Genomic DNA, 49,621 nt, shown 5'->3' on the forward strand with positions numbered 1-49,621 from the left:
ATGTTGAAGCCCTGCTCCCACAATCAGGTCGGTCGACTGCCGTGCCGGCGACTCACCTTCCAGCCCACCATGCACCCAAGCGATTGAAAAGCCCGTGCTTTCCAACAGTCGTCTCAGTTCCGCAAGCGGATAGTAGCGGATGGAATATGACGCGGTGAGACGCCGACCGGTCGGTAGGGTGAGTGTCCGCCGCCCCTCATCCCTTCCAGTAACGGGGTCGAAGCGGCTCTGCTCCTCCAGCACGCTCCCATCCGGCAGCGTCTGTTGGAATGCCGCGCCGGGCGACTCCGCCAACCGCTCGTACGGCACCGTCTGGAACACCAACCGCCCTCCCGGCCGCAGCACCCGCGCCACCTCGCGGAGGATGTGCACGTGCTCCTCGTCCGTGAAGGCGAAGAGTGTCGAGTACCAGGCGTAGGCCCCGGCCAGGGACGCCGGGCGGAACGGCAGGGCCCTCAAGTCCCCCTGCACCGCCGGAAAGCCCGGCCGGCGCATGGACAGGGACAGCGCGTCCAGCTCCAGGCCGATGATGCGCCCGGCCAGCGGGCCTGACGCATTGAGTCGCGAGGCGTGGCGTCCATGGCCACAGCCCAGGTCGACAATGGGAGCCGGGCCGGGCACGTCGGCGAAGGCCCGCGCGAGGTACTCCGCCTCCCGGGCCGTGACGGCCTCGGAGAGGAAGGGCAACGTGCTGCGCAGGTAGAGTTCGCCGAAGAAGCTCACCGGGAGGCTCGTCCGTGGGGTGTGCTGCTTCCGTGGACGGGAAGCAGCGTCCCGCCGGAGCAGCGCCTAGAACGCGCCGCCCTCGCGGTACTGGCCCCAGACCTTGCGGAACACGTCGCAGATCTCCCCGAGCGTGGCGTAGGCCTTCACGGCCTCCAGCACCGGCGGCATCAGGTTGTCCGTGCCGCGGCACGCGGCCTCCACCTTCGCCAGCGCGGCCTCCACCGCGGCGCCGTTGCGCTCGGCCTTCACCTGCGCCAGCCGGGCCTTCTGGTCCTCCGCCACCTTCTCGTCGATGTGGAGCAGCTCGATGGGCGTGTCGCTGTTCGACTTGAAGGCGTTGACGCCGACGATGAGCCGGTCGCCCTGCTCCACCTCGCGCTGGAAGCGGTAGGCGCTCTCGCCAATCTCCTTCTGCGGGTAGCCCTCCTCCACCGCGCGGATGATGCCGCCCATGTCGTCGATGCGGCGGATGTAGTCCATCGCCCGCTTCTCCATCTCGTCGGTGAGGTACTCCACGTAGTAGCTGCCCGCGAGCGGGTCCACCACGCGGTCCACGCCCGACTCGTGGCCGATGAGCTGCTGGGTGCGCAGCGCAATCGTCACCGACTCCTCGGTGGGCAGCGCGTACGTCTCGTCCAGCGAGTTGGTGTGCAAGGACTGCGTGCCGCCCAGCACCGCGGCCAGCGCCTGCAGCGCGGTGCGCACCACGTTGTTGTACGGCTGCTGCGCGGTGAGGCTCACGCCCGCCGTCTGCGCGTGCGTCTTGAGCTGCATGGAGCGCGCGTTCTTCGCGCCGAAGCGGTCCTTCAGCACGTTCGCCCAGATGCGGCGCGCGGCGCGGAACTTGGCGATCTCCTCGAAGAAGTCGTTGTGGACGTCCCAGAAGAACGAGAGCTGCGGCGCGAAGGCGTCCACGTCCAGGCCGCGCTTCACGCACTCCTCGACGTAGCCGAAGCCGTCCGCCAGCGTGAAGGCCAGCTCCTGCACCGCCGTCGCTCCGGCCTCGCGGATGTGGTAGCCGCTGATGGAGACCGGGTACCACTTCGGCATGTGCTTCGTGCAGAACTCGATCATGTCCGTCACGATGCGCACGGCGGGCCGCGGCGCGACGATCCACTCCTTCTGCGCGATGTACTCCTTCAGCATGTCGTTCTGGATGGTGCCGGCCAGCTTCGCCATCGGAACGCCCTGCTTCTCACCCACCGCGATGTACATGCACAGCGCGACAATGGCGCTGGCATTGATGGTCATCGAGGTGCTGACCTTGTCGAGCTGGATGCCGTCGAAGAGGATTTCGAAGTCGCGCAGCGAGGAGACGGCCACGCCCTCCTTGCCGACCTCGCCGCGGCTCATCGGGTGGTCGGCGTCGTAGCCCATCAGCGCCGGCATGTCGAAGGCGGTGGAGAGGCCCGTCATGCCGTGGCTGATGAGGTACTTGAAGCGCTTGTTGGTGTCCTCGGGCGTACCGAAGCCCGCGAACTGGCGCATCGTCCACAGGCGGCCCCGGTACATGGTGGGCTGCACGCCGCGGGTGAACGGGAACTGCCCGGGCAGGCCGATGCGCTCGGGGCGCTCGTCCTTGCGGTCCGCCAGCGTGAGGAGGTCCGGAATGGGGATGCCGGAGTCGGTGACGAACTGCTTCTTGCGCAGCGGCATCTTCGCCGTCGTCTGCGCCAGGTCCTCCTTCGCCCACTTCTCCGTGGCCCTGGCGACGGCCTTCACCGTGGCGGCCTCATAGACGCGCGACGTGGAGTCCTTCTTCGAGGCCTTCTTCACGCGGGCCACCACCTTCTTCACCGCGGCCTTGGCGGACTTGAGCGCCTTGCCCGCCTTCTTCTTCGCGGCGGGCGCGGGGGCGACCTTCAGCTTGGGTGCCGCCTTCCCGGACGTCTGGGCGGGGGCACGACGGGGAGCAACGGACCGGGCATTCTTCTTGGGAGCGGTGCGCGCAGGCATGGCGCGGGGGATGTAGCACCCGCCCCCCACCCTCGCAAGGCACGCGGCGTTGACGCCGTTGCTCAGCGACGCGGCGCCAGCTTCGCACGCAGGCGGCGCACCGCTTCATCCAGCACCGCGTCCGTCTTGCAGAAGGCGAAGCGCGCCAGCCCGTGGCCCAGGTGCCGGTGCTCCGGGCCGTAGAAGACGCTGGGCGGAATGGCGGCCACGCCCACCTCGGACACCAGGTGGCGGCAGAAGGCGATGTCGTCCGGGAAGCCGTACCGCGCGATGTCCGCGAGGATGAAGTAGCTCCCCTGCGGCGCGTACGCCGTCAGCCCCGCCTCCCGCAGCCCGCCGAGCAGCCGCTCCCGCTTCGCCGTGTACGTCGCCGCCAGCTCCGCGTAGTACGCGTCCGGAAGCCGCAGCGCCGCCGCCATGGCCGCCTGCAGCGGCGAGGCCGTGGCGAACGTCACGAACTGGTGAGCCCGCTGCACCGCGTCACGAAGCGGCGGCGGGGCGATGATCCACCCCACCTTCCACCCGGTGAGGCTGAACGACTTGCCGGCGCTGCTCACCGTGACGGTGCGGTCCGCCAGCACGGGCAGCGTGGACGGCCGGAGGTGGCGGGCGGGGGCGAAGACGATGTGCTCGTACACCTCGTCCGACAGCACCTTCACGTCGTACTCGGCGCACAGCCCGCCCAGGAACTCCAACTCCTCGCGGGTGAAGACCTTGCCGGTGGGGTTGTGCGGCGAGTTGAGGATGAGCAGGCGGGTGCGCGGTCCGAACGCGGCGCGCACCTCGTCCCGGTCGAACCACCACTCCGGGTGGGAGGCGTCCGGCGGCCGCAGCGGCACGTAGCGCGCGGTGGCGCCCACGAAGGTGATGTTGGCGTCGTACGAGTCGTAGAACGGCTCGAAGGCGACCACCTCGTCGCCCGGGTCCACCAGGCCCAGCAGCACGTCGAAGATGGCCTCGGTGGCGCCGCTGGTCACCGTCACCATGGTGTCCGGGTCCACCTGCTGGCCGTAGAAGCGCGCGGCGTGCTCGGAGATGGCCTGGCGCAGGTCCTTCGCGCCCATGCCCATGGCGTACTGATTCACGCCGTCGCGGATGGCGCGCTGCGCGGCCTCCTTGATGGCCTCCGGCCCGTCGAAGTCCGGGAACCCCTGCCCCAGGTTGACGGCGCCGTGCTTCGCGGCGAGCGCGCTGAACTCGGAGAAGACGGTGGTGCCGAACCGGGAGACGCGCTGCGCGGACACGGGCCTGGACATGGAAGGAGGCTCCTCATGGCCGGGCCCGGTGGGGGTGGGAAGGGACGACGTGTGGGCCGGCCAGCTCTCAGGGCCGCAGGATAGCGTCCACCGGAACGGAACGCGCGGCCCTCTCGACCTCGCGCTGGCGGGCGGCGCGGGAGAGCCCCAGGGCCAGCCCCACCACCAGCATCACCAGCGGAACCGCGCACACCAGGTCCGTGGCGTAGTGGAAGCGCCCGGCCAGCGTGGCGACGATGAGGCCAAGGCCCGGTGCCAGCATGACCCAGAAGACCCGCCGGGAGAACCGCCACGCATAGAAGAGGACCAGCAGCGTGGTGCCGGTGTGGCCCGACGGGAAGCAGTCCCGCGCGTACAGCGGCGTGCGCATCACCGAGTCCAGCAGCGGCGTCAGCACCACGCCCCGCAGCGGCCCGTCGAACGCGTCGATGAGGAAGTAGCGCGGCCCCACCGCGGGCACCAGCGAGTAGGCCGCGTAGTTCAGGAAGAACATCAGCCCCAGGCCGGTGAGGTACTCGTCGAACTCGGACATGGGCCCGCGCGCGCGCTTGTAGAGCGCCACGCCCAGCACCAGCGCCCAGATGAAGTGGCCGTAGTAGCAGACCATCAGCACGTCGTTGAGCCAGGGCGGCACCATGCGCTCCAGCTCCACCGCGGCCTGGAACCCGAACAGCCGCTGGTCCGCCGCCACCAACTGCGCGTCCATCAAGATGGGGTTGAGCGTGTCCACCACCGGGGACAGACAGCCGTGTGACATCACCGCCACGGGCAACAGCCACCAGTCCGCCAGCACGGTGAGCCACCGGCGCGATGGGTACGTGGCCTCGAGCGTGCGCAGCACCAGCGGGCCCGCCGCCATGAAAGCGAACATGCAGGCATTGCCTGGCGCATCCGGCGCCCAGCGGCCCGGGCCCACGAGCACCAGCGCCGCCAGCGAGCAGGCAATCACGACGATGATGTCCACCGAGCTGAGGTGGACCTGCACCGCACGCTCGCGCCTGGCGACCACGATGCCGCGCGTTCTCTGGAAGGGCCAGGTACTCACGCTGACTTCCGCTCCCCCGGCGCCTCGCCGCCCACGCCGAGCTCGAGGCTCCGAACGACAGCCATCTCCCCCTCCGGGGCGGCCTTCCGCCCGCTCCACCGCTCCAGGAGGGCCAGCATCGCGGGGAAGAAGACCGTGGTCCCCAGAAAGGTGCACACGACCCCGAGCAGCGCAATCTGACCGATGCTGCGCAGTCCCTGGTGGTTGGCGACGAGCAGCGCGCCATAACCGGCCGCGTTCGACAGCGTGGCCACCACCGCCGCCAGCCCCGTGTGCCGCACCACCTTGCCGAGCGAGCCGGGCCCCTCTTCCTCATACCGGTGGAAGAGGTGCACCGAGTTGTCCACGGCGATGGCGAGCAGGTTGGGCAGCACCACCGCGTTGATGAAGTTGAGCTGCACGTCGAAGAGGTACATGCCGCCCGCCAGACACGTCATGCCCAGGAACAGCGGCCCGGTGACGAGCAGCGCGCGCTTGAAGCTGCGCAGGCTCAGGAGGATGACGAAGAACACCACGCCCGCCGCGGACCAGAGGATGAGCGGCCCGTCCCCGCGCACCAGCGCGAAGATGCGCGCGGCGATGCGGTTGCTGTCCAGCACCGCCATGTCGATGCCGCGCGCCTTCGTCGCCTCCACCACCTGGTCGATCTGCGCCGCCCAGCGCCGCAGGTCCTCCGTGTCGTAGTTGGACACCGAGGGGAAGAGCAGCAGGAAGGTGCCCTTCCCGTCCGTGGCCTCGAAGCGGCGGCGCGCCTCCACCGGCAGCGAGTCCAGCCCGTAGGGCTTCGCCTCCAGCATCCGCTGGAAGTCCTGCAGCCGCGGGTCCTCCTCCGCAGCCGGCGGGAGTCCATGGAACAGGGTGCGGATGCCGGAGATCTCCGCCTCGCGCCGCTGCAGGTCCGACGGCACCAGGTCATTGAGGGACGCGGTGCGAAGGAACACGGAGCCGGCGCCGTTGCGGCGCTTCACCTCCGCGATGACGTCCTCCACCTGCCCCGCCTGCTTCAGGTCCTCCACCAGGAAGATGGCCGGGTTGAGCGGCTGGCCGAGCTGCGCGGTGACGTGGTCGTCCAGGCGCGAGGCCGGCGAGTCCCCCTTCAGCTTGCGCATGTCCGTCTCGAACCCCAGCCGGGGCGCGATGACGGCGGAGAACACCGCGAAGGCCAGCACCGACAGCGCGATGGTGACGATGACCGGCGTGGGCCAGCGCTTCCACTCGCGCTCGGGCTTCGGCGCCGGGGGCTCGGAGGCCGAGGCCGTGACGGGCGCGGAGTCGGGGCGCGCGGGGCGCAGGCGCTCGGCGATGGCCAGCAGCGAGGGCCCCAGCGCATACGCGGCCAGCACCGCCAGCAGCACGCCCAGGCCCGCGAGGAAGCCGAACTGGTTGAAGGCCTGGAACTGCGCCAGCAGCAGCACGAAGAAGGCCGCCGCGTTCGTCACCGCCGAGGTGAGGGCTCCGCTGAAGGTGCCCCGCACCGCCGCGGCAATCGCGTCACGGGCGGACAGCGTCTGCCGCTCCTCCCAGTAACGCATGCACAGGTGCACGCCGTACTCGATGCCCAGGCCGATGAGGATGGCCACCAGGAAGCCCGTCACCACGTTCAGGTGGCCGATGGCGAGCCAGGCGATTCCGAACGTCAGCACCAGGCCCACCATGACGGGCATGCCCACCACCGCCAGCGCGGCGATGCGCCGGGTGGCCAGCAGGATGAGCCCCACGGCGATGAGCGCGGACAGGAGGCCGGCGCGCGCCAGGTCCCCGCGCATCACCGCGTCCTCCTCGATGCGGTTCTGGAAGTTGCCCGTGGCCTCCAGCTGGACGGAGGGATGACGCTCCTTTGCCAGCGTCCGTCCGGTGCCCATGGCCAGGTCCACGAAGCGCCGCGCGAAGTCCAGGTCCCCCGCCGTCCCCGACGGCTTGATCATCAGGTAGACCTCGGAGCCGTCCGCGTTGGCCAGGTACTCGCGCATGGGCGCGTTGGGCGCGTGCTTCTTCGCGATCTCCTCGAACGTGGGCGGCGGCGGCGTGGCCCCCAGGTCGATATAGAAGGGATTGGCCTGCTGGCGCTCGTAGCGGACCCGCGCCTCCAAATCCTTGCGCAGCGCGGCCAGCTTCTCCGCCGGCAGTAGCAGCAGGCCGTGTCGGCGGAAGAAGTCCACGTCATAACGGTGCTCGACGTAGCGGACCTCCGGCAGCGCCTCCAGGCGGGTCTTCAGCTCGGTCGCGTAGGCCTTGAGCCCCTCCGGGGTGTCCCCCTTCGCCAGGATGACGAGGTACCCGTCCCCCCCCGCCTTCTGTGACACGCGTGTCAGATCTTTCACTTCCCGGGCGCCCTGGGGCAGCAGCTCCACGAACGAGCCCCGGAACTCCAACCGCGACGCCAGCGCCATACCGCCGGCCGCCAGCAGGACGAAGGCGAGCAGCACCTGCCAGGGCCACGACACGGCCAGGTGGATGAACCGCTCGAACCAGCGTTGCCGCAGAGACCTCGCCACCGTCCACTCCTCGATGAAGGGCCGGAACAAGCAAGTTCCCGGCCAGTCAATGGTCCCCGCAAACACCCCGCGCGGAAGAAGCCTTCCAGCGCCTCCGGCGGGTGTGCAGCCACCTGCACACGATGCATTCCACTATCTACTGGAGAACGCTCTCGTGGCGGCGGGGTGCCACCAAAGTCGCGGTCGTGTCAAGCCGAGGGGGCCACAGGGGCCCTCGCAGGGAATGCAAGCAACAGTCCGCGCCTTGACACTGCCGCTAACCCTCTTTATTCACCGCCCCGCGTCCCCCGAGGGAGGTCGCCGGACGCAGGTTTCCCAGGTCGGAACGCGCCGTGCATGGCCGTTGGCGACTGGAGATCCGCAGTCCCCCCAGAGGTTCGCCCTCCCGACGCAGCCTCGAGAAAGACCACCCATGAGCGACGTCTTCGAGAAGTGCCATAACTGGAAGGACTACCGCATCGCGAAGGCCACGGGGCTCTACCCGTACTTCCGAGCCATCGAAGCATCGCACGGCGCCACCGAGGTGGAGATCGAGGGCCGGCGCGTCATCATGGTGGGGTCCAACAACTACCTGGGCCTCTCCGCGGATCCGCGGGTGAAGGAAGCCGCCATCAAGGCGGTGGAGAAGTTCGGCACCACGTGCTCCGGCTCGCGCCTGCTCAACGGCACGCTGGCGATGCACGAGGAGCTGGAGGCGCGGCTGGCGAAGTTCCTCAACCGCGAGGCCGCCATCGTCATCTCCACCGGCTTCCAGACGAACCTGGCGCTGGCGTCCATCCTCGGCCGGCACGACATCGTCTTCAGCGACCGGCAGAACCACGCCTCGCTGGTGGACGGCATCCGCCTGTCCTTCGCCACCGAGCGCAAGTTCCGCCACAACGACATGGACCACCTGGAGCAGCTGCTGTCCCAGGCGGATCCCAACGCGGGCAAGATCATCGTCACCGACGGCGTCTTCTCCATGGAGGGCGACGTCTGCAACCTGCCCCGCATCGTGGAGCTGGCGAAGCAGTACAACGCCCGGGTGATGACGGATGACGCCCACTCCATGGGCGTGCTGGGCGAGAAGGGCCGCGGCACCTCCGAGTACTTCGGACTGGAGAAGGAGACGGACCTCGTCATGGGGACGTTCTCCAAGAGCTTCGCGTCGCTGGGCGGCGTGCTGGCGGGCCCCTTCGAGGTCATCAACTACATCCGCCACAAGGCGCGCTCGGTCATCTTCTCCGCGTCCATGACGCCGGCCTCCATCGCCGCGGCGCTCAAGGCGCTGGAGATCATCGAGGCCGAGCCGCAGCGCCGCGAGCGGCTGCTGGACATCGCGGAGAAGATGCACAACGGCTTCCGCGCCATGGGCTTCGACACGGGCGTGTCGGTGACGCCGGTGGTGCCGGTGCACATCGGCGACCAGGTGAAGTGCTTCCGCTTCTGGCGCGCGCTGCACGAGGCCGGCGTCTTCGCCAACCCGGTGATTCCGCCGGCGGTGGAGGCGGGCCACGCGCTCATCCGCACCTCGTACATGGCCACGCACACGGACGCGCAGCTGGACCGCGTGCTGGACATCTTCGAGACCATCGGCCGCAAGCTGAACGTGATTCCGGAGACGCGCCCCACCGTGTACGAGCCGGTGAAGATCGCCCGGCCCGGCACGCGCATCCTCTCCAACAAGGCGAGCGAGAAGTGGGCCGCGGGCTCCGCGGGCCTGCTGGCGGACAAGGGCGGCATCACCCTCGAGCAACTGTCGCGCATGTCGTCGCGCGAGGTGGCCGGCAAGCTCTTCGACGCGGTGGAGCAGCTCACCTGGCGCGCCGCCAACCTGCAGCCGGACGACCTGCGCAAGCTGGGCACCGCCCCCATGAAGCTGTGGGAGAAGCGCGGCGAGCTGCCGGGCCTCCTGCTGGAGAAGGGCGCCCACTTCTTCATGCGCAACGGCTCCAACGGCGTCAACGGCACACAATCGGAAGACAGGAACTGAGCACCCATGGCCCTCCCCGCCGAGCCGTCCGCCTCCGCTCCCTCGCTTCCTCCCCTGCCCTCGGACGTGCAGGTGACGCCCGTGCGCGGCTCGGCGGAGAAGATGCAGTTCATCCGCTTCCCGTACGGCATCTACAAGGACGACCCGAACTGGGTCATGCCCCTGGAGATGGAGCGGAAGGACTTCCTGGACCCGAAGAAGAATCCCTTCTTCGAGTACGGCGAGGTGGAGCTGTTCCTGGCCCGGCGAGGCAGCGAAGTGGTGGGGCGCATCGCCGCCATCCGCAACCCGCGTCACATGCAGGAGCACGGCACGAAGGAGGGCTTCTTCGGCCTCTTCGAGTGCGTGAATGACGCGGGCATTGCCCGGGCGCTGCTGGACACGGCGGCGGCGTGGCTGCGCGAGCGGGGCATGGACTCCATGCTCGGGCCGGCCAACTTCTCGTCCAACCAGGACTGGGGCCTGCTCATCGACGGCTTCGGCACCCCGCCGGCCATCATGATGCCGCACAACCCGCCCTACTACGCCGCGCTGATGGACGCGTGCGGGCTCACCAAGGCGAAGGATTTGTACGCCTTCGAGCTGTCCTCGTCCGCGGAGCCGCCGGAGAAGGTGGTGCGCATCGCGGAGAAGCTGCGCGTGCGCGAGGGCGTCACCGTGCGCCCGGTGAACATGAAGGACCTGGACGCGGAGGTGCGGCGCATCCGCGACATCTACAACTCCGCCTGGGAGAAGAACTGGGGCTTCGTGCCCTTCACGGACGCGGAGTTCGACCACCTCGCCAAGGACCTGAAGACCATCGTCCGCCCGGAGCTGGCGCTGATGGCCGAGGTCAAGGGCGAGCCGGTGGCCTTCTCGCTCACCGTCCCCGACGCGAACCAGGCCATCAGGGCGGCCAACGGGCGCCTCACCCACTTCGGCCTGCCCATCGGTCTGGTGAAGCTGGCGCTGGCCTCGCGGCGCATCAACCGGCTGCGCCTCATCATCCTCGGCATCAAGGAGGGCTACCGGCGCCGCGGCCTGGACGCCATCCTCTACCTGGACACCCTGCGCACCGCGAATCGGCTGGGCTACGTGGGCGGGGAGATCTCCTGGACGCTGGAGGACAACCACCTCGTCAACCGCGCCATCGAGTCCATGGGCGCCCAGCGCTCCAAGACGTACCGCATCTACCAGCGCGCGCTGTAGGCGCTCGCGCTGGCCTCGTCGTTTCCACCCTTCGCGAGCTAGTTTCCAGCGCCCTTGGCCGCGCCACCCTTGGCGGCCTGCTCGGCGTTCTCCTTCTCGAGCTGGGCCCGCTTGCTCTTCAGGGTGGAGAGCAGCCCGTCGAAGCCCTTGTCGTTGAGGAGCTTGCGGAACTGGCCCTTGTACGTGTCCACGAGGGACACCTCGTCGGTGATGACGTCGTAGATGCGCCACTCACCCTTTCCGGCGCGGTACAGCCGGTAGTCGACGGGAATCTGGTCCTTCTTCACGGTGAGCAGGGTGTTGACGGTGGCCTCGCTCCCCTGGACGGACTCCTTCCCGTACTTCACCTGCGCCTGGGCCTGGCCGATGGCCTTCTGGGCGTAGGAGGCGCGCAGCAGGCCCGTCATGGTGGTGGTGAACTCCTTCTGCTGGGCGGGCGTGAGGGTGGCCCACGTCTTGTCACCCAGCGCACGCTTCGCCAGCTCCTCGAAGTCGACGAACTTCTCCACGACGCCGGCGAGCGACTCGGCGGTGGCGCCGGGCGCGTTGGCGGCCTTCTGCACGTCCGCATTCCCGGACTTGACGACCGAGAGCGGGCTGGCAGGGGCGGCGGCAATCAGGGCGGCTGCGAGCAGGGATGCAATCATTGTGTTTTTCGGCTCCGTGATTGGCGAACGATAGAGACGACAGCAGCGCGGTGCCCGTTATTCACCCGGGACGGGGGGCATTCCGGTGACCCGGGCCAGCGCGGCCATTCCCACCCGGACGTCGTGCCAGCTCTGCGACCTGTCGCCTGACGCCTGGGCGTAGGCGGTGAATGCCTCCACCAGGTCCCGCGTCTCACCCGTTCCCAGGTCGAACGCGGCGAAGGCGGCCGTCACCCAGCGGCGGGCGTTCTTCTCCGCCTCCGTGAAGGCCCGGGCGCGGGCCCAGGCCGCCACCAGCTCGCCGTGCACCTTCGTCACCTCCAGGCGGATACCGGCGCGGATCTGCTTCTCCTGGGCGCGAAGCTTGTCCAGCTCCGCGAGCGCCTGCTCGAGCTGCGCGTTCTTGAGGGGAACGTCGAAGGTGCCGCGCAGCACCAGGCCCAGCCCGCCGGTGCGCTCGTTGAAGGGGTCATACGCGAAGGGGTTCGTCTGGCGCTGGGCGCTGGTCGTGAAGCGCAAGTCGTAGAAGCCGGCGAGCCCCAGGTCCGGGAAGAAGCTCCGCTCGCGGATGAACACCTCCGCCTCGCGCGCGGCGATGCCCGCGGTGATGGCGGTGAGCTCCGGCCGGTGCTGCTCGGCGAGCGTCAGGGCGCGCTCCAGGGAGGGCGGCTCCACGTCCTCCTCGAGCGGCAGGTCCTCCTCCACCACGGCGACCGTCTCCCCCGGCGCCGCGTTGGCCAGCAGGCCGATGGCGGTCAGCGCGAACTCGCGCCCCTGCCGCGCCGCGGCCCTGCGCGCCTCGACGATCTGCCGGAAGTAGCGGACCTTGTACGCGTCCACCCGGGACACCTGCTCGGACTCCTCCTTCAGCAGCGCGTCGATGCGCTCGGCGGCGTCCTCCAGCCGCTTCGACACGTCCTCGATCTGCACCAGTCCGGAGCGCGCGAGCTGGTAGCCGAAGTACGCCTGCGCGGCCTGGAAGCCCGCCTCGTTCCGGGCACGCTCCCGCAGCGCCTCGCCGACGATGGGCCCCTGCGCGCCCGCCTTCTCCAGCGCGGTCAGCTTGCCGAAGGTGTAGAGCGGCAGCACGGCGTTTCCCGTGGAGAAGACCGTCACGCCCACGCGGCCGAAGTCGAAGTCGCCCTCGCGGGACGCCTCGGTGAGGACGCCGTTGGCGTCGTAGCGCGCCTCCGGCACGGGCCCTCCCAGGCCCACGGTGACCTCGAACCGGGGGAACCAGGCCCACTTCGCCTGCTGGTAGAGCGCCTGGAACTTCCGCAGCTCCGCGGTGGCCTCCTCCACCCGCGAGTCCGTGGTTCGGGCCCGTTCAATCAGTTGCGCCAGCGTGAGCGGGGCCCTCCCGGCCGGAGCCGCCTCCCCGCCGGGGGTGGCCTCCACCGACTCCCGGGCCTGCTGGGCCTCCCGGGAGGGCTCGAGCGCGGGGGCCGGAGAGATCGTCCGGCCCTGCGCGGCGCCGCTGGCCGCCGACCCCGGCGTCTCCGGGGCAATGGCGGGGGTGCCCGGGGGCAGGTTCTGCGGCGTTGTGCGGGGAAGGCCCGGGCTCTCGCTGGCGGCCCCCGTCCCAGGCGTCGTCTGCGTGCCCGTCCCCGGCGAAGGCGTGGCCGGGGTGCCCGTCCCGGGCGTCGTCGCGGAAGTCCCCGTGCCGGTGGTGCCCGTCCCGGAAGGCGTACCGGTGGTGCCCGTCCCGCTCGTCGTCCCCGAAGTCCCCGTGCCGCTGGTGCCTGAAGCGGAGGTCCCCTGCCCCGTCCCGGGCGACGGGCTGCTGCCCGGCCCCGTCGTCCCCGGGGTGAGCTGTGCCGCCGAGAGCCCGGCCGCCAGCACCAGCGCCACTGTCACGCCTCGATCCAGGTGTCCGCGCATCACTCCCCGCCTCGGGCGGGTCCATATCCGAGTTGCCCGCGGCGGCGCAGCATCTCCGTTCCGGGGGACGCCGTCATCGGCCTTGTTCGTTCCATTTCCACCGTCCGCGCCCCTCGGGAGCCCTGCCCTGGCGGCGCGGGGGCCGTCCTACCGGGGGCGGTCCTCACAGACTCGCGTAGCACCGCTGACACTCCGGCGAGAAAAGGAGTTGGTCCGGCGTTCCGCATGCAGCAGATTGCGGCTGTTCCCGAGCCGGGCCACAGAGGGCCCGCATACCGAGGACCCCCACAATGGCCTATACCGATCGCGTCAAGCAGATCCTGTCCTGGTACACGTCCGACAACCCGGGCACGCTGACCAACCTCGCCCGCCTGATGAACACCGGCACGCTCGCCGGCACGGGCAAGTTCGTCATCCTCCCCGTGGACCAGGGCTTCGAGCACGGTCCCGCGCGCTCGTTCGGCCCCAACCCCGCCGGTTACGATCCGGACTACCACGCGCAGCTCGCCATCGACGCGGGCTGCAACGCCTACGCGGCGCCGCTGGGCTTCCTGGAGGCCGTCGCCGGCAAGTTCGCGGGCGAGATTCCGCTGCTCCTCAAGCTCAACAACTCCGACTCGCTGGCCAAGGTCCCCAACCCCATCTCCGCGGTGACGGCCTCCGTGAAGGACGCGGTGCGGCTGGGCTGCGTGGCGGTGGGCTACACCATCTACCCGGGCTCCGGCGCGCGCAACGAGCAGTACGAGGCGCTGCGGGAGATCATCAAGGAGGCCAAGGAGTACGGCCTGCCCACCGTCGTCTGGGCCTACCCCCGCGGCAACATGTCCAAGGAGGGTGAGACGGGCATCGACGTGGTGGCGTACGCGGCGCAGATCAGCGCCCAACTCGGCGCGCACATCATCAAGGTGAAGCCGCCGCAGGACCACCTCGAGCAGCCCGAGGCGAAGAAGGCCTTCGAGAAGGCCAACATCCCCACCAAGACGCTGGCGGACCGCGTGCGCGAGGTGGTTCGCTCCGCCTTCAACGGCAAGCGCATCGTCATCTTCTCCGGTGGCGAGGCCAAGGACACCCCGGCGCTGCTGGAGGAGATCCGGCAGATCCACGCGGGCGGCGGCTTCGGCTCCATCATGGGCCGCAACGCCTTCCAGCGTCCGCACGGCGAGTCCGTGAAGCTGCTCAAGGACGTGATGGGCATCTTCGCCGGCAAGGCATAGTCAGCCCCACCCGCGGGCCCCCGGCCCCGGACAGTCCCAGGCCCGTCAGGACTCCCCTGGCGGGCCTTTTTCATGGGCGCCCGGGCATGGAAGCCGCCCCCCGCAGGCCGTGGGACACCGGCGCCGGAAAACAAAAAGGCCCGCCGGGTTTCCCAGGCGGGCCTCTTCATTTCAGAGTGGAGCTAATCGGGATCGAACCGATGACCTCTTGAATGCCATTCAAGCGCTCTCCCAGCTGAGCTATAGCCCCGTCTTTTCCTGCTGGCCGCTTTGGGGATCGGCCCCGACGTCGAAAGTGGGTGCCTTCTACCGCTTCTTTCCGCCGTTGGCCAGAATTGTTTGTGGCTTCGTGGCGTTTTTTCCAACCTTCAACCGCTCCGCCACCTCTTCTCCTTCCCGGAGGATGTCGGTGAGCTCGCGCGCGTGGGCCTCGGCCGCCTGCTCGGCCGCTTCCACCGCCTTGAGCACGGAGGCGAAGCCGGCCGGCAGCTCCAGCTTGCCCTTCTGCACCTGGCGCCACACCACCTCGCCCAGCTCCTTCAGGGCCCGTTCCTTCTGGTCCTTCAGGACGGTGGTCCTGGCGTTCGCCCGGGCCAGGTCGGTGTTGCGCTCCACGGCCTCGCGGAGCTGGGCCAGCCGGGCCTGGGCCTCCTGGAAGGCCTGGTTGATCTGCTTCACCACCTCGGACTGCTTCGGGTCGGCCGCCAAGTCGGTGTCACCCCTTGAGAAAATCCACGTTTGCGTAGCGTGTGGCCTCGGCGACTGTCAACCCCGTGGCGCCGTCTTCCGCAGCCTCGCCGCGAAGAAGCCGCCCCCCGGTACCCGGGGCGGCAGCGCCTTGAGGTAGGGCCCGGACGCGGCCAGCGCGGCCCGTTCCGCTCCCAGCACGTCTCCCACCGGCTCCAGAGTGAAGTCCGGGTGTTTCGCCAGGAAGGCCTCCACCACCGCCTCGTCCTCCTCCGGCATCACCGAGCAGGTGGCATAGACGACGAGCGTGCCCGGCTTCGCCTGGCGCGCCACCTCCTCCAGCAGCTCGGACTGGGTGGCCTGGTACTTCGCGATCTCCTTGGCGGTGAGCTTCCACTTCTGGTCCGGCTCGCGCGCCAGCGAGCCCGTGCCGCTGCACGGCGCGTCGATGAGCAGCACGTCCGCGTCGGACAGCGGCAGGGGGTGCGGGAAGGCCACCTGCTTCAGGGACAGGTGGCGCACGCGCTCGCGCGCCTCGGCCAGCCGCCGCCGGGAGCGGTCTCCGGCCAGCACCCGGCCCCGAGGCCCCACGAAGTCCGCCAGGGCCAGCGTCTTGCCACCCGCCCCCGCGCAGACGTCCGCCACGGTGAGCCCCTCCAGCGAGCCGCCCGCGGGCCGGCACACCTCGGAGATGAGCTGGCTGCCCACGTCCTGGACCTGGAGGCGCCCGGACTTCATCACCCTCGTCTCGAAGATGCGGTGGCTGGCGTCCACCACGCGCACCGCGTCCGGAGCCGCCGCCACGGCTTCCGCGGCGACGCCCTCCTCCGCCAGCGCCGCCAGCACCGCGTCGCGCGTGCCGGGAGGCCGCACCCGGAAGTGCAGCGCGGGCTCCTCGTCCAGGGACGCAAGCAGTCCCGCCAGCACGTCCTCCGGGTACACCTCCGCCAGCCGCTGCACGAACCAGGTGGGGAACGAGTACCGCACCGCCAGCCGCTCGGCCGGCGAGTCCGGCAGGGGGGCCTCCGGGAGCGGCGTCTCCACCACCTCCTGGAGGAGGGAGTCCTTGATGGTACGGGGACGCACGGGCCCGGGCAGGCGCACCTCGGGGCCGATGCGCGTCCAGCCCTCGCCACAGAAGATGCGGCGCCAGAGGGCATAGCGGACCAGCGCCTGGTCCTCGGTGAGCCCCACCTTCCCCATGGTGTGCCCGAGCAGGCGCGCCGCCAGGTCCAGCAGCCGCTGGTGCCGGGACAGCTCGCGCACGGCGAAGGCGGTGAAGCGCCGCTCCTGCCCACCCAGCCCGTCTGCTTCGCGCAGGGCCTCGGCCAGCGCGGCCTTCAGCGGCTCACCGCGCAGCACCGCGATGTGCGCCTGGAGGGCGGCGGTCGCCCCGCGCCGGGAAGGACGGCCGAGCCGGGCCGCGTCCAACGGTGTCGAAGGCCACACGGAGTCCACGCAGCGAAACCTCTACTCTTTCAGCACCAGGGTGACGGCCAGGCACCCCTCGCGGGTGCGGGCCTCGGGCGCCTGTCCGGCCCCCACGAACAGGTACCGGGGCGCGGTGTGTTGCTCGCCGTCCACCTCCAGGTCCCCCTCCACCAGCAACACGCCCTCCCGCCCCGGGCCGTCCGGCCGCCACGCGAAGCCGCTGCCTGGCGTCATCCGCACCCAGTTGGAAGTGCCCTGCGCCTGCATGCCGGAGGAGCCGGCGGCCATCCGCACCCCGGGCGACGTCTCCGTCCAGGCGCCCTCTCCAGGGACGCCCTGCTCCGAGGCGATGCGCTCCAGCTCCCTCCGCACGCCCAGGAAGCGCTCCACCAGGGTGAGCATGTCGTCGAGCTGGAAGGGCTTCACCAGCATTGCGTCCGGAAGGTAGGGACGCAGGGCCCGGGAGAGGTCGTCGGGGGCCGCGGCGCTGACGAGGGCCACCGCCTGCTGCCGGCGCCGGGCGGCCTCCAGCACGGCGCGCCCACCCTGCTCCCGGCCGGCGATGCGCAGGTCGGTGATGACCAGGTCGAACCGCTCCGCAGTCAGGGCCGCCAGCGCCTCGTCCTCGGTGCCGGCCGCCCGCACCTCGGCCAGCTCGGCGATGATCTCGCCCATGCCTTCCCGGAGGCTCGCGTCGTCCTCGACCAGCAGAACCTTCATTGTCTGGGAGCCTCCGATGGCCCTGCCCTCGCGCGCTCTGCCCTCCTGGGACTCGGGCATGGCCGGCGCGGTCACTCACGCCGGTCCATATCCCCTCGGATTATGGCCCTCCCCGGACTCGAACCGGGACGCGGGGTCAGCCGCAGCGGATTTTGAGTCCGCCTCGTCTACCAATTTCGACAGAGGGCCGCTTGTTGCGGAAACAGCCAGACGTATACCGCGACCCGCGTTCGTGTGCATCCGAAGATTGCGGTGTCGCACGCACATCGCTAAGAGGGGCCCGCCATGTACAACCTTCTCATTTCCCTGGCCGTGGGGATCGTGGTCGCGCTCCTGGTGAAGCTGGCCGGCTTCTCCCTGTGGGCAGGCCTCATCCCCGGGATCATCGCCCTCGTCGGCACCTTCGTCCTGCTCGCCCGGCGGGTGGCCGGCCGCATCCAGGCCTTGATGACGGTGGTCCAGCAGGACCTCCAGTCCCAACCCACCAACCAGAAGGACGCCCAGGCGAAGGTGGACCGGGCGGTGAAGACGCTGGAGCAGGGGCTGGTCTACGACAAGTGGCAGTTCCTCGTCGGCCCGGAGATCCACGCCCAGATCGGCATGCTGAAGTACATGGTGAAGGACCTGGACGGCGCCAAGGCGCACTTCGACAAGGCCAGCGCGCGCAACTACATGGCCAAGGCGATGCAGGGGGCCATGTACTACCAGCGCAAGGACTTCCCGGCGATGAAGGCCGCCTTCGAGGCCGCGGTGAAGAGCGGCAAGAAGGAGTCCATCGTCTGGGCGGTGTACGCCTGGTGCCTCCTCCAGAACAAGGAGAAGGATGGCGCGCTCCGGGTGCTCGCGCGCGGCGTGGAGGAGAACCCCAAGGACGAGAAGCTCAAGGCGAGCCTCACCCAGCTCCAGAATGACAAGCGGCTGAAGATGAAGCCGTACGAGCCCATGTGGTGGCAGTTCGGCCTCGAGGCCCCGCCGATGATGCCGCCCATGGGTGGCGGCCGCCGCATGCAGTTCATTACGCGACGCTGAAACCCCTGCGCGAGGCGTGTGAGCGTCCGCCCGCGCACGGGAATTCCTACCGGCCTGCCCATTCCCACGCTGGAACGTCTTCCGACCCGTTAAAACGGGGGGACGGAGAGGGCACGCAACTGCCCGGAAACACTCCGGCTGGCATGTCTCCGTGCGGGGCATGCAGCTTGCTCCAGGACCGTGCGCGCGTCGGGCGGAGCGCGAGAACCGCCACGCGGAGGCGGACGGGCTTGGCAGCCGGAGGTCTCGGGTGAAGGTTGCGGGAGTCGGCGGGTGCTTGCTGGACCGGGCGGCGGCGGATGCGCGTGGGGCGCAAGGGCGTCGGGGGCACTCGGAAGGGCGTGGCACCCGAGACTTTCGGCCTGCCATTTCGCAGCAGGCGAGCGAACCGGAGTGGTCCATGGAACGGCGTGGCCGTACCTCGGGGCGATCTCTCCTCCTCATCATCGAGGACGATGCGGGCGTCCGTGAGAGTCTCATGGACCTGCTCGCCTCCCGCTTCGACGTGCTCGCGGCGCCGGACGCGGACGCGGGGGTGGAGCTGGCGCGCGAGCACCGTCCGGACCTGGTCCTCCTGGACAGGTTCCTTCCCAGCGGGGACGGCCTCATGGTGCTGGAGTCGCTCCAGCGGGACGCGCGCACGGAGGCCGTCCCGGTCATCTTCCTCACCGGCGACGCGGACGAGGCCACGCTGGAGCGCTGCCTGGAGATGGGAGCAGTGGACTTCATCCACAAGCCGGCGAGCGCGCGCGAACTGATGGCGCGTATCGACCGGGCGCTCCGGCAGAGCGAGCAGCAGCGCCGGCTGCAGATCCTCGCGCAGACGGACGCACTCACCGGGCTGGCCAACTTCCGGGCGCTCACCGTGCGGCTGGAGGAGGAGTTCCGCCGGGCCCAGCGCTACGAGTACCCGCTGAGCGTGGTGGTCATCGACCTGGACCACCTCAAGGCCATCAACGACGGCCTGGGGCACGACGTGGGCAACCGGGCCATCCTCGCCCTGGCCTCGCAGCTCAAGGGCAACCTCCGGGAGTCCGACTTCGCGGCCCGTTTCGGCGGGGACGAGTTCGTCGCGCTGCTGCCGCACCAGACGGCGCTGGAGGCGGCCGTGTTCGCCGAGCGCATCCGCGCCGGGCTGCGCACGGTGGGGGTGCAGAAGAGCGACGGCCGCCCTGCCCCCTTCGGGCTGAGCGTGAGCGTGGGCATCGCGGACCATACGTTGGAAGGACCGAAGGAGGACACGGACGCGCTGCTCAAGGCGGCGGACGCGGCCCTCTACGAGGCCAAGCGGGAAGGCCGGGATCGGGTGGTGGTGTTCGGCCGGCCGGCGCTCTCCCCGCCGGTGCAGCGGCATTGACGGCAGGCGCGGCGAGGCAGGCAACGGCGGGGCGGCAACGAGGGCGCGGATGATGCAGGGCAACAGGCTGGCGAGCGGTTCGAGGGTGGCAATCGTCGGGGGCGGCATTGCCGGCGCGGGGCTGGCGGCCTCGCTCCTCTTCAACGGGCGGGCGCGGGGCCTGTCGCTGGACGTGCGGGTGTACGCGGGCGGGCTGTCGGAGCGCACGGCGCCTCCCGCGGTGCTGACGCCGGAGTGCCGCTCGCGCCTGGCCGCGCTCGGCTGCCGCGTCCCCACGGAGTGGCGGGCACACGAGCTGCGCGGCGTGGAGGTCATCGCCGAGGGCCGCCGGGAGCTGCTCCCCGCGACGGCGGGCGGCCTGTGGGTGGTGGATGGCTGGCCGCACGGCGACGGCGGGCTGGCGCAGGTGCGGGACGTGCTGGCCACGGCCGCGAGCGCCCAGGGGGCGCGCTTCATCTCGCGCCACGTGGAGCGGGTGGAGCGGCAGGCGCCGGCTCCTGACGCCCCCGCGTCGGTGCGCGGGGCCGGGCCGCTGGTGGTGCGCGCGCAGGGCAGCGGCGAGCGCTTCCACGCGGTGGCGCTGGCGGCCGGCGCGGGGCCGTTGCTGGGCGAGGCCTTCTTCAAGGGCTTCCGTCCGGCACCCACGGTGGCGGCGGTGCAGGCGCGGCTGCGGCACGCGTCGCCCCGGCTGGAGCTGGCGCCGCTGGCGAGGCTGTGGATTGCCCCGCTGCCGGCGGTGGACGGGCTGTTCCTGCTGCCGGGAGCGAGTTCCGTGTACGCGCTGGCCTTTGGCCCGGCGGTGACTCCGGCGGACCTGTGCCAGGCGCTGATGATGGCGGCGCGGGACGGGCTGGTGGAGGAAGGCTTCGAGCTGGCGGCGCTGGAGACGACACGCCTGCCCTACGGGCCGGGGCGCACGCTGGTGGCGCCGGGCCAGGTGGTGGTGGGGCCCGCGGCCTTCGGCCACCCGCTGCAGGTGGGGCTGTCGGAGACGCTGGCCTCGTGCAGCCGCGCGGCGGTGGCGCTGCTGGACGGGGGACTGGACGCGTCCATGCTGGAGCGCCGGTACGTGCGCGAGGGCCTGGGCGAGCTGATGGAAGACGCGGCGGCCGGGGCCCGGGCGGTGACGTGGCTGCGGCGCGCGGGACGGCGGGCACCGGCGGCCTTCATCGCGGCGAGGGGCCGGCGGACGTCCGGAGGCGTGTTCGGCGGCGGCGTGCTGGGGCTGAGCACGCCCACGCCCATGGCGCTGCTGGGCGCCGCGCGGTGGGCCGGACTGCGCGAGCTGGTGGGCTCGTGGATGCGGTCCACGATGGAGCCGGTGCCCACGGTGGTGCCCGAGCTGGAGCCCGACCTGTACTACGTGGTGGACGATGACCCGGACGCGCGCGAGGCGCTGACGGCGCTGCTGGAGAGCACGGGCGCCAAGGTGGTGGCCTTCGCGGACGAATTGGCGCTGTTCTGCGCGGTGGCGCGGCGCCCGCCCACGGCGATTCTCCTGGACGTGGTGCTGCACTGGGTGGATGGGCTGCGGCTGGCCGAGGGGCTGAAGCAGCACCCGCTCACTCGCAACACCCGGGTGGTGGTGATGAGCGGCCTCAACCGGCCTCACGTGCGGCAGCGGGCCCTGGACGCGGGGGCGGAGGCCTTCCTGCCCAAGCCCGTGGACCCGGAGCGGCTGCTGCGAATCCTCACGGGCCGCGTGCCGGCGGCGCCCGTGGCGGAGCCCGCCTCTCCCGCCGCGGGGAGCGTGCAGGACCTGGGCTCGGACCGCTACGCGTCCTGAGCGGGGCACGGGAGCCGCGCGGCCGTGGCGGCTCCCGGTCCGCCGGGGACTACGCGGTGACGGCGCGCATGGCCCGCCGCAGGGTCAGGGAGCCGGCAATGAGGGAGACGCCTCGGAAGAGGATGCCGATGCCCACCATGGTGCCCACCAGCCACACGGCGGAGATGGGCCACTGGGACATGACCACGACGCCCAGGAAGATGGAGACGGCGCCGTAGAGGAAGTCCCAGCCCCAGCGCGGATAGCGGTCCACGAGCGAGGTGATGGCGTGGAAGAGGCCGCTGGCGAAGAAGTAGCCGGCGAGCAGGAGCGTCAGCGCGGCCAGGCCCGCGGCCGGGTACACGAGCACGAACAGGCCCACCACGGTGGAGAGGATGCCGCCCAGCAGGTAGAGCCAGAACGGCCCGCCCGAGCCGCGGACGCGGAACGCGGCGACGATTTCCGCGATGCCCATCATCGTCAGCATCGCGCCGAAGAAGATGGCGGAGACCAGGCTGGTGAGGTAGGCGGCCCCCAGCGCGACGATGCCGAGGAGGGTCACCAGGATTCCGAGGACGAAGAGTCCTCCCCAGGCCGCCGAGGTCACCCTCGACGGGCCGCCCGTGACAGGCTCCCGATTGCGCTCGATGCTGATGGCCATGACGTCCGCTCCCGCGTTGTAGGCACCACGGCGACCGGAAGGCCGTGCGTCCGGCTGACGCGCGGCGGGCGCTGGGAGTGCCGGGTTTCCATTCAGCAACGAACATGGGCGCACGGGCCGGTGGGGACAACACGGGCCCTTCCCGCTCTGTCCCTCCCCTGCCCCGCCCCGAGGAACGGGGAAGCCGGACTGGCGCTCAGCTCCACGGCGCCCGAGCCGGTCAGCCCTCCGCGGGCCAGGGCACCTCGTACGGCGGCTGCACGAACACGGCGCCGGGCTCCTTGCGGAACCACGTGAGCTGGCGCTTGGCGTAGCGGCGGGTCTCCTGCGCGGTGTCGTGGATGGCCTCGGCCACGGTCATCCGCTCCTCCACCACGGCGCGGGCCTGCACGTACCCGACGCTGCGCATGGGGGCCGCGTCCGTGTAGCCACGGGCCATCAGCTCGCGCGTCTCCTCCACCAGCCCGCCGGAGAACATGGCCTCCGTGCGCGCGTTGATGCGCCGGTAGAGCTCCTCGCGCGGCGGGTCCAGCACGTACAGCCGGAAGGGATACCGGTCGGCGGAGAACGCATGCGCCCTCCGGAACTCCGAGGCGGGCACGCCCGTCTGCGCGTGGATCTCCAGCGCCCGGACGACGCGGACCAGGTCCTGGGGAGGCAGCTTCGCCGCCGTCTCAGGGTCCACCTCCGCCAGCCGGCGGTGCACGGCCTCGCGGCCCTGGGCCGCCGCCAGCGCCTCCAGCTCCGCTCTCAGCTCCGGGAGCGCGCCGGGGGCCTCCACCACGCCGTGCAGCAGCACGCGCAGGTAGAGGCCCGTGCCCCCCACCACGATGACCGGCCGGCCCCTGCCGGCAATCTCGGTGATCGCCGCGTCCGCGCGCCGCTGGTACTCGGCGGCGGAGAACGGCTCCAGCGGATCCACCGCGGACACCAGGTGGTGCGGCACCGCGGCCAGCTCCTCGGCCGAGGGCTTCGCCGTGCCGATGTCGAAGTAACGGTACACCTGCTGAGAGTCCGCGCTGACAATCTCTCCGCCCGCGCGCCGCGCCAGCTCGATGGCGAGCGCCGTCTTCCCTGACGCCGTCGGCCCGGCAATCACCGTCAGCCGCGGCCTTCCCTTCGGCGCCTCACCCATGTCCCGCCGCCTCCAGCGCGCACTGACCGGCCTCCGCGGCGGACGCATCGCGCACGAACACCCGCCATACCGCGAACGCCTCACCCATGCATCGACTCCAACGCTCCGCGAACGACCTTCGCGGCGGAGGCATCGCGCGCGAACACCAGCCGCACCGTGGACACCTCCGACAGCAGCCGCCCCGCCGCAGCGAGCAGCCCGCCTCGCCCCGCGGCCGTGGCCTCGGGCAGCAGCGCATTGAGCATCAGCATCCGCCCCACCTCCCCCGCCGCTTGCGGCTCCCACCGCGAGCCCATGTCCCACGCCAGCGTCCCCACCGCCTTCAACACGGCCTCACCGGGAAGTCCCACGTTCCACGGCGTCCCCGCGGCCCGCCACACGGCGCGAGCCCCGTCCGCCGTCGCCTCCGGCCACACGGCCACCAGCTCGTCGGACAGCACCTCACCGCCCGCGCCCGCCCACAGCGCGCCCAGGGTGCTCTTCCCCGCCCCCGAGTGCCCCACGAACAGCGCGGCCCGCCCCAGGTGCGCCACCGCCACGCCATGCACCAGCAGGCCGCCGCGCCGGGCGAGCGCCCCCGCCAGCATCACCTTCAGCACCGTCTCCACGGGAAAGCGCCCCTGCCCCACCACCGTGGCGCGCAGGCCGTCCGGAGAGAGCGTCGCGGAGTAGTCCTCCCCTTCCAGCCGCAGCGTGCCGTCCGGGGCTCGCCGCACGAGGGGAAGCTCGCGCGTGGTGGGAGCGGGACGGGGCACCTCGGGCGCGATGACCTGCAGCCGGGCCACCGCGCCACCCTCGGGGGCGGCGGGAGCCACGAACCGGGAAAACATCCGCCGCAGCGAGTCCCGCAGGTCCGCGTCGGCGACCTCGAGCGCCACGGACCACCCGGCGATGCACAGGGACAGTCCCGTGGCCGCCGGGAGGCCGTCGGGACTGCCGGAGCCACCGGAACCGAGCCGTCCGGTACCGCCGGTGCTCAGGGGCAGAGCTCCGATTCACCCGGAATGGTGCACTGGGACGTCTGGGCCAGCGCCACGAAGGGCTGCTCCCAGAGGATGGCGGGAGCCTCGTAACGCGGGCTCACCTCGGGGGAGGTGGCCGGCTGGGGCGCGTCTTGCGTTTCGGACCGTGTCGGCATGGAAGAAGGGTCCTTTCTCATTGGAAGGGCACCGGGAAGGCGCAGATGCGGCCGTCTTGCGAGCCCACGTGCAGACGCCTCACGGTGCTGGTGTTGTCGATGGTCGGAGTCCCGATGAGCTGCGCGCCACCCAGCGAGACCTGCGCCGAGTCGGTGCCATCGGTCAGCTCGAGCTGGTGCACCCGCCCATCCGAGCTGCCCACGTAGAGGCGGGCCACCGCGTTGAGGTTGAAGGAGAACACACCAGACGGGTCCGCGATGGGCGTGGTCCACTTCAGCGTCGGCGCGACGCTGGCGGAGGCCGTATCCCAGAACTCCACCCGGCCCGCGGCGATGCTGGCCACGAAGCCCGCGCCCTGCGGGCGCACGAAGTGGGTGAACGCGGGCGTGTTCGCCCCCGGCGGAGTGGCAACGGGAATGCTCCACACCGGCTGCAGCGTGGCCACGCTCACCGCGTGGACGGTGCCGTCGTTGGCGGTCGCGAAGATGAGGTTGCTCACCGCGTTGCGCACCAGGCTCACGTCGACGTCACCCACGGGGAGCCGGGCGACTTCCTGCGCGGCGGGGCCGGTGGCCAGCGTGTTCAGGACGCGGAGCGTGTCCGAGGAACCCGCGCTGCTCCGGGTGCCGATGAAGAGGCGGTTGTTGACGTAGTCCACCACCATGCCGCCGCTGACCATGCCCAGGTCGCCGGGCTGGTACGTCCAGACCAGCGCACCCGTGGCGGCGTTCAGCGCCACCACGCGGTTCTGCGCCGGGTCCGCCAGCCGCGTGGCGAAGAACACCAGGTCGCGGCCGGGGTGCGCGGCCTGGTAGGCCGCGTTGGCGTAGTCATGGAGCTGGGTGACGGGGAAGGACTGGATGGTGCCAATGGGATTGCCGCCGTTGTCCCAGCGCCACAGCACCTGTCCGGAGCTGGCGTTGATGGCGTAGGCGACGCCATTCTGGTCACCCACCAGGATGTACTGGCCGGACAGCCCGCGCAGGGGCACCACCGGGAAGCGGCTGCCGATGAGGCCCGACAGGGGCAGCGGGCGCCAGCGCTCGGCGCCGTCCTGGGACGGGTTGCTCACCTGCGTGAGGTTCGCCACCACCGAGTTGTTGAAGGAGCTGAAGATGCCCACGCCCAGCTCGGTGATGGGCTGGAGGCGCGCGTCCAGGCCCACCGAGTAGCACCAGAGCGGCTCGCCGCTCACGCGCGCCCGAGGGGTGGCGATGAGCGCCTCCGACGTGGGCCGGTTGCCCGCCGAGTACCAGCGCAGGTCATCCGCGTTGAACACGCGGTAGTAGTACGTCGTGCCGTTGGTGACGGTGGTGTCCGTGAAGGTGGAGGCCGAGCTGAAGGCCTCCGTGTAGACGACGGTGGCGTTACCCACGGTTTCGCCCACGGCGTAGCTCCGGCCCTGCTCGGGGGGCGTATTCGGGGCCGCGCCCTCCGCGCGCAGCACCAGGACGCCGCCATGCAGCGCCGGGTTGTCCCAGGTGAGCGTCACGCTGGCATCGCGGGCCACGCCGGTGAGGCGCTCCACCTCCGGCGCGGTGCCAGTCAGCAGCGTCATGTGGCCATCGATACGCAGGGGCGGCCCGTTGAAGTCATCAACGAGGTGCAGCCGGTGACGGAACGCGGTGGGCGCCGTGACGGCGCCGAAGTTCGCATACACCACGGAGAACGCGAGCTCCTCCCCCACCGGGATGCCCGCCGCGTCGGCCTGCCAGGTGATGCGGGTGGAGTCATTGCGAATCACCGTCCACCCGGCCGGCGCCACGGGGTTGCCGGGCTGGGTGAAGTAGTTGGACGGGGGCCGCAGCAACTGGACCTCGAGGATCGGCTGCGTTCCGCGGTTCTGCACGGTGTAGACGACGGTCTGGTTCGTGGCGGCGGCATCCAGGGACTCGGGGCTCACCCGCACGCGGTGCGCCGCGATGGTGCCGCGCGCCGAGTCCACGAGGTCACCCGCCAGCGCCGAGCCGTTGCGGGTCGCATCCACCTGGGCCTGGAAGAAGAAGTCCGACCCCGCGGCGCCGGAGACCTGGTAGCTCCAGACGAAGTGGGCCGAGGCCCCTGGATCGAGCCGGCTCACGCTGGCCGGGATGGGACCGGACTGGGGCGTGAGCGTGGCGGTGCCTTGAGCGACCAGGGCTCGCGGCTGCACGTTCGCGAGGGTGTCGGTGGTGGACGTGTTGGTCACCGTCATCCGTACCCGGACCATTTCACCAGGGAACGCCTCCACGGTGTCCATGTCGACAGCGGCGGCCAGAGGGCCCACGTTCACCATCCGTGCACTCGCCGCCCGTGAGGTGACGCTCGTCGCGGCATTGGTACCCTGGACCTGCGGCACCGCGGTGCCGGCGGCGGTCGCCCGCGCGCGCGCCACCAGGACGCCCGTGCCCCGCAGTGGCACAGTCACCTGGAACGGAGTGGGGTCCCTGCTCACGACGGTGAACGCGGCACCGCCGGAGCCGGTGGACGGGTCCGTCGCGGTGATGCCGCTCTGCGCGACCGTGGTGCGGTTCTCGACGACGATACGGGCCTCGGTCTCCCCGTTGATGGCCAGGCCTCTCGGCTGCATCGAGACGTACGTGATCAGGCCCAGACGCCGCCACTGGGCGGCAGTCGCGTTGAGGGTCGTGCTGAACGTGCTTCCCGTGCACTGGTTCCTGGCGACGGTCCCCCCCGCGAACTGGTCATTCGTCCGGTCCACGTTCTGGGCGGACGGGATCAGCCGGAGTGTGAAGCGCGCCGTCTCCCCCGTGTCCAATCCATCGAACGCTCCCGCGCAGTTGACCGGCAGCGAGAAGGTGATCTGCCGCGTCGCCATGGCGTAGTCCACGGACCACCCCGCGGGCGCGGTGGTCCGCAGCGGCACGTAGCCCGTGGGCAGCGTGAATGTAATGTCGGTGATCGGCTGGTACTGGGGCGAGTTGAGCCGGGTGTTGTTGCGCACGTCGACGGTCAGCTCGGAGACCTCGTCCATCACCACCTGCGCCTGCGTTTCACCCGGCGCGGCGATGGTGGTGATGGTGAAGCTGCGGGTGGTGGTCTGCGCCGCGGCGACCACCGGTACCAGGGAGGCGAGCAGCACCGCGAGCCGGGTGTTGAAGGATTTCATGGCGGGCCTCACGTCACGGCTCCAGGGTGAAGGCGGCCGTGGTCAGCGGCGCACCGTCGAGGAAGAAGCGCGCCTGCCACGTCCCGCTCATGCCGGAGGTGGTCACGGTGGTGCCGGCCACGGGCAGCGAGAAGCGCACCGTGCGCGACTCGTCGGGCCGTGCCTCCACCACCGAGGAGCGCCGCTCATAGGGAAGGCCGGACGGCGGCACGAACTCCACCTCCACCGTCCCGCGTCCGCGCACGCCGCGCACCGTCAGGTCCACGTCCACCTGGGACACCGACGCGAGCCCCCGGGCGCCCTCCTCCAGGCCCACCACGACGGCGCTGCCCGTCACGGGCGCGGGCGGCTGCACCACCACCACCGCCTCCTCCGGCGTGGGAGAACCCGGGTCCGTGGACGGATCGTCCACCGGCACCGGGGCGAGGGGCGCCTTCCCCTCCGTGCACGCGGACAGCAGCACTGCCGCCGCGAGGAACGCCATACGCGCTCGCATCACCGTACCTCCTGAAGCTCGTCGATGAGGCCCAGCCGGGCCAGGTCAGTCAGGAATCGCAGCGTATCCGTGAGGACCTGCCGCGCGTCCATGCGATACTCCCGCGCCACCTGATCCGCAATGGCGCGCGCCGTGTGCTTCCCGTCGCAGAGTTCCCACACCCGGATCGCCGTCGCGTTCAACCCGCGCAGCGTGCGCCCCTCCGCGTCCAGCACGATGAAGTCCGAGCCGAACCGCTGGCCCGAGACGCCCTCGCGGTGGCGGGGAACGCGGTCCACCCCGAAGCCCTCGCTCATGAGCGCCGCCCTCCCCGCCCCAGCAGCGCGGCCAGGCGCCACTTCACCGCCACCCGCAGGCGCCCCAGCCGGGTCGGGCCCCGGTCCCACCCCTCCTCCAGCACCACCCCGCCCCGGCGCACCCGCAGCACCCGTCCCAGCACGCGAGACGGCGGCAGCAGTGGATCCTCCGAAAGCGAGTTGTCCCCGCGCAGCGACAGCACGCCGGCGTCACACCACCGCACCCGGTGCAGCACCAGCGCATGGTCGAAGCGCGCCAGCACCACCTCGCCGGGCCTCGGTGCCCCGTGCAGCGGCTCCACACCCGCCAGGTCTCCCGAACGCAGCGACGGCCACATGCTGTCCCCGTGAACGGGAATCCAGCGCAGCGCGGGCGGCACGGCGGAAGTGGAAGACTCTCGTGACATCGTAGACCGGGCAGTCTACCCGACCTGCGGTATCACCGCGAGTACACCCCACCCCACGACCCCAGGTTTTCCCAGGGGTTACACGCCTGCCTGCTATTCACGGTGATTGCGGGAAGTCCCCGGGTTTCCCGGCGCCTCCCGCTCCGTCACCGGAGGCTGGGAGGCACCGGAAGCCCGCGGAACCTCAGGCCGGACCCGCCGGGGTGGCGGCCGGCTGGGCGCGCAGCGTCTTCGCCACGTCGTCCAGGGCCACGGGGATGGGCTCACCCCCGGCCATGGGCTTCAGCTTCGCCTGTCCGCTGGTGCGCTCGGCCTCGCCCAGCACGAGCGTGAAGCGGGCGCCGCTCTTGTCGGCGCGCTTCATCTGGCTCTTGAGGCTGCCGCCACGGGTGTCGAAGTCCACGCGCAGCCCCTCGCGGCGCAGGCGGCTGGCCAGCGTCAGGGCATCCGTCTGCGAGCCCTCGTCCGCCACGGCCACGAACAGGTCCGGCGACGAGGTGAACTTGCGGCCGCTCTCCTTCAGCAGCAGCACCAGCCGGTCCAGACCGATGGCGAAGCCCACGGCGGGCACGTCCGGCCCGCCCAGGCCCTTCATCATCTTGTCGTACCGGCCGCCGCCGCACACGGTGCTGGCGGTGCCCAGCGCGGGGTGCGAGGCGATGACCTCGAAGACGGTGCGCGTGTAGTAGTCCAGGCCACGCACCATCCGCGGGTTCTCCACGAACTTGATGCCCAGCGCCGTCAGCTTGCGCTTCAGGTCATCGAAGTGGGCGCGGCACGGCTCACACAGGAACTCGAGCACGTTGGGCCCGGCCGCGGCGATGGCCTGGCACCCCTCGTTCTTGCAGTCCAGCACGCGCAGCGGGTTGGTCTCCAGGCGCCGCTGGCAGTCCGCGCAGAGCGACTCGCGCTTCGAGCGCAGGTACTCCACCAGCTTCGTGTGGTACGCGGGCCGGCACGCCTCGTCCCCCAGGGAGTTGAGGTTGAGGGACACGTCCTTCAGCTCCAGCGCCTCCAGGAACTGGACCACCATGTCCATCAGCTCGGCGTCCTGGGCGGCCTCCTTCGCGCCGTAGGCCTCCGCGCCGATTTGATAGAACTGCCGGTAGCGGCCCGTCTTCATCCGCTCGTAGCGGAACATGGGCCCCATGTAGAACCAGCGGGTGATGGGCTCCTGGTTGATGACGGAGTGCTCGATGTACGCGCGCGCCGCGGGCGCGGTGCCCTCGGGTCGGAGCGACAGGCTGCGGCCGCCCTTGTCCTCGAAGGTGTACATCTCCTTGCCGACGATGTCCGTCTCCTCGCCCACGCTGCGCACGAAGAGCGCGGTGTCCTCCACCATGGGCGTGCGGACCTCGCCGTAGCCGAACCGGCCGAACAGCTCGCGCGCCAGGGCCTCCACGTGCTGCCAGATCTCGATCTCCCCGGGGAGGAGATCATTCATGCCCTTCACACCGGCGATCTTCTGGCTCACGAAATCACTCCAATGCGCTTGCCCATGCGCACCTCGGCCTCCTCCCGGAGGCTGTCATCCCAGGTGACGCGCTTGGGCTCGAACAGCAGGATGACGGTGGAGCCCATCTCGAAGCGGCCCAGCTCGCCGCCCTTCTCCACCGGCAGGCCCGAGTCGTACTTGTGGACCTTGCCGGGCTTGCCCGCGTGGGTGAGCACGTCGTCGTACGACGCCTTGATGCGCGACACGCAGGTGGCGCCCACCTTCACCACGGCGCACCTGCCCGCCACCGTGTCCAGGTACGTGACGAGCCGCTCGTTGACGCAGAACAGGGACTGCTTGTTCTTCACCGACGCCGGGTTCACCGGCCAGAACTCACCGGGGATGTACGCGTAGCCCGTGATCTTGCCGCCCAGCGGCGCGTGGATGCGGTGGTAGTCGCGCGGGGACAGGTAGATGGTCGTCCAGGCGCCGCCGTGGAACGGCTTCGCGGCCTCGGTGTCGCCCAGCAGCTCGTCCACCGTGTACTCGATGCCCTTGGCCTGCAGGCACCGGCCCTGGTCGGAGTAGCCCACCTGGGACACGCGGCCGTCCACGGGGGACACCACCACCTTCTCGCCCGGGTCGATGGGGCGCAGGCCCGGCTTGAGGCCGCGGGTGAAGAACTCGGCGAAGGTGGGGTAGCGCTCGAGGGCGTGCTCGGCCTCCTCCATGTCCACGTTGTACGCCTTGGCGAAGGCGCGCATCGCCATGTGGTGGACCGGCGCCGGCGCGGGCAGGCGCGTGGCCATGCCCACCACGGTGGAGAGGGCCGACTTGGGCAACAACTGCATCAACTTCATGAAGGTCTGGTCGTTCATTCGGCTTCGTACGCGAAAGAAGTCGTCAGGGGCCGCCACGCGGGCGGAAGGGCTGTGTCTCTTAACGGCCGGCGTCCGGCACCGTGCCGCCATCGGCCGTGACTGTCACGGTCCGGACAGCGCTCTTCGGTAACAGCGTCAGCACCCGTCCCTCTTCGATGAGCAGCAGCGAGTCCACGTGCCCGGGGTATTCCAGGCGGCAGGACGTGCGGTCGGCCAGCTCCCAGGTCTCCCGCATTCCGCGCCCCTCCACGTCGATGGGCACGCCCCGGCGGAAGCAGCCGCGGAACCCGGCCACCAGCTCGGAGGCGGGGGTGCCCGCCTGGGGGCCGGTGAGCCCCGCGTCCGGGGGGCCGGCATCCGGGGCCTCCTCCACCGGGGGTGGCGCCTGCCGCTCGGGCGTGGACGACGGGAGGCTCGTCCCCGGAGGCACCTCCCGGGCGGAGGAGATGGCCTTCTCCCGGGCGCTGGCCTCCTGCTGCATGCGGGCGCGGCCCTCCTGGATGCGCTGGAGCAGCGCGCGGGCGCCCTCCGCGTCCAGGCTGTCGGCCGGCACGCGCTGGAGCTGCGCCTCGATTTCACCCATCTGCGGGTCGAGGTACGCGCCATCCAGCTTCTGCGCGTACAGGGCGCGGAAGCGGCGCGAAGCCTCTTCGTACTCGGCGGACGGGCCCGAGTCGCGGCGGCAGGCCGCGGGCGCGAGCGCGAGCAGCACGGTGATGGCAATGCCCACGAAGGGCCGGAGGGGGACTCGAGGGACCTGGGTGCGCACGAGCCCGGGTTTATTTCATTTCCCCGCGCCTGTGCCGACTTTTGTGCTTGCGGTGCGTCAGACCCCGAGGAACAGGCGCTTGCCGAAGTTGAGCGCCAGGTCCGCGTCGAAGATCTTCTGGGCCGACGTCTCGATGTCGTACTCCACGCGGACGTACTCCACCGTGCGCGCGTCCGTGTCGCAGATGACGAAGCAGGCCCGGTTGTCGTAGTCGCGCGGCTGGCCCACGCTGCCCACGGAGATGATGTACTTGTAGCCCTTCCGGATGCCGAACTTCTGGGCCACCACGTCGTTCACCTCGCCATTGCCGATGGCGAAGGCGCGGCACAGGTGGCTGTGCCCGATGAACGTCACCTCCGGCAGCTCCGCCACGTACGGTGTCAGCTCCCGCGCCTGCTCCAGCGCGAAGATGTACTCGTACGCCTTCGGGTCGATGGGCGAGCCATGGCAGAAGCCCACGTCCCCAATCCGGTAGGTGTACGGGAGGCTGCGCAGCCACAGCATGTTCTCGTCCGTGAGGACGTTGGCGGACCAGTCCAGCGCGTGCCGGGCGGCGTCGTAGTAGTACGAGTAGTCCATCCGCCCCGCCACCGCCGCGTCGTGGTTGCCCAGCAGCGTCACCTCCGCCACCGAGCGCACCAGGTCACAACACGGGTTGGGCGAGGCCCCATATCCGACGATGTCCCCCAACGAGACGAAGCGGTCCACCTTCTGGTGCTCGGCCACGCGGAGCACCTCGGTGAGCGCCTCGATGTTGGAGTGGATGTCGGAGATGACGGCGATGCGCATGGGGGCCTCGGTGGGGGACCGGCTTTAGCCGGCCCAGCCGACCTTCACCTGGTTCGTCTGCTGCTGGGCTATCATCTGCCGGAGCCGTCCCAGGGTTTCGCCGTCGAGCGACTCGAAGCGCAACCCCATGCCGGGAGGGAAGGCCCGCTCCTCTTCCTCCCGCAGCCATACGACAACCGCGTTCGCGTGGATCGCCGGATCACCACCGGGCGTCAGCCGGACAACAGCTCGCGCCCCACGGGCCAGGGGCGTGCGCGTGCGCAGGAAGAGGCCTCCCTCGCTCAGGTTGGAGATGCGCGCGTAGAGGGTGACGTTGTCACCCTCGCACCAGCAACGAAGCTGGGTGGGAATCCGCGTGTGCTTTCGGTTTTCGCTCAACCCGCTTCCTTCTTCCGGCACTGGATCAGCAGCCTACGGAGGGGGTGAATCCACCGTCAAGTTCGAGGGTGGGATTCTCCCCCACCCCGAGGCCGTCCGACTCAGCGCTCCAGCGGGCCCAGGTCGTCGAAGTGGGTCAGCTTGCGGAACTCGGCGAAGCGGGCGTGGATTTCCGGCCGGGTGACTTCACGCAGCCGCTCCAGGCTGAACTTCTCCACGGTGAAGGAGGCCATGACGCTGCCCATCACCATGGCGCGGCGCAGGAGCGCGCTGTCGAGCGCGCCCGTCGAGGTGGCGAGGGCGCCCATGAAGCCGCCGGCGAAGGTGTCCCCCGCGCCGGTGGGGTCGAACACCTCGGCCAGGGGGAAGGCCGGGCAGGCGAAGACGTGGTCCTGCTCGAAGAGCAGCGCGCCGTACTCGCCGCGCTTGATGACCACGCGCTGGGGGCCCATGGAGAGGATGGCCCGGGCGGCCTTCACCACGTTGTGCTCCCCGGCGAGCTGCCGCGCCTCCGCGTCGTTGACGAAGAGGAGGTTGACGCGCTTGAGCGTCTTCAGCAGCGCCGGCTTGCTGCCCTGGATCCAGAAGTTCATCGTGTCGGCGGCCACCAGCTTCGGGGCCCGCACCTGGTCCAGCACCTGCGCCTGGAGCTCCGGGTGGATGTTGCCGAGGAAGACGTAGGGCGTGTCCCGGTACGACTCGGGCAGCTTCGGCGAGAAGGCCTGGAAGACGTTGAGCTGGGTGTCCAGCGTCTGCGCCTCGTTCAGCTCGTAGCCGTAGCGGCCCTTCCAGCGGAACGTACGGCCGGACTCACGGGTGAGCCCCTCCAGGTCGATGCCCCGCCCCTTGAGGAAGTTGAGGTGCGCCTCGGGGAAGTCCTCGCCCACCACCGCCACCACCCGCGCGGGCGTGAAGAACGAGGCGGAGGTGGAGAAGTAGGTGGCGGAGCCGCCGAGGATGTCCTCCTTGCGCCCGAAGGGGGTCTCCACGGAATCCAGGGCGACGGAGCCGACGACGAGAAGGGACATGCGAGCTTCCTGGGAGATGGCCGGAAAAAAGGCACGGCGCTCCCCGGGAACCCCGTGCCGTAGCCGGGTACGCTGTTTCCCGGCTTCCGTCAAGAGTCGAACGGAGGGAGCAGGCGGATCAGAGGGCCGGCACGCCCGTGACGGAGAGGATGGCCTTCAGGTCGTCGTCTGTGAAGAAGAGGCCGCCGCCCACGAAGAAGTCCCGGCCGGCGATCAGCCGCTGGGTCGACAGGTCGCGCTGCTGGGCGTTGAGGATGTCGTCCATGCCCGCCACCACGAAGAGGTGGTCGAACGCCTGGGCGCGAAGGGTGGCGCGCAGCCGGGGGTAGCGCAGCTCGTCCGCCGCGAAGTTGAAGGCATCCAGCTTCAGCGTCAGCGCATCCTCGAAGAAGTGCAGGTCGCCACCCACGCCACCGGTGGACTCGATGAGGCCCACGCGCAGGGTGGCGAAGTACCAGCGCTTGGCGAACTGGGCGCTGAGCTTCAGGCTCTCCTTGGTCACCTTCTGCGTCTGGATGACCGGGTCGCCCTCGGAGGGCGGGTTGGTCTGCACCACCTGGGTGGACACGGTGCCGCGCGGGTCGTCCACCAGCTCCAGCAGGTAGTACTTGTCCGGCTTGGGGATGAGCCGCAGCGACAGCAGGTTCTTCGAGCGGCCCTGGGCGGCCAGGTAGGTGCTCTGGATGCCCACCTCCGTCTGGAGGTCGGTGACCCGGGAGGCCAGGCGGGCCACGTCCGTCACCGTCTCGCGGATCTCCCGGCCCACGCTCTCGTCGGCCAGCAGCACGCCCGCGGCGCCCTCGCCGTTCTTCACCTTGGTGGTGATCTCCTCCAGGTTGCCCAGCGTGCTGTCGAGCTTGTTGAGCGTCTCCTTCAGGCTGGCGACGGTCTCCTTCACGTCGCCCTCGCCGGTGCCGACGATGTTCTTCACGCTCGCGAGCACCTCGCGCACGTCGCGGGTGATCATCTCGATGTTGTCGACGATGCGCGTGACTTCGGCCTGGTTGCTCTGGGTGATGCCGCGCACGTCCGAGGAGATGCCCTCGAAGTTGACGAGGATGGAGTCCAGCCGGTCCGCGTTGCGGCGCACGGCGGCGTCCACCGAGTCCGACAGGCGCACCAGGTTCTCCACGATCCGCTGCAGCGAGCCCTGGCCCTTCTCCCCGCCCAGCACCTCCCGCAGCGCGCCCGTCACCTGCTGGATGTCCGAGGTGATCTGCGACAGGGACTCGAACACGGCCTCCATGCCCGCGGTGTCGATGACGCGGCGGATCTGCCCCCCCTCCTCGAGGCTGGGGGCGCTCTCCGTGCCGGGGTTGAGGTCCAGGAGGTAGTCGCCCAGCAGCGACTCGGAGCGCTTGGTGAGGACGGCGTCCTCGCGCAGGTCCACCTCGTTGGTGATCCGCAGCCACACCTTGGCGCGGGTGCCCTCGAGCGTGATCTCGTCGATCTCCCCCACGGGAATACCGGCGATCTGCACCCGGCCCCGCACGGCCAGGCCGGACGCGTCCCGGAAGTAGGCCCAGACCCGGAGGGACTCGCTTTCGCTCAGTCCGCCCTTCTTGGCGAACAGGATGAAGGTGATGAAAAAGGCACCCGCGGCGATGACCAGCAGGCCAACACGGAAGGGCGTGACGAGCTTCTTCACCTGATGTGACTCCGAGGGCTACCGGCCGGCCGCGACTCTAACGTTTTGCATCCGGAGTGCCACCTTTTCCTGGGGGCCACTCCCCTCCCCGCGCTCCGGCCTAGTTCTTCCCGAACCATGTCTGTAGGAACACCTTCACCGCGGGATGCTGGGATTCCCGGAGCTGATCCGGGGGCCCGTTCTCCACGATGACGCCCTTGGACAGGAAGGCGATCTGGTCCGCCACGTTGAAGGCGGAGGCGATGTCGTGGCTGATCACCACGCTCGTGACTCCCAGGCCCTTCTGCGCGGCCAGGATCATCTCGTCCACGTAGTCGGTGGTGATGGGGTCCAGGCCGGTGGTGGGCTCGTCGTAGAGGACGATCTTCGGACCGAGAATGGTGGCGCGCGCCAGGCCCACGCGCTTGCGCATGCCACCCGACAGGTCCGACGGGAACTTGCCCTCCACCTCGGGCTTGAGGCCCATCAGATCCAACCGCGCGCGCACCTTCTGGTGGATGACGTCCTCGGGGTCCTTCGTGTGCTCGCGCAGGGGGAAGGCCACGTTCTCGAACACCGTCATGGAGTCGAAGAGGGCCGCGGCCTGGAACACCATGCCGAACTTGTTCCGGACCTGCTGGAGCTGCCGCGCGCCCATGGGGACGATGTCCTCCCCGTCGATGATGACCTTGCCGCTGTCCGGCTTGAGCAGGCCGATCATGTGCTTCATCAGCACCGTCTTGCCGGAGCCGGAGCCGCCGAGGATGACGCACGTGCTGCCCGCGGGCACCTTGAGGTTGATGCCGGTGAGGACCTTCGTCTCTCCGAAGGTCTTGTGCAGGTCCACGATCTCGATCATCGGCGTCGCGGACGTGCCGGGGCCGGGCCCCCTGGAGGTGGACTCGGGCGCGGCCATCAGTGCCAGATGATTCCGAGGATGAAGTCGAGGATGAAGATGGACAGGGCGCTGGACACCATGGCCTCCGTGGTGGCCTGGCCCACGCCCTTGGCGCCGCCGGACGCGTTGAAGCCCTTGTAGCAGCAGATGAGGGCCACGGAGAGGCCGAAGACGGCCCCCTTCGAGAGGCCCTCGTAGATGTCCGCGGGGACGAGCCACTGCTGGGTGCGGGAAATGAAGGTACCGGGGGAGATGCCCAGCGTCCCCACGGCGATGAGGTAGGCGCCGACCATGCCCGTGGTGAGGAAGAGCATGGTGAGGGCCGGAACCATGAGCAGGCCGGCCAGCACCCGGGGCACCAGCAGGTACTGCACCGGGTTGACGGCCATGGTCTCCAGCGCGTCCACCTGCTCGGTGACGCGCATGGTGCCCAGCTCCGTGCACATGGCGGACCCGGCGCGCATGGTGACCATCAGCGCGGAAAACACGGCGGCCAGCTCGCGGGACAGGGTCAGCGCCACCGTGGGGCCCACCAGGCTCTCCGCGTCGAACAGCGCGAAGGCCTCGGAGGTCTGCAAGGCGAACACCATGCCGGTGAACGTGCCGGTGAGGGACACGATGAAGATGGAGCCGACGCCCACGAAGTCGAGCTGGGCGAAGAGGTTGGCCATCCGGAAGGGACGCCGGACGCTCCAGCGGGCCACGTCCGCCAGCATCATCATCAGCCCCCCGAGCGTGTTGACGCCGTCGATGAGGCCCTTGCCGAAGTTGGAGATGGACTGGGTGAGGATTCCAGGCTCGCGCGCGGGGGCCGGGTTGCTGGGGGTCTGCGAAGTCATTCGGTCGTGAACCTACTCTTAACTGCCCGGCCCCCGGGCACAAGGGAAGTGATGACTCCCGAGGCCGTGGGCGGTATGCGCACCTCCTCCCCGAGGGCACGGAGAGGAAGCGGGCGTCGAAGACACTTCCTCCCGTTGGAGCGAAGCCGTTATGTTCCGCGCCCCTTTCCTTCCATGCCCGCGCTCCGGCGTGGGCCGAGAAACAGACGAACCCATGGCAACTCATAAGGTCGGCGGCGAGGTGGACGCGCTCTGCACCCGCTGCAAGCTCACCCTCGCGCACACCATCCTGGCGATGGTGGGAACGAAGATCGCGCGGGTGCGCTGCAATACCTGTGGCGGCGACCACGCCTACCGTGCCGCGCCCGGCGTCACGGATCGCCCCTCCTCCAGCAGCACCACGCGGACCGCCCGTACGTCCAGCAGCGGCTCCTCCGCGACCCCGAAGGCGGAGAAGGTCATCATCTCCTTCGACGAGCAGCTCGCCGGCAAGGACGTGGCCAGCGCGCGGCAGTACAGCCCGAAGGAGACCTTCCAGGTGGACGAGGTCATCCGGCATCCGACGTTCGGCACCGGCTTCGTGACGGCCGTGCGGGGCGACAAGGTGGACATCACCTTCCGCACCGACACCAAGACACTGGTGCATGGCCGTGGCGGCCCCCCGGCGGAGAAGCCGGCCTTCAGCCCGCCCACCGCCAGGGCCACCGGCCCGGCGGACAAGCCCCTTCCGGCGGAGCCCGCTCCCGGCTCCGGAGCGGACGGGGAAGCGCCGGCGCCGGGCGGGGATTGACCCGGTGAAGGCGGAGGGGTGAAGTCGATGCCACGGCCCGTGAGCATGCGTCCGCTGCCCCTCCTCCTGCTCCTCCTCACCGCTCCGGTGGTGCTCGCGGCCCCGCCGCGGGTGACGGCATCCTGGTCCCCGGAGCGCGTGGTGCTGGGCCAGGACTCACGGGTGACGGTGGAGGTCCACGTCCCCCCGGGCTCCGGTCCCGTGCGCGGAGCCGCCTCGTCGGGCGGCTTCGCCAGCGACCGGGTGGAAGGCGGCGCGGTGCGCACCTTCCAGTGGACGCCCCCTTCCGTGCGCTACCCGCTGGTGGCCGTGCTCGCCTTCTGGGTGGACGACGGCGCACAGCCGCCGGAAGTGGCCGTCCTCCGGATTCCCCTGCTGGGCAAGACGCAACTCGAGGTGTCCACCGCCGCCGGGGCCGACGTGGTGGTGGAGGTGGGCGGCGCCCGCTTCGGCCCGGTGCGGGCCGATGCCCGTGGCAGGGCCCGGGTTCCGGTGGAGGTGCCTCCGGGCGTGCGCGTCGCGCAGGTGCTGGCCGCCCGGAACACGTTGAACACCCACGCGACGATTCGGCTGGACCCTCCCAATGAGGCGCCCCTCGTCGCGGCCCTCACCCCCTCCCCCCTTCCGGCCGGGACGGGAGGCTGGCTGCTGGTGGCCGGCGAGCCGGAGCTCCGCCAGGACGGCCTGGTGCTGTCCGTCGAGGGCGCGAAGCTGTCGCCCGAGGGCGGCGGCCCACCGTCGCGCTATCGCGTCACGCCCGACGCGGACGCCACCACCGTCGCCGTGACGGTGCGGCGGCGCAAGGGGCACCAGGACAAAGCGCGGGCCGCGGCGGACGTGTCCCGGGACGAGGCCTCGCGGGTGGAAGCCTCCTCCGTCCCCGGGGCGAACCCGTCCGCCCTGGCGCCGGCGGCAAGCGCGTGGCGCCCCTCGGTGTTCCTGCTGGCGGGCGGTGCCTTCGCGAGCGGCGCCAACACGGGGCCCACCGGGGCGGTGGGTATATCGCTGGTACCGCCGGGCCGGTGGGAACGGTTCGCGGTGGAGGTGGAGGCGGGCCTGCGCCGCGCAACCCTCGACGGGCGGGTGGAGGTGCTGGGCGCGGTGCGCTCGCGGGTGCTGGCGGTGCCGGTGCTCGCCTCGGTGCGCGCCAGGCTGCTCCGGGGCTCCGCCTTCTCCCTGTACGGGCGAGCAGGAGGTGGAGTGCTGCCTTTCCAGCACGTGCTTGGCAGTGACTTCCAGGAAGACCTGAAAGAGAGCAAGCTGGCGGGGATGGGGTTCCTCTCCTTACAGGGAGCGTACCGGTTCGGCCGCTGGAGCGCGTTGGCGGAGGCGCGGGGCGCGTGGGCCCCCGCGCACACGCCCTGGCTGGATGCGCAGCTCGGCGGGCTGAGCGCGCTCCTGGGAGTGAGGTTCGAGCCATGACTCGTGCCGCCGCGCTGCTCGTCACCCTCCTGCTCTGCGCCTGTGGCGGTGGTGGGGCGCTGCCCGCTCCGGAAATCCTCTCCGTCTCGCCCAACCGGCTCACGCTGCCCGAGGGCACTCCCGCCGCGGACAACAAGAGGACGGTCCGCATCTCCCTCGACGCGGTGATTGCCGTCCACGTGGACTACGGCAAGGAGCAGGTCACCGCGGATGCCGTGCGCGTGTGGATTGGCGCCGAGGAGGCCACGCTGGAGGAAGTGGACCCGGACGGCACCCTGACCGTCGGGGTTCCCGCGTCGCTCGGAGATGGCACGTACGATGTCCGCGTCACCCTGTCGGACGGGCGCGAGGCGGTGAGGACCTCCGCGCTCACCCTCGTCACGGTGGGCGTGCGGACGGGCGGAGAGCCGGGCCCGGACGCCGGCATCCTCATCGAGACGGATGGCGGCGTGCTCCTGGATGGGGGCTCGCCGGTGGAGCCCGGGCCCGGGGACCCGATGCGAATGGGCGACGTCACCGGCTTCGAGCTGACCACCGTGGGAGAGCAGCAACAGGGCGTGCCCTTCCGACTCACCCTCCGCGCCATGGGACCGCGGGCGGTGCACTTCAAGGGCGCCGTGGAGCTGACCATCAACAAGCGCAACGGCAGCGTGAGCCCCTCGAAGCTGGGCCCGTTCGTCAACGGGGTCTGCGAGCATCTCGTCACCGTGGACGCGCACGGTGGCAACGTGAAGCTCACGGTGACGGACGCCTTCGGCGCCCAGGGCACGACCAACGGCTTCAGGGTGAGGCAGTAGCCACCGCGCGGCGGAGCAGCTCGCGGGCGCGCGCCATGTCCGGGGGCAGCGGTGCCTCCACCGCGCGGGCGGGCACGCCGGGCAGCGCGGGCCACTCCACGCGCGCGGCGTGCAGGGGCGTCCGGGCCAGCACCACCGCGTCCCCCTCCCCGCCCAGGTCCTTCTCCGTCAGCGGCTCCTCGCGGCCGTACTGGTGGTCCACGAGCAGCGGGTGCCCCAGGGACAGCAGGTGGACGCGAATCTGATGGGTGCGCCCGGTGAGGGGCTCGGTCTCCACCAGCGTGGCCTTGTCGAACGTCTCCACCGGACGCACCCGCGTGCGGGACGCCTTCGCCTCCGGCTCTCCCGGCCGGGCCACGCGCATGCGTCCCTTGCGCGCGGCCACCAGGGGCGCGTCCACGAGGCGTGGCGCGTCCACCCGGCCCTCCACCAGGGCCAGGTAGCGCTTGCGCACCTTGCCGGACTCGAAGGCGACGGAGAGGGCGCGGTGCACCGCCGCGTCCAGCGCGAAGACGAGGACGCCGGAGGTGTCCCTGTCCAGCCGGTGCACCACGAACACCTTCTGTCCCCGCCCCGACTCCAGGGCGTCGCGCAGCGAGGGGCCGCCGTCGCGCCCGGGGATGACCGGCACCCCGGGCGGCTTGTCCACCACGAGCACGCCCCCGCCCTCGAAGAGGATGCGGGCGTCCGTCACTCGTACTCCGACGCGGGCACCACGGTGATGGGGCCCAGGCCCTTGAGCAGCTTCTTCACGGCTTCGGCCCGGCCCAGCACCACCACGGCGGGCGGCTCCGCGTAGCAGTACTTCTTCGCCGCCGCGGCCACCTGCTTCGGCGTCACCGCGCGCAGCCTGTCGCGGAACTTCTCCACCCAGTCATCGCCCAGCCCGTGCAGGCGCGTGTCGGCGATGCTGCCGGCGATGGACTCGTTCGTCTCCGTGCGCAGCGGGTAGAGGCCGGCGAGGTAGGTCTGCGCGTCCGCCAGCTCGCGAGGCTTGAGGCCCTTCTCGCGGACGCCGCCAATCTCCGCCATCGCCACGTCGATGATTTCCCGGGTGGAGGCCGTCTTGGTGAAGGTGGACAGCACGTAGGCGCCGCCCGCGTTCATCGCGTCGAACCAGGCGCTGACGCCGTAGGTGAGGCCGCGGTTGACGCGAATCTCGTTCATCAGGCGCGAGGTGAAGCCGCCGCCCAGGGCGATGTTCATCGCCGTGGCGGGGAAGTAGTCCTCGTGGCCCATGCGGAAGCCGGGGCCGCCCAGGCGCACCTGGGACTGCGTCTGGTCCGGCTTGTCCACCACCAGCACCCGCCCGGCCCCGGGAATCTTCTTCAGCGGAGGAACCACGGGGGGCGCGTCCGGCCCGCCCTCCCAACCGGCGAAGGCCTCCTCCGCCGCGGCGGCCACGCGCTCCGGCTTCACCGCGCCCACCACCACCAGCATGGCGACCTTCGGGCCCATGCGCTCCTGGTGGAAGCGCACCACGTCGTCGCGGGTGAAGGTGCGCACGGTGCGCGTCGAGCCGCCCACGTCGTGCCCGTACGGGTGGTCACCCCAGAGCGCGCGCACCAGGGCCCGGTCGGCGATGACGGACGGGTCGTCCAGATCATTCGCGAACTGCGCCAGGGCGCGCTCGCGGGCGTCGTCCACCTCGGCCTGCGGGAAGGTGGGCTCGCGCACGAGCTGGCCCAGCACGCCCAGCATCTGGGCGAAGTGCTCGGCCGGGGTGGTGAGGGAGATGGACATCACGTCCTCGCTCACGCCCACGCCGAGGCTGGCGCCGACGAACTCCACCGTCTCGTCGACCTGCTGCGCGCTCAGGCGGCGCGTTCCCCGGCGCAGCAGCCGGGCGGTGAAGTCCGCCAGGCCGTGCTTGCCCTCGGGGTCGGTGGCGCTGCCGGCGCGCAGCACCAGCCGCATGGACACCAGCGGCAGCGGGCCGCGCTCGGCGGCAATCACCTTCAGCCCGCTGGACGTCGTGCTCTCGTGCAGCTCGGGCAGCTTGAGGGCGCTGCTGGACGGGGCCGCCTTGCGGGACGGCGTGGCGGTGCGCCCGGAGGCCGGGGGCTTGCGCGTGGCGCGCTCGAGGGCACGGGCCGGGGCCTTCACGGCGCGGGCCGCGGTGGACTTCAGGGAGGACTTCACGGACGACTTCAGGGAGGGGCTCTTGCGAGAGGCCATAAAGAGTAGGGCTTTCCTTTCAAGCCTCGGACGGCGCGGGCAGCAGCGTCACCACGGAGCGGCGCTCGGGGGCGAAGTACTTCGCGGCCACCGCCTTCACCATGTCGTTGGTGATGGAGGAGTAGGTGGAAGGCAGGGTGAGCAGGCGGCGCCAGTCACCGAGCAGGGCCTCGTAGTGGCCCAGGGCATGGGCGCGGCCGTTGTTGGTGGCCAGCTCGCGCATGTGGTCCGCGCGGAGGTTGTTCTGCGCCTTCTGCAGCTCGCGCTCGGTGACGCCCTCGCGAGCCATCTTCTCCAGCTCCGCGTACAGCGCGGCCTCCACCTTCCGCGGGTCGGAGTCCGGCTTCAGCTCCAGGTAGAAGAGGATGGTGCCCGGGTCGATGCGCCAGCTCCAGTCCAGCATGATGGAGACGGCCAGCTTCTGCTCGTACACGAGCGAGCGCACCAGCCGGCTCCCCTCCCCCTTCGTCAGCACGTACTGGGCCACGTCGAGGGTGAAGGTGTCGTCCTCGCGCGCGGCGGGGCCGCGGAAGCCAATCATCAGCGCGGGCGACTGCGCGGGGTGGCGCACCAGGGCGCGGCGCTCGCCCTTCTGCTCCGGCTCGGCGTCAATCACCTTCACGGGCGCGGGGCCGCGGGGGATGTCGCCGTAGTAGCGGCGCACCAGGGCCAGCGTCTTCTTCGGGTCGATGTCGCCCACGATGTAGAGCACCGCGTTGTTCGGGGCGTAGTACGTGCGGAAGTACTCCTGGCAGTCCTCGCGGGAGATGTTCTCGATGTCCGCCATCCACCCGATGACGGGCCAGCGGTACGGATGCGCCTTGTAGACGAGCGTGCCCAACTCCTCGTCCATGATGCCCGCGATGTCGTTGTCCACGCGGACGCGGCGCTCCTCCTTCACCACCTCGCGCTCGCTGGTCAGCGTCTCCTGGGAGATGCGCAGCGAGCGCATCCGGTCCGACTCCAGGTCGAGCACCGTCTCCAGCGCGTCGGCGGAGAAGTCGTCGTAGTACACCGTCATGTCGTTGGACGTGTACGCGTTGGAGCGGCCGCCGTTGGACTCCAGCGTCTTGTCGAACATCTTGGGGCCGTACTTCTTCGCCCCGTTGAACATCATGTGCTCGAAGAGGTGGCTGATGCCGGTGATGCCGGGCCGCTCGTTGCGGCTGCCCACCTGGAAGAAGGTGTAGAGGCTGACGACGGGCGCCTGGTGATTCGCCAGCAGCCTCACCTGGAGGCCGTTGGAAAGGGTGGCCTCGTGGACGTCGAACAGGGACTCGAGGGCCGGGTCGGCCACGCGAGCAGGGACGTTGAGTTGGGAAGCCTTACGCATAGGGCCCCAACGTATACAGAGGGCGCGGCTATAGATCCACGACACCCGCGCGCAAGGCCATCACCACGGCTTCCACGTGAGAGTTGACCCCCATCTTCCGGTAGATATGTGACAGGTGGGTCCTCACGGTGCGCCGCTCCAGCGTCATCACCTGCCCCACCTCGGCGTTGGACAGGCCCTTGGCCACGTAGCGGAGGACGTCGAACTCGGTGGGGGTGAGACTCCAGGGGTTGTCCGCCTTCTTCTCCGGCGTGGCCGGCTTCGCCTGGACGGACTGGAAGTAGTTCCAGAAGCGGCGGGCGATGATGGGCTCCAGGACGGTGCCGCCCTCCATCACCTCCTGGATGCCGGAGCGGATCTTTTCCGGGCCCACGCGCTTGACGAGGTAGCCGGACGCGCCCGCCTGGATGGCCTCGTACACCTTCTGCTCGTCGTCGAAGGACGTGAGGATGAGGATCTCCACCTCGGGCGCCCGGCGCTTCACCCGCTGGGTGACCTGGATGCCGTTGATGCCCGGCAACTCCAGGTCCAGCAGCACGAGCTGCGGGCGCAACTGGAGGATTTCCTCCACCGCGGCCTCGCCCTCCTGCGCGGTGCCAATGACCTCCAGCTCCGGGAAGGTGCCCAGCACCTTGACCAGGTTCTTGAGGAGCTGCGGTTGATCCTCGACGACGTAGATGCGGGTCCGCTCCATGGTCACCGCCTCGGAACGCTGCTGAAGGAGTCCACCACCACCTTGCGATGCTGGCCCCGGGTGAAGCGCAGCTCCATCTCCTGCGGCTCGCCGGTCGTCACGGAGACCAGCCGGATGAGCCGGGTCCCCGCCTTGATGGGGAAGCGCGTCAGGGGCGTGCGGCGGTTCACCCGCTCCCCGTCGATGTACACCCGCGCGGGCACGTTGGTGGTGATGGTGACATAGGCGCGCTGGGACTTCGGAGGCGCCTTCATCTCGGGCGCGTCCTCTTCCTCGGGCGCGGCGTCGGCCGCGTGGGCCGGCGGGCCGGGCTCCGGCGCCGGAGGGGGCTCGACGGGAGGCGTCGCCGGCACGGGCTCGGCGGGGGGCGGCACCTGGGCCTGGAGTGGCGGGGGGCCGGCGGGCTCCTCGACCGGAGCCTCCGTGCCGCTCTGCCCCCCGAGCTGCCACGCGGCGACGACGAAGCTGAACACCCCCACCAGGGCGATGGCGCCCGCGATGGCGACCATCCGGCCACGCCGGCTGGCGGCGCGGGACAGGTTCTGTTCCTCCGTCATGAGGCGCCGGGAGGCCGCGGCATGGTCGACCCCGGACGGCGGAGGCAGCGCGATGTCGTCGCGCTCTCGCGAAGTCCCCCGGCGCGAGGGGAACGGCTCCGGCAGGGGGCGCGGGCCGCGCTCCTCGGCGGGCTTCGGGCGCCGGGGCCGGACGGTGCGGCGGCCGGAGGTGGAGATGGAGACGGACAGCTCCTCGTCCTCCTCGGACGGGCTGGGCCCGGAGAAGTCCTCCACCACCTTCACGCGCGGGTTGCGGGCGCCGACGCGGGTGGGCTGCTGCCCGCCGCCGGTGCCTCCCTGGGGTACGAGCTGCCGGCGTGGCTTCGGAGGCGCCGCGCCCGGTGGAGCCTCCCAGCCCCGCTCCAGCGGGCCCGCCTGACCGGGGCCGGTGATCTCCCCTTCCCCTACGGCTTCCGGGGGCTGCGAGGGGGCACGGGTGCGCGTGGCGGGAGCAGGCTCGTAGTCCTCGGGGCGGTACTCCTCGAAGGCGGGCTCGGCGGCCTCCTGGGTTTCGGCGCTGGCCTCGTCCTCGGAGAGCGAGCGGCTGAAGGGCGCGCGCTGGATGATGGAGGCCTCGGGCTCCTCGGCGTGCAGGTCGTCCATCTCCGCGCCGGAGATGGGCTCCAGCGTGAAGGGCTCCTTGAAGGGCGCGGGCCCCAGGCTGGCGAGGCTCACCTCGTTGGGGAACAGCTCGCTCACGAAGCGGCGCACGTCGTCCGGCCCGGGCATGCCGCCGCTGGCGGAGAGGAAGTTGCGCAGCGACGAGGCGAACTCGCCGCACGAGCGGAAGCGCCGCTGGGGGGCGGACTCCAGCGCGCGGAGGATGAGCGGATCCAACCGCCCGTTGATGCGCCGGTCCAACCGGCTGGGGGGAGGCAGCGCCTCGCTGCGCCGCGTGGAGACCCCTCCCCCTCCGGCCACCACGGGCTCGCGCTGGGTGAGCAGCTCGTAGGCGATGGCGCCGAGGGAGTAGACGTCGGACTGCTCGGTGTACGCCTCGCCGCGGGCCACCTCCGGGGAGCGGTAGGTGCCACGGCCCCGCCCCGCGAACGAGCGCCGGAGCTGCGGCACCGCCATCAGGGCGCGCAGCGCGCCGAAGTCACAGACGGCGGGTGTGCCGTCCCGGGACAGCACCACGTTGCCCGGCGTGAGGGCGCCGTGGAGGACGCCCGCCTCATGGGCCTGCTGCACGGCCTCCAGGAGCTGGATGACGATGTAGAGGGCCACGGGAGGCGGCAGCACCACCTCCTTGGTGTGGAGGCGCTGCAAGGCGGTGCCCAGGGTGAAGCCGTCCAGGTCCTCCCGGATGACGGCGAGCCGCTGGCGCACGACGCCGATGTCCACCACGTGGAGGATGCCGGGGTGGCGAACGGGCTGGAGGAGGCGCGTCGTCTCGGCGAGGTCGAGGGCGTAGGCCGGGTCCGACGTCTTGGGGTGGAAGAGCTTCACCACCACCTCGCCCGCGGGGAGCTGGAGGCCCTCGTACAGCTCCGCGAGCTCGCCGGACTCGATGCGTCCCGTCAGCCGGTAGGTGGCACTCATCGCTTCTTTCGGGCCGGGCCGCGCCGGGACACGGCGGAGAAGACGAAGCCGCACCAGACGCACGACTCACCGCGTCGGCCAGGCGGCAGCTCCAGCGTACAGCCGGGGCAGCGCGGGCGGGCGCGGGCGGAACGGGCGGGCTCGCTGGCCCGGGTGGAGGGCAGCCGGGCGACGGGCGCCGGGGTGCTGGTGCTCAGGCGGAGCCGGGCCTCCAGACGGCGCACCCGGTCCTCGAGCGCGGCAATCCTGGCGGACAGGCGCGCATGGACCTCCTCGGCACTCTCCGAGGGCTGACGTCGGGCGGGCGAGCGCATTGGGGGTGGAGAGCGTGCCACGCTCACTCGCAAGCCCGCAAGGAGAGAGCCGGGGCGGGACGCGCGTGGTATGTGTTGATGTCCCGTGGCTCCGACTCTCTCTCCCTTCCGTCCCATCCCTGGCGGGCCCTTGCAGGACCCGCTGCACGGGAGCTTCCGTTCCCCTCTCAACCGCGCGCGAGCCGAGGACGCCTCCCGGCGGGCCCATGAGCTGCTGGCCGACGAGGGGCTCACCCGGCTGCTGACGTTGCCACGCGAGCGGCGCGACTTCGTCCCCCGCGCGCGGGAGGTGTTCGTCAACCGCAACCTGCGCATGTCGAGCATCGAGATGGTCGGCTTCGACATGGACTACACGCTGGCCATCTACCACATGCGCCGGCTGGAGCAGCTCTCGTTCGACATGACGTTGGCGAAGCTGGTCAGCGAGTACGGCTATCCGCCGGTAGTGGGCGGCCTGCTCTACGACCACCACTTCGTGATGCGCGGGCTGGCGGTGGACCGGGTGAACGGGAACATCCTGAAGATGGACCGGTTCGGCCACGTGGGGCGCGCGTTCCACGGGCTGCGGCCGCTGAAGCCGGAGGTGTGGCGCGAGCTGTACCGCCACAAGCGGGTGCGGCTGCGCAACCCGCAGTTCGCGTGGAACGACACGCTCTTCGCCTTGCCGGAGACGTGCATGTTCGCGGGCATCATCGAGCTGCTGGAGTCGCTGGGGCAGCGGGTGGATTACGGGAAGCTGTACGACGACATCCGCGAGGCCATCGACACGGTGCACCGGGACAACTCGCTGAAGCGCGAGGTGCGCAAGGACCTGGGGCGGTACGTGTTCCAGGACCCGGAGCTGGGGCCGGCGTTGCACAAGCTGCGCTCGGGCGGGAAGCGGCTGTTCCTGCTGACGAACTCCGCGTGGGACTACACGGACGCGGTGATGAAGTACCTGCTGGACGGGCAGCTCGCGGAGTACCCGAGCTGGAGGAACTACTTCGACGTGGTGGTGACGGCGGCGGGCAAGCCGGGCTTCTTCACGGAGGGGCGGCCGTTCCTGGAGCTGGACGTGTCCACGGAGGCGGGCCCCGCGGTGGGCGAGGCCACGTCGCTGGACCGCGGCAAGGTGTACTCGGGCGGCAACCTGGCCCGGTTCGAGGAGCTGACGGGGTACCGCGGGGAGAACATCCTCTACGTGGGTGACCACATCTACGGCGACATCTTGAAGTCGAAGAAGTCGTCGCTGTGGCGCACGTGCATGGTGGTTCAGGAGATCGAGGACGAGATCATCTACACGGACTCGCGGCAGGTGGAGATTGGCACCCTGTCGCAGGTGGAGGTGGTGCGCGAGCGTCTGGACGACGAGGTGAACCACCACAAGACGCTGCTGAACACGCTGGAGCGCCGGCTGGAGCGCGAGCCGCTGTCGGCGGAGGAGCGGAAGGAAGCGGAGGAGCTGCGGCGGCAGACGAAGGCGGAGCTGGACCGGATGCGCCGGGCGCTGAAGAACGCGAACGACATCGCGGACACGCTGGAGGAGGACGTGGAGGAAGGCTTCAACCCGTACTGGGGGCTGTTGTTCAAGGAGGGCAACGAGAACAGCCGCTTCGGGTACCAGGTGGAGCAGTACGCCTGTCTCTACACGAGCCGCGTGTCGAACTTCCTGCACCACTCGCCCATGCAGTACTACCGCTCACCGCGCGACAAGATGGCGCACGAGCAGGCCGGCGCGCTGTCGGCGCGGCTGTCGCCCATGGGTGGCGAGGGTCCGCCGAAGGGGGCTGGGAAGGACTGATGGCTCATTCAACATGCTCACTGCGCGAGTGACGAGTTTCGCCTGATTGCTTAACATCTGGGACATGGGCTCCACGTATGCCAACGTTAAAGGTGTCGATCTATTTGGGGCGCCGGAAACAAACTCCCTTCCAAAGCACGTCCATTCCTCAATCACTGATTAGTTTGGGGCAGGAACTCATGAGCGAGCACGAGGTGCTCGACATGGGGGGGCACGACCGCTTCTATGCCGCTAGAAAAGCGACATCATTACCAAGTCCTGCCCGTGGCATGTCGCTTCCGCGCGGGTTCGACCGTCAAACCCACAGGAGCATGTCTAAGGACGTGATTGGCAACCTGGGAGAAGGAATCGGAATCGCCGCACTCATGCATTTGGCCGGAGTCAATCCACAAAGGATTGTGCGCGCCAAACGGGCAAGAAACCGCGTCCGCGCAAACCAAGGCCGTCGCATGCCCGACTTCGTAGCAGCCCTTCCAGTTGGCGAAGGCCGCAACAGCATCCACAGGCTCATTGCGCAGATGCAGCCCAGCCTTCCCCGGCGCAACGCTCTAGCGCAGCAAATCTCAGCGTTCCCCGACCGTTTCCCAGTCGAAGCAAAGGCAAGCAGCAGCGGCGTGGGCGGAGGCTACTGGAGCGGCCTTTGGCAGCTTATTGAATACTGGCACACGATTCAGGCCTTCAAGGCCGATCCGGCCACAATTGGCTTCGGCATTCTCTTGTACACAAGCCAATTAACTAGAGAGCACCGCGACCTCAAGATTCATATTTTTTGTCCGCTTCCCAACTCCCCACTAATAGGGAGGCTCCGCACGTTGCCATCCCGGCGGCTGACAGCCACAGATTTTAAGTCTCACTTTGGGAATGGAGCCTGCTTTGTCGGCGACTAGCCCGGATCGATCACGGGTAGAGGGAACACCGCGTAGCGACCGACCGATAAGTGGAGAGTTCTCAAGGCTTT

The 49,621-nt window shown here is 70.3% G+C and carries 45 protein-coding genes and 2 tRNA genes (2 of these 47 running past the window's edge); 11 read left to right on the forward strand and 36 right to left on the reverse strand.

From position 1 onward, the window contains the following. Nucleotides 1-2, reverse strand: a 2-nt sliver of a protein-coding gene (locus K8638_RS37220; RefSeq protein WP_223759481.1) for a cobalamin B12-binding domain-containing protein. It extends 403 nt beyond the left edge of the window; a 2-nt sliver of its 405-nt coding sequence is all that appears in the window; only part of the start codon is in view: it crosses the left edge, with 2 bases visible at nucleotides 1-2; its stop codon lies off the left edge, out of view. Continuing rightward, on the reverse strand, nucleotides 1-723 hold the 5' portion of the coding sequence (locus K8638_RS37225; RefSeq protein ID WP_223759482.1) for a class I SAM-dependent methyltransferase. Its footprint begins 6 nt before the window's first position; 723 of the gene's 729 nt are visible here — the first part of the coding sequence; the start codon lies at nucleotides 721-723; its stop codon lies beyond the left edge, outside the window. The genes K8638_RS37220 and K8638_RS37225 overlap by 8 nt, the downstream gene beginning before the upstream one ends. Nucleotides 724-789: 66 nt before the next feature. Next, on the reverse strand, nucleotides 790-2,682 hold the full coding sequence (locus K8638_RS37230) for a methylmalonyl-CoA mutase (protein ID WP_305071221.1): 1,893 nt from the start codon (nucleotides 2,680-2,682) through the stop codon (nucleotides 790-792). A gap of 62 nt (nucleotides 2,683-2,744) precedes the next feature. Continuing rightward, the gene (locus tag K8638_RS37235) at nucleotides 2,745-3,938 is read right to left on the reverse strand and encodes an aminotransferase class I/II-fold pyridoxal phosphate-dependent enzyme (protein ID WP_223759483.1); all 1,194 of its coding nucleotides are present in this window, start codon (nucleotides 3,936-3,938) and stop codon (nucleotides 2,745-2,747) included. Between the two features lie 67 nt (nucleotides 3,939-4,005). Continuing rightward, nucleotides 4,006-4,983, reverse strand: a complete 978-nt coding sequence (locus tag K8638_RS37240) for a phosphatase PAP2 family protein (protein WP_223759484.1) — start codon at nucleotides 4,981-4,983, stop codon at nucleotides 4,006-4,008. Continuing rightward, nucleotides 4,980-7,478 carry an MMPL family transporter gene (locus tag K8638_RS37245; protein WP_223759485.1) on the reverse strand — a complete coding sequence of 833 codons (2,499 nt, stop codon included), beginning with the start codon at nucleotides 7,476-7,478 and terminating at the stop codon, nucleotides 4,980-4,982. Before K8638_RS37245 ends, K8638_RS37240 begins: the two co-directional genes overlap by 4 nt. Before the next feature lie 412 nt (nucleotides 7,479-7,890). Here K8638_RS37245 and K8638_RS37250 point away from each other — a divergent pair, with 412 nt between their 5' ends. After that, entirely contained in the window at nucleotides 7,891-9,450 is a 1,560-nt protein-coding gene (locus tag K8638_RS37250; protein ID WP_223759486.1) for an aminotransferase class I/II-fold pyridoxal phosphate-dependent enzyme, read from the forward strand. A 6-nt stretch (nucleotides 9,451-9,456) separates the two neighbouring features. Next, nucleotides 9,457-10,638, forward strand: coding sequence for an N-acetyltransferase (locus K8638_RS37255; protein WP_223759487.1), 1,182 nt, complete (start codon nucleotides 9,457-9,459; stop codon nucleotides 10,636-10,638). A gap of 38 nt (nucleotides 10,639-10,676) precedes the next feature. Here the strand turns inward: K8638_RS37255 and K8638_RS37260 are convergent, their stop codons facing one another. Together K8638_RS37260 and K8638_RS37265 are read right to left on the reverse strand one after the other, a co-directional pair. After that, complete coding sequence (locus K8638_RS37260) at nucleotides 10,677-11,285, reverse strand: phospholipid-binding protein MlaC (RefSeq protein ID WP_223759488.1); 609 nt, start codon at nucleotides 11,283-11,285, stop codon at nucleotides 10,677-10,679. Nucleotides 11,286-11,342: 57 nt separating this feature from the next. After that, on the reverse strand, nucleotides 11,343-13,166 hold the full coding sequence (locus K8638_RS37265; RefSeq protein ID WP_223759489.1) for a TolC family protein: 1,824 nt from the start codon (nucleotides 13,164-13,166) through the stop codon (nucleotides 11,343-11,345). Between the two features lie 290 nt (nucleotides 13,167-13,456). Between K8638_RS37265 and K8638_RS37270 the strand changes: the two genes are divergently transcribed. Further along, a complete protein-coding gene (locus tag K8638_RS37270) occupies nucleotides 13,457-14,380 on the forward strand; it encodes a class I fructose-bisphosphate aldolase (protein ID WP_223759490.1) in 924 nt (307 codons plus the stop codon). A 177-nt stretch (nucleotides 14,381-14,557) separates the two neighbouring features. Here K8638_RS37270 and K8638_RS37275 read toward each other — a convergent pair. From K8638_RS37275 to K8638_RS37295, 5 genes are all read right to left on the reverse strand, one after another. Beyond that, nucleotides 14,558-14,630: transfer RNA gene (locus K8638_RS37275), tRNA-Ala, on the reverse strand. A gap of 56 nt (nucleotides 14,631-14,686) precedes the next feature. After that, nucleotides 14,687-15,088 carry a hypothetical protein gene (locus K8638_RS37280; protein WP_223759491.1) on the reverse strand — a complete coding sequence of 134 codons (402 nt, stop codon included), beginning with the start codon at nucleotides 15,086-15,088 and terminating at the stop codon, nucleotides 14,687-14,689. Nucleotides 15,089-15,145: 57 nt separating this feature from the next. Then, a complete protein-coding gene (locus tag K8638_RS37285) occupies nucleotides 15,146-16,429 on the reverse strand; it encodes an RsmB/NOP family class I SAM-dependent RNA methyltransferase (protein ID WP_370644219.1) in 1,284 nt (427 codons plus the stop codon). Nucleotides 16,430-16,537: 108 nt separating this feature from the next. Beyond that, nucleotides 16,538-17,218, reverse strand: a complete 681-nt coding sequence (locus K8638_RS37290) for a response regulator (RefSeq protein ID WP_223759493.1) — start codon at nucleotides 17,216-17,218, stop codon at nucleotides 16,538-16,540. Between the two features lie 103 nt (nucleotides 17,219-17,321). Continuing rightward, nucleotides 17,322-17,407 (reverse strand) — tRNA-Leu (locus K8638_RS37295). A 96-nt stretch (nucleotides 17,408-17,503) separates the two neighbouring features. Here K8638_RS37295 and K8638_RS37300 point away from each other — a divergent pair. The 3 genes from K8638_RS37300 (at nucleotide 17,504) to K8638_RS37310 (ending at nucleotide 21,390) form a co-directional block, all read left to right on the forward strand. Beyond that, the gene (locus tag K8638_RS37300) at nucleotides 17,504-18,247 is read left to right on the forward strand and encodes a M48 family metallopeptidase (RefSeq protein WP_223759494.1); all 744 of its coding nucleotides are present in this window, start codon (nucleotides 17,504-17,506) and stop codon (nucleotides 18,245-18,247) included. A gap of 400 nt (nucleotides 18,248-18,647) precedes the next feature. Further along, on the forward strand, nucleotides 18,648-19,604 hold the full coding sequence (locus tag K8638_RS37305; RefSeq protein ID WP_223759495.1) for a diguanylate cyclase: 957 nt from the start codon (nucleotides 18,648-18,650) through the stop codon (nucleotides 19,602-19,604). A gap of 49 nt (nucleotides 19,605-19,653) precedes the next feature. Then, nucleotides 19,654-21,390, forward strand: a complete 1,737-nt coding sequence (locus tag K8638_RS37310) for a response regulator (RefSeq protein WP_223759496.1) — start codon at nucleotides 19,654-19,656, stop codon at nucleotides 21,388-21,390. A gap of 49 nt (nucleotides 21,391-21,439) precedes the next feature. Here the strand turns inward: K8638_RS37310 and K8638_RS37315 are convergent, their stop codons facing one another. The 17 genes from K8638_RS37315 to K8638_RS37395 all read right to left on the reverse strand — a co-directional run bounded on the left by K8638_RS37315 (nucleotide 21,440) and on the right by K8638_RS37395 (nucleotide 37,256). Further along, entirely contained in the window at nucleotides 21,440-22,030 is a 591-nt protein-coding gene (locus tag K8638_RS37315; RefSeq protein WP_223759497.1) for an HdeD family acid-resistance protein, read from the reverse strand. A gap of 220 nt (nucleotides 22,031-22,250) precedes the next feature. Further along, nucleotides 22,251-23,165, reverse strand: a complete 915-nt coding sequence (miaA, locus tag K8638_RS37320; protein WP_223759498.1) for a tRNA (adenosine(37)-N6)-dimethylallyltransferase MiaA — start codon at nucleotides 23,163-23,165, stop codon at nucleotides 22,251-22,253. Nucleotides 23,166-23,245: 80 nt separating this feature from the next. Beyond that, nucleotides 23,246-24,043: a hypothetical protein gene (locus tag K8638_RS37325; protein WP_223759499.1), complete on the reverse strand. Its 798-nt coding sequence runs from the start codon at nucleotides 24,041-24,043 to the stop codon at nucleotides 23,246-23,248. A 98-nt stretch (nucleotides 24,044-24,141) separates the two neighbouring features. After that, nucleotides 24,142-24,303 carry a hypothetical protein gene (locus K8638_RS37330; protein WP_223759500.1) on the reverse strand — a complete coding sequence of 54 codons (162 nt, stop codon included), beginning with the start codon at nucleotides 24,301-24,303 and terminating at the stop codon, nucleotides 24,142-24,144. Between the two features lie 17 nt (nucleotides 24,304-24,320). Beyond that, nucleotides 24,321-27,413 (reverse strand): PQQ-binding-like beta-propeller repeat protein, encoded by a 3,093-nt coding sequence (locus K8638_RS37335; protein WP_223759501.1) that lies wholly within the window; start codon nucleotides 27,411-27,413, stop codon nucleotides 24,321-24,323. Nucleotides 27,414-27,426: 13 nt separating this feature from the next. Then, nucleotides 27,427-27,909 (reverse strand): hypothetical protein, encoded by a 483-nt coding sequence (locus K8638_RS37340; RefSeq protein WP_223759502.1) that lies wholly within the window; start codon nucleotides 27,907-27,909, stop codon nucleotides 27,427-27,429. Then, nucleotides 27,909-28,205, reverse strand: coding sequence for a PqqD family protein (locus K8638_RS37345; RefSeq protein WP_223759503.1), 297 nt, complete (start codon nucleotides 28,203-28,205; stop codon nucleotides 27,909-27,911). Before K8638_RS37345 ends, K8638_RS37340 begins: the two co-directional genes overlap by 1 nt. After that, nucleotides 28,202-28,612: a S24/S26 family peptidase gene (locus K8638_RS37350; protein ID WP_223759504.1), complete on the reverse strand. Its 411-nt coding sequence runs from the start codon at nucleotides 28,610-28,612 to the stop codon at nucleotides 28,202-28,204. The genes K8638_RS37345 and K8638_RS37350 overlap by 4 nt, the downstream gene beginning before the upstream one ends. A gap of 184 nt (nucleotides 28,613-28,796) precedes the next feature. Then, a complete protein-coding gene (hisS, locus tag K8638_RS37355; RefSeq protein WP_223759523.1) occupies nucleotides 28,797-30,056 on the reverse strand; it encodes a histidine--tRNA ligase in 1,260 nt (419 codons plus the stop codon). Nucleotides 30,057-30,082: 26 nt separating this feature from the next. Further along, nucleotides 30,083-30,925, reverse strand: a complete 843-nt coding sequence (asd, locus tag K8638_RS37360) for an archaetidylserine decarboxylase (protein WP_223759505.1) — start codon at nucleotides 30,923-30,925, stop codon at nucleotides 30,083-30,085. A gap of 61 nt (nucleotides 30,926-30,986) precedes the next feature. After that, on the reverse strand, nucleotides 30,987-31,697 hold the full coding sequence (locus K8638_RS37365; protein ID WP_223759506.1) for a hypothetical protein: 711 nt from the start codon (nucleotides 31,695-31,697) through the stop codon (nucleotides 30,987-30,989). A gap of 57 nt (nucleotides 31,698-31,754) precedes the next feature. After that, nucleotides 31,755-32,486, reverse strand: a complete 732-nt coding sequence (locus K8638_RS37370) for a metallophosphoesterase (protein ID WP_223759507.1) — start codon at nucleotides 32,484-32,486, stop codon at nucleotides 31,755-31,757. Nucleotides 32,487-32,510: 24 nt separating this feature from the next. Further along, nucleotides 32,511-32,864: a TIGR02266 family protein gene (locus K8638_RS37375; RefSeq protein ID WP_223759508.1), complete on the reverse strand. Its 354-nt coding sequence runs from the start codon at nucleotides 32,862-32,864 to the stop codon at nucleotides 32,511-32,513. Nucleotides 32,865-32,965: 101 nt separating this feature from the next. Next, complete coding sequence (locus K8638_RS37380) at nucleotides 32,966-33,892, reverse strand: PfkB family carbohydrate kinase (protein WP_223759509.1); 927 nt, start codon at nucleotides 33,890-33,892, stop codon at nucleotides 32,966-32,968. A gap of 118 nt (nucleotides 33,893-34,010) precedes the next feature. Further along, nucleotides 34,011-35,540, reverse strand: a complete 1,530-nt coding sequence (locus tag K8638_RS37385) for an MlaD family protein (protein ID WP_223759510.1) — start codon at nucleotides 35,538-35,540, stop codon at nucleotides 34,011-34,013. 100 nt (nucleotides 35,541-35,640) lie between these two features. Beyond that, on the reverse strand, nucleotides 35,641-36,378 hold the full coding sequence (locus K8638_RS37390) for an ABC transporter ATP-binding protein (RefSeq protein WP_223759524.1): 738 nt from the start codon (nucleotides 36,376-36,378) through the stop codon (nucleotides 35,641-35,643). Nucleotides 36,379-36,434: 56 nt separating this feature from the next. Beyond that, a complete protein-coding gene (locus K8638_RS37395; protein WP_223759511.1) occupies nucleotides 36,435-37,256 on the reverse strand; it encodes an ABC transporter permease in 822 nt (273 codons plus the stop codon). A 214-nt stretch (nucleotides 37,257-37,470) separates the two neighbouring features. Here K8638_RS37395 and K8638_RS37400 point away from each other — a divergent pair, with 214 nt between their 5' ends. The 3 genes from K8638_RS37400 to K8638_RS37410 are packed head-to-tail and all read left to right on the forward strand — an operon-like array spanning nucleotide 37,471 to nucleotide 40,265. Then, entirely contained in the window at nucleotides 37,471-38,046 is a 576-nt protein-coding gene (locus K8638_RS37400; RefSeq protein ID WP_223759512.1) for a hypothetical protein, read from the forward strand. 45 nt (nucleotides 38,047-38,091) lie between these two features. Then, nucleotides 38,092-39,468 carry a hypothetical protein gene (locus K8638_RS37405; protein WP_223759525.1) on the forward strand — a complete coding sequence of 459 codons (1,377 nt, stop codon included), beginning with the start codon at nucleotides 38,092-38,094 and terminating at the stop codon, nucleotides 39,466-39,468. Next, entirely contained in the window at nucleotides 39,465-40,265 is an 801-nt protein-coding gene (locus K8638_RS37410; protein ID WP_223759513.1) for a hypothetical protein, read from the forward strand. The genes K8638_RS37405 and K8638_RS37410 overlap by 4 nt, the downstream gene beginning before the upstream one ends. On the opposite strand, the gene K8638_RS37415 is transcribed toward K8638_RS37410, so the two are convergent. The 6 genes from K8638_RS37415 to K8638_RS37440 are packed head-to-tail and all read right to left on the reverse strand — an operon-like array spanning nucleotide 40,249 to nucleotide 46,883. Further along, complete coding sequence (locus K8638_RS37415; protein WP_223759514.1) at nucleotides 40,249-40,959, reverse strand: RNA pseudouridine synthase; 711 nt, start codon at nucleotides 40,957-40,959, stop codon at nucleotides 40,249-40,251. The genes K8638_RS37410 and K8638_RS37415 overlap by 17 nt on opposite strands. Then, nucleotides 40,956-42,443, reverse strand: a complete 1,488-nt coding sequence (locus K8638_RS37420) for a pitrilysin family protein (protein WP_223759515.1) — start codon at nucleotides 42,441-42,443, stop codon at nucleotides 40,956-40,958. Before K8638_RS37420 ends, K8638_RS37415 begins: the two co-directional genes overlap by 4 nt. A gap of 19 nt (nucleotides 42,444-42,462) precedes the next feature. Further along, nucleotides 42,463-43,776 (reverse strand): pitrilysin family protein, encoded by a 1,314-nt coding sequence (locus K8638_RS37425; protein WP_223759516.1) that lies wholly within the window; start codon nucleotides 43,774-43,776, stop codon nucleotides 42,463-42,465. A 28-nt stretch (nucleotides 43,777-43,804) separates the two neighbouring features. Then, nucleotides 43,805-44,470, reverse strand: a complete 666-nt coding sequence (locus tag K8638_RS37430) for a response regulator transcription factor (protein WP_223759517.1) — start codon at nucleotides 44,468-44,470, stop codon at nucleotides 43,805-43,807. 2 nt (nucleotides 44,471-44,472) lie between these two features. Beyond that, nucleotides 44,473-46,569, reverse strand: coding sequence for a serine/threonine-protein kinase (locus K8638_RS37435; protein ID WP_223759518.1), 2,097 nt, complete (start codon nucleotides 46,567-46,569; stop codon nucleotides 44,473-44,475). Continuing rightward, a complete protein-coding gene (locus K8638_RS37440; RefSeq protein ID WP_223759519.1) occupies nucleotides 46,566-46,883 on the reverse strand; it encodes a hypothetical protein in 318 nt (105 codons plus the stop codon). The genes K8638_RS37435 and K8638_RS37440 overlap by 4 nt, the downstream gene beginning before the upstream one ends. A gap of 85 nt (nucleotides 46,884-46,968) precedes the next feature. Here K8638_RS37440 and K8638_RS37445 point away from each other — a divergent pair, with 85 nt between their 5' ends. Then, entirely contained in the window at nucleotides 46,969-48,663 is a 1,695-nt protein-coding gene (locus K8638_RS37445) for an HAD-IG family 5'-nucleotidase (protein ID WP_223759520.1), read from the forward strand. 179 nt (nucleotides 48,664-48,842) lie between these two features. Further along, on the forward strand, nucleotides 48,843-49,550 hold the full coding sequence (locus tag K8638_RS37450) for a hypothetical protein (protein WP_223759521.1): 708 nt from the start codon (nucleotides 48,843-48,845) through the stop codon (nucleotides 49,548-49,550). Nucleotides 49,551-49,621: the final 71 nt, after the last annotated feature.

Source organism: Myxococcus sp. RHSTA-1-4, from assembly GCF_020037125.1.
In the GTDB taxonomy this organism is placed as follows: Bacteria; Myxococcota; Myxococcia; order Myxococcales; family Myxococcaceae; genus Myxococcus.

Coding starts and splice junctions, on each gene's coding strand:
- K8638_RS37230 (WP_305071221.1), bottom strand. CDS start 2,682: ATGCCTGCGCGCACCGCTCCCAAGAAGAATGCCCGGTCCGTTGCTCCC.
- K8638_RS37235 (WP_223759483.1), bottom strand. CDS start 3,938: ATGTCCAGGCCCGTGTCCGCGCAGCGCGTCTCCCGGTTCGGCACCACC.
- K8638_RS37250 (WP_223759486.1), top strand. CDS start 7,891: ATGAGCGACGTCTTCGAGAAGTGCCATAACTGGAAGGACTACCGCATC.
- K8638_RS37255 (WP_223759487.1), top strand. CDS start 9,457: ATGGCCCTCCCCGCCGAGCCGTCCGCCTCCGCTCCCTCGCTTCCTCCC.
- K8638_RS37260 (WP_223759488.1), bottom strand. CDS start 11,285: ATGATTGCATCCCTGCTCGCAGCCGCCCTGATTGCCGCCGCCCCTGCC.
- K8638_RS37265 (WP_223759489.1), bottom strand. CDS start 13,166: ATGCGCGGACACCTGGATCGAGGCGTGACAGTGGCGCTGGTGCTGGCG.
- K8638_RS37270 (WP_223759490.1), top strand. CDS start 13,457: ATGGCCTATACCGATCGCGTCAAGCAGATCCTGTCCTGGTACACGTCC.
- K8638_RS37290 (WP_223759493.1), bottom strand. CDS start 17,218: ATGAAGGTTCTGCTGGTCGAGGACGACGCGAGCCTCCGGGAAGGCATG.
- K8638_RS37300 (WP_223759494.1), top strand. CDS start 17,504: ATGTACAACCTTCTCATTTCCCTGGCCGTGGGGATCGTGGTCGCGCTC.
- K8638_RS37305 (WP_223759495.1), top strand. CDS start 18,648: ATGGAACGGCGTGGCCGTACCTCGGGGCGATCTCTCCTCCTCATCATC.
- K8638_RS37310 (WP_223759496.1), top strand. CDS start 19,654: ATGATGCAGGGCAACAGGCTGGCGAGCGGTTCGAGGGTGGCAATCGTC.
- K8638_RS37315 (WP_223759497.1), bottom strand. CDS start 22,030: ATGGCCATCAGCATCGAGCGCAATCGGGAGCCTGTCACGGGCGGCCCG.
- miaA (WP_223759498.1), bottom strand. CDS start 23,165: ATGGGTGAGGCGCCGAAGGGAAGGCCGCGGCTGACGGTGATTGCCGGG.
- K8638_RS37330 (WP_223759500.1), bottom strand. CDS start 24,303: ATGCCGACACGGTCCGAAACGCAAGACGCGCCCCAGCCGGCCACCTCC.
- K8638_RS37335 (WP_223759501.1), bottom strand. CDS start 27,413: ATGAAATCCTTCAACACCCGGCTCGCGGTGCTGCTCGCCTCCCTGGTA.
- K8638_RS37340 (WP_223759502.1), bottom strand. CDS start 27,909: ATGCGAGCGCGTATGGCGTTCCTCGCGGCGGCAGTGCTGCTGTCCGCG.
- K8638_RS37345 (WP_223759503.1), bottom strand. CDS start 28,205: ATGAGCGAGGGCTTCGGGGTGGACCGCGTTCCCCGCCACCGCGAGGGC.
- K8638_RS37350 (WP_223759504.1), bottom strand. CDS start 28,612: ATGTCACGAGAGTCTTCCACTTCCGCCGTGCCGCCCGCGCTGCGCTGG.
- hisS (WP_223759523.1), bottom strand. CDS start 30,056: ATGAATGATCTCCTCCCCGGGGAGATCGAGATCTGGCAGCACGTGGAG.
- asd (WP_223759505.1), bottom strand. CDS start 30,925: ATGAACGACCAGACCTTCATGAAGTTGATGCAGTTGTTGCCCAAGTCG.
- K8638_RS37370 (WP_223759507.1), bottom strand. CDS start 32,486: ATGCGCATCGCCGTCATCTCCGACATCCACTCCAACATCGAGGCGCTC.
- K8638_RS37380 (WP_223759509.1), bottom strand. CDS start 33,892: ATGTCCCTTCTCGTCGTCGGCTCCGTCGCCCTGGATTCCGTGGAGACC.
- K8638_RS37390 (WP_223759524.1), bottom strand. CDS start 36,378: ATGATCGAGATCGTGGACCTGCACAAGACCTTCGGAGAGACGAAGGTC.
- K8638_RS37395 (WP_223759511.1), bottom strand. CDS start 37,256: ATGACTTCGCAGACCCCCAGCAACCCGGCCCCCGCGCGCGAGCCTGGA.
- K8638_RS37400 (WP_223759512.1), top strand. CDS start 37,471: ATGGCAACTCATAAGGTCGGCGGCGAGGTGGACGCGCTCTGCACCCGC.
- K8638_RS37405 (WP_223759525.1), top strand. CDS start 38,092: ATGCGTCCGCTGCCCCTCCTCCTGCTCCTCCTCACCGCTCCGGTGGTG.
- K8638_RS37410 (WP_223759513.1), top strand. CDS start 39,465: ATGACTCGTGCCGCCGCGCTGCTCGTCACCCTCCTGCTCTGCGCCTGT.
- K8638_RS37420 (WP_223759515.1), bottom strand. CDS start 42,443: ATGGCCTCTCGCAAGAGCCCCTCCCTGAAGTCGTCCGTGAAGTCCTCC.
- K8638_RS37425 (WP_223759516.1), bottom strand. CDS start 43,776: ATGCGTAAGGCTTCCCAACTCAACGTCCCTGCTCGCGTGGCCGACCCG.
- K8638_RS37430 (WP_223759517.1), bottom strand. CDS start 44,470: ATGGAGCGGACCCGCATCTACGTCGTCGAGGATCAACCGCAGCTCCTC.
- K8638_RS37435 (WP_223759518.1), bottom strand. CDS start 46,569: ATGAGTGCCACCTACCGGCTGACGGGACGCATCGAGTCCGGCGAGCTC.
- K8638_RS37440 (WP_223759519.1), bottom strand. CDS start 46,883: ATGCGCTCGCCCGCCCGACGTCAGCCCTCGGAGAGTGCCGAGGAGGTC.
- K8638_RS37450 (WP_223759521.1), top strand. CDS start 48,843: ATGAGCGAGCACGAGGTGCTCGACATGGGGGGGCACGACCGCTTCTAT.